At 61.4% G+C, this 57671-nt stretch carries 49 protein-coding genes and 1 other RNA gene (2 of these 50 cut by a window edge); 30 read left to right on the top strand and 20 right to left on the bottom strand.

Going from position 1 to position 57671, the window contains the following annotated elements:
- Positions 1 to 944 carry the 5' portion of a GNAT family N-acetyltransferase gene (locus RAS12_RS14685; RefSeq protein WP_306951141.1) on the bottom strand. It extends 187 nt beyond the left edge of the window, so 944 of the gene's 1131 nt are visible here — the first part of the coding sequence; it begins with the start codon at positions 942 to 944; the stop codon falls past the left edge of the window.
- Between the two features lie 97 nt (positions 945 to 1041).
- Here RAS12_RS14685 and RAS12_RS14680 point away from each other — a divergent pair, with 97 nt between their 5' ends.
- The 5 genes from RAS12_RS14680 (at position 1042) to RAS12_RS14660 (ending at position 5352) form a co-directional block, all read left to right on the top strand.
- Entirely contained in the window at positions 1042 to 1863 is an 822-nt protein-coding gene (locus RAS12_RS14680; protein ID WP_306951139.1) for a ferritin-like domain-containing protein, read from the top strand.
- A gap of 15 nt (positions 1864 to 1878) precedes the next feature.
- A complete protein-coding gene (locus tag RAS12_RS14675) occupies positions 1879 to 2595 on the top strand; it encodes an MOSC domain-containing protein (RefSeq protein ID WP_306951137.1) in 717 nt (238 codons plus the stop codon).
- Complete coding sequence (locus tag RAS12_RS14670) at positions 2592 to 3815, top strand: lytic murein transglycosylase (protein WP_306951136.1); 1224 nt, start codon at positions 2592 to 2594, stop codon at positions 3813 to 3815. The genes RAS12_RS14675 and RAS12_RS14670 overlap by 4 nt, the downstream gene beginning before the upstream one ends.
- A gap of 113 nt (positions 3816 to 3928) precedes the next feature.
- Positions 3929 to 4342, top strand: coding sequence for a YidB family protein (locus RAS12_RS14665; protein WP_306951134.1), 414 nt, complete (start codon positions 3929 to 3931; stop codon positions 4340 to 4342).
- Positions 4343 to 4428: 86 nt separating this feature from the next.
- Complete coding sequence (locus RAS12_RS14660) at positions 4429 to 5352, top strand: DUF4434 domain-containing protein (RefSeq protein ID WP_306951133.1); 924 nt, start codon at positions 4429 to 4431, stop codon at positions 5350 to 5352.
- A 15-nt stretch (positions 5353 to 5367) separates the two neighbouring features.
- Here RAS12_RS14660 and RAS12_RS14655 read toward each other — a convergent pair whose 3' ends face one another.
- Genes RAS12_RS14655 through wecB form a run of 11 tightly spaced genes read right to left on the bottom strand, consistent with a single transcriptional unit; the run spans position 5368 to position 20527 of the window.
- A complete protein-coding gene (locus RAS12_RS14655; RefSeq protein WP_306951132.1) occupies positions 5368 to 6498 on the bottom strand; it encodes an acyl-CoA dehydrogenase family protein in 1131 nt (376 codons plus the stop codon).
- Between the two features lie 9 nt (positions 6499 to 6507).
- Entirely contained in the window at positions 6508 to 7179 is a 672-nt protein-coding gene (locus tag RAS12_RS14650; RefSeq protein ID WP_306951131.1) for an alginate O-acetyltransferase AlgF, read from the bottom strand.
- Positions 7180 to 7182: 3 nt separating this feature from the next.
- Entirely contained in the window at positions 7183 to 8652 is a 1470-nt protein-coding gene (locus tag RAS12_RS14645) for an AMP-binding protein (RefSeq protein WP_306951129.1), read from the bottom strand.
- A gap of 29 nt (positions 8653 to 8681) precedes the next feature.
- On the bottom strand, positions 8682 to 8921 hold the full coding sequence (locus RAS12_RS14640; protein WP_306951127.1) for an acyl carrier protein: 240 nt from the start codon (positions 8919 to 8921) through the stop codon (positions 8682 to 8684).
- Between the two features lie 25 nt (positions 8922 to 8946).
- The gene (locus RAS12_RS14635; protein WP_306951125.1) at positions 8947 to 10527 is read right to left on the bottom strand and encodes an MBOAT family O-acyltransferase; all 1581 of its coding nucleotides are present in this window, start codon (positions 10525 to 10527) and stop codon (positions 8947 to 8949) included.
- A 9-nt stretch (positions 10528 to 10536) separates the two neighbouring features.
- The gene (locus RAS12_RS14630) at positions 10537 to 11631 is read right to left on the bottom strand and encodes an alginate O-acetyltransferase AlgX-related protein (protein ID WP_306951123.1); all 1095 of its coding nucleotides are present in this window, start codon (positions 11629 to 11631) and stop codon (positions 10537 to 10539) included.
- Between the two features lie 4 nt (positions 11632 to 11635).
- A complete protein-coding gene (locus tag RAS12_RS14625) occupies positions 11636 to 12625 on the bottom strand; it encodes an alginate O-acetyltransferase AlgX-related protein (protein ID WP_306951121.1) in 990 nt (329 codons plus the stop codon).
- Positions 12626 to 12663: 38 nt separating this feature from the next.
- Positions 12664 to 15402: an NfrA family protein gene (locus tag RAS12_RS14620; protein WP_306951118.1), complete on the bottom strand. Its 2739-nt coding sequence runs from the start codon at positions 15400 to 15402 to the stop codon at positions 12664 to 12666.
- Entirely contained in the window at positions 15399 to 17096 is a 1698-nt protein-coding gene (locus tag RAS12_RS14615; RefSeq protein ID WP_306951116.1) for a glycosyl transferase family protein, read from the bottom strand. The genes RAS12_RS14620 and RAS12_RS14615 overlap by 4 nt, the downstream gene beginning before the upstream one ends.
- An 18-nt stretch (positions 17097 to 17114) precedes the next feature.
- Positions 17115 to 19331, bottom strand: a complete 2217-nt coding sequence (locus RAS12_RS14610) for a cellulose biosynthesis cyclic di-GMP-binding regulatory protein BcsB (protein ID WP_306951114.1) — start codon at positions 19329 to 19331, stop codon at positions 17115 to 17117.
- 35 nt (positions 19332 to 19366) lie between these two features.
- Positions 19367 to 20527 (bottom strand): non-hydrolyzing UDP-N-acetylglucosamine 2-epimerase, encoded by a 1161-nt coding sequence (gene wecB / locus RAS12_RS14605; RefSeq protein WP_306951112.1) that lies wholly within the window; start codon positions 20525 to 20527, stop codon positions 19367 to 19369.
- 596 nt (positions 20528 to 21123) lie between these two features.
- On the opposite strand from wecB, the gene RAS12_RS14600 reads away from it, so the two are divergent.
- On the top strand, positions 21124 to 21387 hold the full coding sequence (locus RAS12_RS14600; protein WP_306951110.1) for a DUF5339 family protein: 264 nt from the start codon (positions 21124 to 21126) through the stop codon (positions 21385 to 21387).
- A gap of 177 nt (positions 21388 to 21564) precedes the next feature.
- Here the strand turns inward: RAS12_RS14600 and ssrA are convergent.
- The 5 genes from ssrA to ompA form a co-directional block, all read right to left on the bottom strand.
- Positions 21565 to 21954: a transfer-messenger RNA gene (gene ssrA, locus RAS12_RS14595) on the bottom strand.
- Positions 21955 to 22044: 90 nt separating this feature from the next.
- Entirely contained in the window at positions 22045 to 23223 is a 1179-nt protein-coding gene (locus RAS12_RS14590) for an MFS transporter (protein ID WP_306951107.1), read from the bottom strand.
- Positions 23224 to 23595: 372 nt separating this feature from the next.
- Positions 23596 to 24270 (bottom strand): HAD-IA family hydrolase, encoded by a 675-nt coding sequence (locus RAS12_RS14585; RefSeq protein WP_306951105.1) that lies wholly within the window; start codon positions 24268 to 24270, stop codon positions 23596 to 23598.
- Positions 24267 to 24995, bottom strand: coding sequence for a bifunctional 2-polyprenyl-6-hydroxyphenol methylase/3-demethylubiquinol 3-O-methyltransferase UbiG (gene ubiG / locus RAS12_RS14580; RefSeq protein WP_306951103.1), 729 nt, complete (start codon positions 24993 to 24995; stop codon positions 24267 to 24269). Before ubiG ends, RAS12_RS14585 begins: the two co-directional genes overlap by 4 nt.
- A gap of 157 nt (positions 24996 to 25152) precedes the next feature.
- Positions 25153 to 25734, bottom strand: a complete 582-nt coding sequence (ompA, locus tag RAS12_RS14575; protein WP_006225153.1) for an outer membrane protein OmpA — start codon at positions 25732 to 25734, stop codon at positions 25153 to 25155.
- 412 nt (positions 25735 to 26146) lie between these two features.
- Here ompA and gyrA point away from each other — a divergent pair, with 412 nt between their 5' ends.
- The 15 genes from gyrA (at position 26147) to cysM (ending at position 42787) form a co-directional block, all read left to right on the top strand.
- Entirely contained in the window at positions 26147 to 28834 is a 2688-nt protein-coding gene (gene gyrA / locus RAS12_RS14570; RefSeq protein WP_306951101.1) for a DNA gyrase subunit A, read from the top strand.
- Complete coding sequence (serC, locus tag RAS12_RS14565; RefSeq protein WP_306951099.1) at positions 28834 to 29964, top strand: 3-phosphoserine/phosphohydroxythreonine transaminase; 1131 nt, start codon at positions 28834 to 28836, stop codon at positions 29962 to 29964. The genes gyrA and serC overlap by 1 nt, the downstream gene beginning before the upstream one ends.
- Positions 29957 to 31042, top strand: a complete 1086-nt coding sequence (pheA, locus tag RAS12_RS14560) for a prephenate dehydratase (protein ID WP_306951096.1) — start codon at positions 29957 to 29959, stop codon at positions 31040 to 31042. Before serC ends, pheA begins: the two co-directional genes overlap by 8 nt.
- Before the next feature lie 9 nt (positions 31043 to 31051).
- Positions 31052 to 32173: a histidinol-phosphate transaminase gene (hisC, locus tag RAS12_RS14555; protein WP_306951094.1), complete on the top strand. Its 1122-nt coding sequence runs from the start codon at positions 31052 to 31054 to the stop codon at positions 32171 to 32173.
- Positions 32170 to 33072, top strand: a complete 903-nt coding sequence (locus RAS12_RS14550; protein WP_306951092.1) for a prephenate dehydrogenase — start codon at positions 32170 to 32172, stop codon at positions 33070 to 33072. Before hisC ends, RAS12_RS14550 begins: the two co-directional genes overlap by 4 nt.
- Positions 33073 to 33076: 4 nt before the next feature.
- Positions 33077 to 34399 (top strand): 3-phosphoshikimate 1-carboxyvinyltransferase, encoded by a 1323-nt coding sequence (gene aroA, locus RAS12_RS14545; RefSeq protein WP_306951090.1) that lies wholly within the window; start codon positions 33077 to 33079, stop codon positions 34397 to 34399.
- Positions 34400 to 34411: 12 nt separating this feature from the next.
- Positions 34412 to 35101, top strand: coding sequence for a (d)CMP kinase (gene cmk, locus RAS12_RS14540; protein ID WP_306951089.1), 690 nt, complete (start codon positions 34412 to 34414; stop codon positions 35099 to 35101).
- Between the two features lie 190 nt (positions 35102 to 35291).
- Positions 35292 to 37004: a 30S ribosomal protein S1 gene (gene rpsA / locus RAS12_RS14535; protein ID WP_006225145.1), complete on the top strand. Its 1713-nt coding sequence runs from the start codon at positions 35292 to 35294 to the stop codon at positions 37002 to 37004.
- Positions 37005 to 37007: 3 nt separating this feature from the next.
- Complete coding sequence (locus tag RAS12_RS14530; protein ID WP_306951084.1) at positions 37008 to 37367, top strand: integration host factor subunit beta; 360 nt, start codon at positions 37008 to 37010, stop codon at positions 37365 to 37367.
- A gap of 214 nt (positions 37368 to 37581) precedes the next feature.
- Positions 37582 to 37896 (top strand): LapA family protein, encoded by a 315-nt coding sequence (locus tag RAS12_RS14525; protein WP_006225143.1) that lies wholly within the window; start codon positions 37582 to 37584, stop codon positions 37894 to 37896.
- A 57-nt stretch (positions 37897 to 37953) separates the two neighbouring features.
- A complete protein-coding gene (lapB, locus tag RAS12_RS14520; RefSeq protein ID WP_306951080.1) occupies positions 37954 to 39183 on the top strand; it encodes a lipopolysaccharide assembly protein LapB in 1230 nt (409 codons plus the stop codon).
- Complete coding sequence (gene rfaE1 / locus RAS12_RS14515) at positions 39180 to 40121, top strand: D-glycero-beta-D-manno-heptose-7-phosphate kinase (RefSeq protein ID WP_306951078.1); 942 nt, start codon at positions 39180 to 39182, stop codon at positions 40119 to 40121. Before lapB ends, rfaE1 begins: the two co-directional genes overlap by 4 nt.
- Entirely contained in the window at positions 40118 to 41107 is a 990-nt protein-coding gene (rfaD, locus tag RAS12_RS14510; protein ID WP_306951076.1) for an ADP-glyceromanno-heptose 6-epimerase, read from the top strand. Before rfaE1 ends, rfaD begins: the two co-directional genes overlap by 4 nt.
- A 185-nt stretch (positions 41108 to 41292) precedes the next feature.
- Complete coding sequence (locus tag RAS12_RS14505) at positions 41293 to 41796, top strand: ComEA family DNA-binding protein (protein ID WP_306951074.1); 504 nt, start codon at positions 41293 to 41295, stop codon at positions 41794 to 41796.
- An 82-nt stretch (positions 41797 to 41878) separates the two neighbouring features.
- Complete coding sequence (cysM, locus tag RAS12_RS14500; RefSeq protein WP_306951072.1) at positions 41879 to 42787, top strand: cysteine synthase CysM; 909 nt, start codon at positions 41879 to 41881, stop codon at positions 42785 to 42787.
- Positions 42788 to 42887: 100 nt separating this feature from the next.
- Here cysM and RAS12_RS14495 read toward each other — a convergent pair whose 3' ends face one another.
- Together RAS12_RS14495 and RAS12_RS14490 are read right to left on the bottom strand one after the other, a co-directional pair.
- A complete protein-coding gene (locus tag RAS12_RS14495) occupies positions 42888 to 43868 on the bottom strand; it encodes a Bug family tripartite tricarboxylate transporter substrate binding protein (protein ID WP_306951071.1) in 981 nt (326 codons plus the stop codon).
- Positions 43865 to 44641: an IclR family transcriptional regulator gene (locus RAS12_RS14490; protein WP_306951069.1), complete on the bottom strand. Its 777-nt coding sequence runs from the start codon at positions 44639 to 44641 to the stop codon at positions 43865 to 43867. Before RAS12_RS14490 ends, RAS12_RS14495 begins: the two co-directional genes overlap by 4 nt.
- Before the next feature lie 66 nt (positions 44642 to 44707).
- Between RAS12_RS14490 and RAS12_RS14485 the strand changes: the two genes are divergently transcribed.
- Positions 44708 to 45757: a cyclase family protein gene (locus tag RAS12_RS14485; protein WP_306951067.1), complete on the top strand. Its 1050-nt coding sequence runs from the start codon at positions 44708 to 44710 to the stop codon at positions 45755 to 45757.
- Between the two features lie 103 nt (positions 45758 to 45860).
- On the opposite strand, the gene mltB is transcribed toward RAS12_RS14485, so the two are convergent.
- On the bottom strand, positions 45861 to 47015 hold the full coding sequence (gene mltB / locus RAS12_RS14480) for a lytic murein transglycosylase B (protein WP_306951065.1): 1155 nt from the start codon (positions 47013 to 47015) through the stop codon (positions 45861 to 45863).
- Between the two features lie 10 nt (positions 47016 to 47025).
- Between mltB and RAS12_RS14475 the strand changes: the two genes are divergently transcribed.
- The 8 genes from RAS12_RS14475 to RAS12_RS14440 all read left to right on the top strand — a co-directional run.
- Positions 47026 to 47949, top strand: coding sequence for a histone deacetylase family protein (locus RAS12_RS14475; protein WP_306951451.1), 924 nt, complete (start codon positions 47026 to 47028; stop codon positions 47947 to 47949).
- A gap of 70 nt (positions 47950 to 48019) precedes the next feature.
- Positions 48020 to 48769, top strand: a complete 750-nt coding sequence (locus RAS12_RS14470) for an electron transfer flavoprotein subunit beta/FixA family protein (RefSeq protein ID WP_306951064.1) — start codon at positions 48020 to 48022, stop codon at positions 48767 to 48769.
- Positions 48770 to 48771: 2 nt separating this feature from the next.
- Positions 48772 to 49701 (top strand): electron transfer flavoprotein subunit alpha/FixB family protein, encoded by a 930-nt coding sequence (locus tag RAS12_RS14465; RefSeq protein WP_306951062.1) that lies wholly within the window; start codon positions 48772 to 48774, stop codon positions 49699 to 49701.
- 199 nt (positions 49702 to 49900) lie between these two features.
- On the top strand, positions 49901 to 51592 hold the full coding sequence (aspT, locus tag RAS12_RS14460; RefSeq protein WP_306951060.1) for an aspartate-alanine antiporter: 1692 nt from the start codon (positions 49901 to 49903) through the stop codon (positions 51590 to 51592).
- Between the two features lie 114 nt (positions 51593 to 51706).
- Positions 51707 to 53533 (top strand): bifunctional aspartate transaminase/aspartate 4-decarboxylase, encoded by a 1827-nt coding sequence (locus tag RAS12_RS14455; protein ID WP_306951058.1) that lies wholly within the window; start codon positions 51707 to 51709, stop codon positions 53531 to 53533.
- Positions 53534 to 53557: 24 nt separating this feature from the next.
- On the top strand, positions 53558 to 55258 hold the full coding sequence (aspT, locus tag RAS12_RS14450; RefSeq protein ID WP_306951056.1) for an aspartate-alanine antiporter: 1701 nt from the start codon (positions 53558 to 53560) through the stop codon (positions 55256 to 55258).
- Positions 55259 to 55414: 156 nt separating this feature from the next.
- Positions 55415 to 57241: an acyl-CoA dehydrogenase gene (locus tag RAS12_RS14445; RefSeq protein ID WP_306951054.1), complete on the top strand. Its 1827-nt coding sequence runs from the start codon at positions 55415 to 55417 to the stop codon at positions 57239 to 57241.
- A 151-nt stretch (positions 57242 to 57392) separates the two neighbouring features.
- On the top strand, positions 57393 to 57671 hold the 5' portion of the coding sequence (locus RAS12_RS14440; RefSeq protein WP_306951052.1) for a peroxiredoxin. Its footprint extends 363 nt past the window's final position; 279 of the gene's 642 nt are visible here — the first part of the coding sequence; the start codon lies at positions 57393 to 57395; the stop codon falls past the right edge of the window.

Genomic DNA, 57671 nt, shown 5'->3' with positions numbered 1-57671 from the left:
TCAAAACGGGCGTATCCATGCGCAATGCAATACGCGATGGACTGCATGTAGCAAGTCTCAAAATGCAGCCCCGGCACGTATTCCGTCGCCCCCCAGTAGCGTCCATATAACGCATCGCCGCCCGCAAGATTCAATGCGGCCGCGATGGGTACGCCGTCGCGTTCGGCCAAAATCAGCACAAAAGCATCTGCTTGCTCGCGATGCACGCGCTGGAAAAATTCGAGGTTCAGGTAGGGCGGATTGCCGTGATGGAAATAGGTGCGGCAATAACAGTCATAGAAAAATTCCAGTTCAGCCGGACCGATATCTGCGCCCCGCAGCCAGCGGTAAGAGAGCCCCGCCGCAGCCACTTTTTTCTGGTCTTGCCGAATCTTCTTCCGCTTGTCGTGGCTCATGGTGGCCAGGAATGCATCGAAGTCGGCATACCCCGGATTCGTCCAATGAAACTGCACGCTTTCGCGGATCATGAATCCGGCATCACGCAGCGCGCGCATATCGGTGTCGTCCGGAAACAGCAGGTGTAGCGACGACACCTTGATCTCTTCGGCAAAGGCGACCAGACCGCGTACCAGCGTGGCCCGGTCTTCGTCGTTCGCCGCCAGCAGACGGGGGCCCGTGACCGGCGTGAAGGGAATGGCGGACAGCAGCTTGGGGTAGTAGCGCATGCCGTGGCGCTGGAAAGCGTCGGCCCACGCATAGTCGAATACGTACTCGCCGCGAGAGTGCGATTTCAAATAGAGCGGGGCGGCAGCGGCAAGCGCGCCCTCGCGCCATAGCGCCAGATAATGCGGCGCCCATCCGGTGTCCGGCGCCGCGCAGCCGGTCTCGTGCATCGCGCACAGATAGGCGTGCTGCAGAAAAGGCTGATCGCCCGCCAGCGCGTTCCATTGCTGGGCGTTGAGGCGGGAGAGGTCGGTTTCAATCGTCAGGCGCAGGGAATCCATGGGCGAATGATAAAGTCTCCGGCTAGGCACGGTACTGAAACCGTGGGTTATTTCAGGGTTTTGGGCGGCATCAGATCGCCTGGGGTTTGGGAACATCATGGACAGCAATACGATCCCTTCTGCCGAGGGGAATGGTCCGAACTGCCTGCGTGCGCAAGCGTTGGCGGCGTTGGCCGCCACAGAATGGCCGGAAAAACTGGCTGCGGTGCGCGCCATTGAGGATGACGCAGCGCTGGATTGCCAGCGGAGTTTCGAGCCCATCGCAGGCCTTCCCGGACGCCCGGAGCGGCCTCACCTGGTGGCGCCAGCAGAGGTCAAACATCGGTCCATGGCTACGCTTGAGGGGCGCGCCGCGCTGCTGCACGCATTGGCTCACATTGAATTCAATGCGGTGAATCTGGCGCTGGACATCATCTGGCGGTTTGCCGGTATGCCTGAAGCGTTTTACCGCGATTGGCTGCGCGTCGCCCGCGAAGAGGCCTATCACTTCGATTTGTTGCGTCAACGCTTGGCTGCGCTTGGCGTCGCCTATGGCGATTTCCCGGCTCACAATGGCTTGTGGGACATGGCCGAAAGAACACGCGGCGACCTGTTGGCCCGCCTGGCGCTGGTGCCGCGCACGCTGGAAGCGCGTGGCTTGGACGCATCCCCGATGATTCGCAACAAACTGGCGGGTGCAGGCGATAAGGACAGCGCGGCCATTGTTGACATCATCTTGCGCGATGAGATCGGCCACGTCGCCATCGGCAACTATTGGTATAAGCAGCAATGCACGCTGGCGGGCAAGGAGCCCGTGGCCTGTTATGCCGAGCTGGCCCGGCGTTATGACGCGCCCAGGTTGCGCGGCCCCTTCAACCTGGAGGCGCGCCGCGCCGCAGGTTTTGACGATGCTGAACTTGCCGCGCTGCAAGCGGGCTGAGCGGAATCATTGACAATGAACATTACGATTGACGCACTGCTGACAGGCGTGGTCCGGCCGCTGGGCGACTCCGGCCGCGACAGCGGCATAGACAAGCATCCAGTAGGACAACGCTTGTGGTTGGGGCCGGAGGGTCTCAACGGCGACGAGCAGGCCGACCGACGTTTTCATGGTGGCCCCGAAAAGGCGCTGCATCACTATGCGCGCGAACACTATGCCGCCTGGCAAGAGGCGTTAGGTGATCTGGCCGTGCTGCACGCGCCCGGCGCGTTTGGCGAGAACATCTCGACCCGCGGCCTGACCGAACGCGACGTCTGCGTCGGTGATATCTACCGCGCCGGAACGGCATTGATTCAAGTGTCGCAGGCGCGCCAGCCTTGCTGGAAGCTGGATCACCGGTTCAACCACCGCGGCATGGCGGCTCGCGTGCAGGCGAGCGGCATGACAGGCTGGTACTACCGCGTGCTGCAAGAGGGATGGCTGATCACGGGCGACACCCTGTCCTTGCAAGAACGCCCCCATGCACAATGGACGCTGGCGCGTGTGCAAGACATTTTGAACCGGCGTGTGCTCGATCCGGATGTGTTGCATGCGCTGGCAAACTTGCCCGAGCTGTCGCCCAATTGGCGCGCATTGTTCGAGAAGCGCGCCCGCGCGGGCGAAGTCGAAGACTGGACCCGGCGCCTGCAAGGCGACACCGCCGCGACACTCCCCAAGGAATCCCAAACATGAAATCCCTGTTCGCCTATGCGTTGTCCGGCCTTGCGCTGACGTTGCTGGCGCCGGCCGCTCAGGCGGCCGAGCCTTTTGCTGCCTGCCTGTCGCAACTGCGCGGCCCCGCGCTCAAGGCAGGCGTGTCGGGCGCAACCTTCGACACACATACTGCCAAACTGACGCCCGATATGGCGGTGATTGATCTGCTGGACGCCCAGCCTGAATTCAAGACGCCGATCTGGGACTATATGGCCGCGCTGGTCGACGACGAGCGTGTGGCGGACGGGCAGGCAGGCATGGCGCGCTGGCGCGCTGACTTGAATCGCGCGGCCGCGCAATACGGCGTAGATCCCGCGACCATTGCCGCTGTTTGGGGCGTAGAAAGCAATTACGGCCGCATTCTGGGTGGCCGGCCGCTGCTGACTTCCTTGTCGACGCTGTCATGTTTTGGCCGTCGACAGGCCTATTTTCGGGGCGAGTTCTTCGCCACCTTGAAGATCATCCAGGACGAGCACATTGCTGCCGACCGCTTGGTGGGTTCCTGGGCGGGCGCCTTCGGCCAGACCCAATTCATGCCGTCTACCTACCTGCGTCTGGCGGTGGATTTTGATGGAGACGGCCGCCGCGATCTGGTCGACAGTGTGCCCGACGCCCTGGCGTCCACCGCCAACTTCTTAAAGCGTGCGGGTTGGAACAATGGGCTTGCCTGGGGGTATGAAGTGAAACTGCCCGCAGGCATGGACACTGCAGGCGCGGGCCGCAAGAACAAGCGTCCTATGTCGTCCTGGGCCACACAAGGGGTGACGCGCGTTGACGGACAGCCTCTGCCTGGCGGTGATACATCGGCGGGCTTGCTGTTGCCCGCGGGCAAAGCGGGCCCGGCATTTCTGGTCACGCGCAATTTCGACGCCTTGTATTCCTATAACGCTGCCGAAAGCTATGCGCTGGCTATTGCCCATTTGTCCGACCGGCTGCGTGGCGGCGGTCCATTGGTGCAAGCCTGGCCTACAGACGATCCTGGCCTGTCGCGGGCCGAGCGGCGTGAGTTGCAACGTCTGTTGATTGCCAAAGGCTATGACGTAGGCGAACCCGATGGCATGATCGGCGCCCGCACGCGTCAGGCTTTGCAGGCGGCGCAGAAAGAGCTTGGCTTGACGCCTGACGGGCGAGCAGGCCAAAAGGCACTGAAGGCGTTGCGGGCAACAAGCGCGTCCGCGGCAGGACGAGGCGCAGGCTGAGTCGGCCCAAATTTACAAGTTTTGCAAAGTTCCGGCGCCTCGTACTGCTCATGACATTGCCTGCGCCAGCCTTGGGCCTATACTGGATTTCCGACTTTTTCAGGAGCACAGCGATGAGCCTATTGGATACCTTGGCCTCGATGGCCGGCGGCAATCAGCAAGGGGGTTCAGCTTCGTTGCTGCCCGCGCTGATTGAGCAACTGAACAAATATCCCGGTGGCCTGAGCGGCCTGATCGCTCAGTTTCAACAGGGTGGACTAAGCGACGTCGTCGCGTCGTGGGTGGGCACGGGTCAGAACCTGCCTGTCAGCCCCGACCAGCTTGGCTCCGTGCTGGACCCAGGTGTTGTGAATGATCTTGCGGCCAAGACCGGCCAGGATACCAACTCCGTTTTGGGGTCCCTGTCCTCGTTGCTGCCGCAACTGGTGGACAAGGCTACGCCCGATGGCGCAGTGCAACCCGGCAGTCAATTCAATCCGACCGATCTGTTGGCTTCGCTTTCAGGTTTGTTCGGCAATCGCAGCTAAGGGCGGCGCGGGATTCTCTGCTGACACGCCCACTGCTTGATTCTCCCTTTCGCCGGCGCCTGTTTCAGGCGCTGGCGCTTGGCGTCTTGGCGCCGTTGGCCGCGTGCACGCCGCCGCTATCGTTGAACGCCACATTCTTGCAGTTGTGGCGCAGCCATCTGGATTTGAGCCCCGAAGACTGGCGTCAGCGCTTGTCGGCGTACAGGCGCCTGGGTTGCCGCGAAATCTTCTTGCAGTGGGCAGGGCTTGAAGGCGGCCGGCCAGATGACTGGATGGCGCCTGACGCCGTGTTGCGCACGATATTTGACGAGGCCGAGCACCAGGGCCTGGGCGTGCACGTGGGCCTGCCCTACGATCAACGCTGGTGGGACGTGCTGGCTGGCACGGATACGCCGGCTTTGGCCGCCTACCTGAATCAGACGCGCGAGCGTGGCGTGGCCTATATGCAGCAGGCGCCCTGGTCCAAGCGGCGCGCATTTCGCGGTTGGTATCTGCCCTATGAGCTGGAGCAATACAACTGGGCGTCCTCAGAGCGCCAGGCGCTCTTGATTCCTTGGCTGGACGCTTTCTCGCGCGCGGCCCAGGCCACCAGCCGGGGCGTGCCTTGTATCTCTACCTATTACAGCCGCTTGCCCGGCGATGGTTCGCTGATGAAGCTCTGGAGCAACATCCTTGATCACGTCGGCATTCATCCGATGATTCAGGATGGCGTCGGTGTGGCCGGTCTGGCCAACTATCAGGCGCTTGCGCCATTGCACGACATGCTGCTGGCCCGCCGTGCGTCGTTCGACCTGATTCTGGAGCTGTTCGAAGAACTGCCTTCGGGCAGCACCGACGGATCTACCTTCAAGGCCCGTTCGGCGGATTTCGATCGGGTCAAGCAGCAGTGGGCGGTGGCACGTGGTTATGGGGCCAAGCGGGTGGTGGCATTTGCGATAGACCCCTGGGTCATCGACAACACACCCGAGGCCCGGGCGCTGATGCAGGCCTGGCTGGCGGCCCGCGTCTGAGCGCGGCAGACTCGCTTAATTGAAGCTGCGGCCGATGATCTCCAGCATGACTTCGCTGGTGCCGCCAAAGATGCGCAGTGCCCGCGCGTCGACCCAGGCGCGGCCAATCCCGTACTCTGCCATGTACCCATAACCGCCGTACATTTGCAGTAGGTCATCAAGAATTCGGCCTTGTATCTCGGTGGCGTTCAGCTTGGCGATGGCGGCGGTTGTGGCGTCCAGTTCGCCTTCTATCTGGCGAGCCAGACAATCATCCAGGAACACTCGCAACATGGTGCTTTGCGCACGCGCATTGGCCAGTTTGAAACGCGTGTTCTGGTAGTCGATCACGCGGCGGCTGAAGACCTTGCGGTCACGCGTGTATTGCGCGGCTTCTTCCAGCATGCCTTCCACTGAGGCGGCGGCGCGCAGCGCAATGGCCAGGCGCTCGCGGGCCAGTTCGCGGGTCATGTATTCGAACGCGGCGTTCTCCTGGCCCAGCAGACAATCGGCTGGCACCCGCACATCGTCAAAGTACAGCTCGCAGGTGTCCTGGCTGTGTTGGCCGATTTTGTTCAGCGCTGCGCCCTTGGTGTAGCCGGGCAGGTTTTCTTCCACGCAAAACAGTGACAATCCGCGCGCGCCCAAGTCGGGGTCCGTACTGGCCAGCACAATGGCCAGGCCAGCGTTGACGCCATTGGTGATGAAGGTTTTCTGGCCGGTCAGGACGTAGTGTCCGCCGTCACGGCGGGCGCGCGTGCGAATGGCCTTCAGGTCGCTGCCTGCGCCCGGTTCGGTCAGGGCAATGGCGCCGATCACTTCGCCTCGGGTCATGGCGGGCAACCAGCGGTCTTTCTGGGCATCCGTGCCAAAGTTCAGCAGATACGGCGACACCATGTCGGAGTGGATGGAAAAGCCAATGCCCAGGAAGTTTGCATGCGCCAACTCCTCGATGACGACGGCGGCGTGGCCGAAGTCTCCGCCCAGGCCATAGGGATCAGGCAGGGCGCAGTTCAGCATGCCTTCTTCGCCAGCGCGTAGCCAGAGTGCGCGCGGCGTGACTCCGGCCTTTTCCCATTCGGCATAGTGGGGCGCGATCTCGCTGGCGACGAAGCGGCGCACCTGATCGCGGAACAATTCATGATCATCACGGAACACGCGGCGCATGACGCCTCCTTATCGGCTGTAGGGGTCTGTGGCGCTGACCTGGCCGCGCAGAATCGGTGCGGCCGCTGTTCCGGTAAGGAACAGACTGTAGTGGTCGCCGGGTTGCAGCGCTGGGAGAGCGAGGGTAGGGGACGCGGCGGCGCCGCAACCCGCGTCCAGCGTGGCGCTGACCGGGTTGATGGCTCGGGCGGCTGAGCCGCCTGGCTTGATGTCCTGGAACAATGCAGGGCCCGACGGGCTGACGCCTAATTTGCCTGCCGGGCAATCGGCCGCCAGATTGTAGAAGCGCAGTTCCGCTTTCAACGCGTCTTGAGCGCCATTGCTGTCGTCGATGACGGCAAACGACAGCTTGTCCCCTTCGCGCCGGGCAAGCAGCGTGTTGAACGTATCTGGGGCCACTTTCAGGGTGGCGGCTGTCTTGCCGTCGATCAAAACATCAAAGGTCTGGTTGCCTTTGACAATCGCGTAGGTCGTCGCCAGTTTGGCGGGGCCGATTTCCTGTGCGGGCCCCTTGGCCACTTGCGCGCGCAGCGGCTGGGTCTCGGAATTTACGACCCGAACAAATGACGATCCGGCAGGCGGCCGGGCGGCGTAAAGCTGGGCAAAGGCGCCTTCCGCCACGGCGTTGCCGGCGGCGGTAAGGCTCAGTACTAGGGCGGCGATGCGTAAATTGAACGGCATGGCTTACGACTCCGGTTTCTTGCTGAGGCGGGCCTCAAGGTACAGGCGCTCTAATTGCTTGCGGTCGGCCTTATCGGTGCTGGTCGTGGGGAAATGATGGCAGGCGACCAGTTCGGACGGAATCATGTAAGGCGGCAGACGCTTGCCCAGAATGGCCTTCCAGTCCTGCAATCCAGACGGCAGCGGCTGCAAGCCCGCGGGGCCCGTCTGCGCGGGTTCGACAAAACCAATCAATCGGACGATGGTGCCATCGGGACGGCGCAACGCAACGGTGGCGCCCGCCCGCACATGGGGCAGGGTGGCGATAGTGGCATCGATCTCGGCCAGTTCGATGCGATAGCCATGCAGCTTGATCTGATCATCGATACGGCCGCGGAAGGTGACCAGCCCCTGCGCATCGATCTCGCCCAGGTCGCCGCTGCGATAACCGCGCTTGCCGTTGCGTTCGAACATGCGGCTGGCATTCAGGTCGGGGCGGTTCAGATAACCGCGCATGACGTGGTCGCCAGCAATGCTGATTTCGCCGTTCTCGATAAAAACTTCGGCATAAGGCTTGGCGCGGCCAATGGGGAAAGGGTTGGGGGCGGCCGCGCGCAAGGCAGGATCAATCTCGACCCACGTCGTGGAGCAGGTGGCTTCCGTCGGTCCGTAGGAATTGATGATGCGCACTTGCGGAAAACGCTGCCAGAGTTCTTCGGCCAGCGTAGGCGTCAGCGATTCCGCGCCAAACACAAAGACGCGCAAATCGGGCAGATGCGTGTGATTGAAATCAGGATTGAAAAGCTGCTGGCGCACGAATGATGGGGTAGACGCCCAGACATTGATGCGCGTGTTGGCCAGGTAGGCGACAAAAGTATCGCGTTGCGCAATTGTTTCGCGCTGGCACAACACGCAGGCGCCGCCCAGTTCCAGCGCGCCGACCCAGTTGAACAGCGAAAAGTCGAAGCTGAACAGCATCTGGTCCATGAAGACCGGCGCCGCGCCCAAGTTCAGGCAATCGCGAATCCAGCCTGCGAACAGTGAGACGCTTTCCCGTCCGATCTGCACGCCTTTGGGGTCGCCGGTGCTGCCGGACGTGAACATGATGTAGGCCAACCCGGTTTCCGCGAGTGGCGCTGGGTTGTCGCTGCCCGGCACAAAAGCATCGCCTTGCGCGTCATAGCGCAAGCCCGCCTGCACCAGTTGGCCTATACGCGCGATGCGCTCGGGCGGGTTGATGACATCCACGGGAACAAAGGGCACGCGCAATCGCAGGCATCCCAGGATGGCAATCAGAAATGCGGCTTCCTTGTGACCCGAAATCGCAAGCGGTACGCCCGCTGTAGCGCCAGCCAGGCGCGCGCGGCGTTCCCAGGCCTCGGTGGCGGCCTTTAGCGCCGCCCAGCTCATTGCGCCGCTGGCGTCCACCACCGCTACGGCATTGCCGCCCGTCTCGGTATCCGCAAAGTCATAAGTGTTGAAGTCGAAACGCATTGTTCAAATCTCCAGACCTGCGGCGCGCCTCAGGCAGCCGTGTTCTCCGCGATGAACGCGGCCAAGGTATGTACGGATTCGAGGTGCGCATCGATCTCGGTGGGCGGAATCTTGCATCCGAATTCCCGTTCCACTGCCAGGGCCAGATCCACTGCGGCCAGCGAATCCACCAGACCGGATTCGATCAGCAGCGTGTCGGGATCGACCTTGGTAAGAATGATCCCTTCGATAATTTCCGCCACTTTGGCTTCTATGTTCTTGATGTCCATGTCGTGCTCCTGGACCGCGCTGCGGTCAGAATTGGAAGTAGAGGAACCGGGTTTCCTTGTGCAGGTTTACCAGGCAAAGAAAGAGCAGCGCCAGCATAACAATCAGCCAGGCGGTGTTCGGGCGCCAGCGCATGAAGGCCTGCGGCGCTTCCTGCGGCTTGAACAGCGCGGGGGAATAGCGGCCCAGAATCTGGTGCGCATTCGGGGTGAACCAGGCAATCCCCAGCAACACTACCGCGTAGATCAGTTGCATGTGATGACCAACGATAACCCGCCAGGCATCGCCTATGGGCAGACCGCTGATGTGCGCTGACAGATCCAGCGATTCCATGCCGCGCCCGCCAATCATGCCTTGCATCAGCAGCATGGCGTCACCCACGCCATGCGCACGGAAAAACGCTTGTGCCACCAGTACGGCCACGAATGTCAGCAGGATGCAGAGGGCGCGTTTGATGGGGCCTGCCTTGCGCGCGGATGCGGGCTTGCGGCCCACGACAAAAATGCGCCAGGCGTGGTTCACCGACAGATACATGGCGTGCAGCAGGCCGAACACAATGAACTGGAAACCGGCGCCGTGCCACACGCCGGCCAACGTCATCGTGAACAGCGTGGGGAAGGCGATGCTGCTGATGAAGCCGCCGGCCGTGCTGATGCCCGCTGACCCCACCGGCAGATTGCGGTTGGTGCGCCACTTGGACACAGCCATCGCCACGGGGTAGTACAGATAGGCGGTAAGGTAGCGCGTCAGCGTCATGTGCCAACGGGCCCAGAACTCGATAATGTTGGTGGCTTTGTAGGGCGAATTGAAGTTCAGCGGGAAACGGATGCCAAACATCTTGGCCAGGCCCAGCGCCATGTCCGAATAGCCTGAAAAGTCAAAGTACAGCTGCAGCGCGTAGCACAGGCTTGCACCCCAGGAACCCCAGAACATCAGTTCGCCGGGCGCCGCGAAACCGGCGTCCGCATACGGCGCGATGCCATCGGCCAGCAACACCTTCTTGGCCAGCCCGATGACAAACAGCATGGCGCCGACAGACAGGTTTTCGGCTTTGAATCGATAGTTCTCGCTTTGCGCGAACTGCGGCATCATTTCCTTGTGATGCAGGATGGGGCCTGCGATCAAATGCGGAAAGAAGGTGACGAACAGCACATAACTGAGCAGGCTGCGTTCCTTCACGATGCCCGCGCGGCAATCCAGCAGATAACCGATCTGGGTAAACGTGAAAAACGAAATACCCAAGGGCAGGATGATGTCGTCCATCGTCGTGCTCGTCATTCCCAGGTCGGTCAGGAAATTGAGCAGCGTCGCAAAATACTTGTAGTGGAACAGCAGCGTCAGGTCCGCGCCCACGCCCAGCCCGACGATCAGGCCTTGCAGTTTGGGGCGGCCGGTGTTGTGCAGGATCAGCAGGCTGATCACATAATTGAATGCGATGGAACCCGCCAGCAGCGCCACGAATTGGGGATTCCACCAGCCATAGAACACCAGCGAGGTCAGGCACAACCACAGGGCGGCCAGACGCACGTTCAACGGCCCCAGTGCGTAGTAGACGGCCACCGTGACCGGCAGGAAGATCAGCAGGAACAGGTAAGAGTTAAATAGCATCTTGGTTCGCTACGGCAGGCGGGCCAGCACGGACTTTTCGTCCTGGGTCAGCGGCAGGGACAGGGCATTTTCCGAGAACTCCCAGATCAGCAGCTTCAAACTCTTGGGCCATTGTTCGCGCTGATTCAGCGCGACCAGCAAGGCCCCGGAAAATTGGCCGCCATCCAGACTCATGTTCCAGACTTCCCGGCCCAGTCCTATGCCCAGTCTTTCGCCGAAATTGCTGCGGCGGCCGTTGGAGGTGCCCGCGAGCAGCACTTCTACCGGGGGCGCTTCGTCCAGCAGTCCGCCGCTGCGTATGGGTTCGATGTTCTGTGGACGCACGCTGTCCAGTTCAGGCCGCCAGCCCGGCCGTGCATGTTCCAGTCCGGACAGGACGATCAGGTCGCCCATGCGAGGCTGCGCAGGCCCGGGCTCTTCTGTCTTGAAGGCTTGCTGGCCGCGGCCTTGCAGCAAAGGCAGGGCTGCGTCGGCCACTCGCTGGGCTGCGGCTTGCGCGCCTTGCGCGTTCATATGCACGTCGGTGCGGAAAAATCGCGGCGCGGGAGCGGCAAGCAATGCGTCACGCACATCGACGAATGGCACGCCTTCTGCCTGCAAAGCGGCTTGCCAGGCATCCAGCGTCTGACGCATCGGAATCGACACGGGCAGGCCGCAGAGATGGTCGGATTCAATGCGGGATTTGTCGGGGACGGCAACGACCAGCACCTGAACCTGTTTTTTGCGCAGTTCGTCCACCCAATACCGCATCAGTCGCAGGCGCTCGTTAAAGACATGGACGCCAGGTTGGGGCCGCAGGCCATCGCGGTAGAACAGCCACTGCGGGCAGCCCAGCGCCACTTGGTCGCCCAGGTCGCCCAGAGTGCGGTAACGCAAGGCGGCATTCCACGTATCCAATTCCGCCTGCCGCGGCATGTGCATGGCTTTGTTCAACGCGCCCCCCGCCGTGCCGTCGGCCCACGCCTGCGGCGAGACTTGTTCGGCGCTGATCCGGGCGTCTATCAGGCACCAGACGCCCCAGCCCAGGCCAACCGCCAGCAGCAGTGCGACGACGATAGCGCCCAGCTTGTGACTGGGCGGATCTGCTTTGTCCGAGGATTCCACGGGTTTACTTGCCTATGGCTGCTTTCATGCGGCTGCGCCACGCGTCGGCGCTCATGATGGACGCGTTATCCCACAGGCCCTTGGCGTCCGGTCCTTGTGCATAGGTTGGTTCAAACATCTGCCACACCAGCACTTGCGGCTTGTTCTGCTTGAACGCTGGCGACTCCAGATATTCCAGCAGCATGATCCATTGACCAACATTGCCTGGCTTCCAGTTGACCGAGACGGGCCGGTCCAGCACGTTGGACAGCTTTTGCGGGAAGCCGAAATACGGCTGCACCATGCTGTGGCCGGTGACGTGCACGGGGGCAGGGGCGTCATCCAGCAGGTTTTGGTTGTCTGCCTGCCGGCGTACGACGAAGGTCTCGCGGCCTGCCTGCTTGCGCTGGTCAGGCGTTAGAAACAGTTCGGCCAGGTCGCCGTACCGGCGTTCATTGACGACGCTGCCTAACGGCATGCCGCTACCCGGCTTGCCCGCCAGGGTCTTTACGTCCTGCTTGATCTGCTGGGCCAGCGCTTCGGCGGTGGCATCAGCGGCTGCCTGCGTCCAGTGCTGGTCGGTGCGGTAAAAGACATCCTGGCCGGCGTCCTTCACGCGCTTGAGCACGGCTTCGTCGTCAAAGGTAGATACGCCCGCCTGCTTGAGCTTTTCTTGGATGGTCTGATAGCGCTTCTTCACGTCGGCGCTGAGCGCCTTGCCGTCGGGCAGCTTGTCCTGATAGAAAAGCGTTTTGTCCGGAAGCACCAGAACTTCCAGTTGGACGCCTTTGGCTGCCAGCGCGTCGCGGGTTTCGCGGATCAGTTGGGTAGAAGCGTCGATGCCGCGCGTGTCCACTTGGGTCAGGCTGCCCCAGCCCGGAAAGAGCCAGTTGTCTTTGCCTTGAATAACAATGGACGATGCCTCTTGGGCGTAAGCCGTGGCGCCAGCGAAGGCCAGCACGGCAGCGGATAAGCCGCCGGCCAGGCGGCGGGAAAAGCGGGATGTGAGTGGCATGAGTGCGGGCTCCTTGGTCGGTGCGTATCGGCGCGTCGTCAGTACGACAAGGTCAGGTTGATGAACAGGCCCCGGGCGCGGTCAGCCGCGCCTCCGCCGATGTTGAAACGGTATTGCGTGGTCAGGTCCATGTATGACCGTGGCGCGTTGTAGTGATCTTCGCGAAACCAGTAGCGCACATTCACGCCCGGGCCTGCGCCCATGGACCACGACGAGCCGTTACCCAGCAGGTTGTAGGAATCGCTGCCGGCGATGGTCATGCCAGATACGCGGTTGCGGTTTGATAACCAGTCTCCGCCAATCACGGCATACGGGAACAGCACGAGCCGGTCGCTGATGGCATCCATGCGGTAACTGCGGCCAATGCGCAGTTCGCCCGCGCCAAACGCCTGGTCGCGCTTGAGTTTGCCCGACGACTTTTCGCCGTCCACGCCGGTGGTATTGTCACGCAGCCAGAATTTCGCCGGCATGTCCTGCCACGAATAACCGGCCTGCACATAACCTTCCATCGTGAACCAGTCGGGACGGTCGATGCGCAGCGTCGTGCCCTCGTACATGCCATAGGTGACGTACGCCAGCCAGCCGCCGCTGCCGGCGTTGGTTTCGTAGTGTGCGGTTTGGTTGTCGCGGTTCAGGGCGCAACGCAGTGCCGACGGGTCCGGACTGAACGTGCCGCGTCGGGTGGCCGTGCCCAGATTGAATTGCCGTTCCAGCCCGAACGTCAGGCCGACTTCGGTGGACGGCGTGAACCGCATGCCCAGCGCGCCCACGGTGGTGGGCACGCCAGCGATGCCCTGGTTGCTGGTTTCGCTGACGTCGATAACGCCGTTGCCGCAGGGATCGGACACGGTCTGGCCCGTGGTCTTGCCACCCTTGTCATACAGGGTGTTGGACAGACGGCCATACAGCTCGAAGGTCTGCGTGGACGAATTCAGGAAATCGGAAGGCCGCCAGAAGATTTCCGTTGTGCTGAAAACGGCGTCGCCCGGGACCGTAATGGCTGCGCCACCCAGCCCTGCGGACGCGGGCCGCGCGCCACGATAGCCCGCCGACACATAGCCGCCCCATTCGCGATCCAGGCCGGCAATGCCGCTACGGGTGTCAAAGCGCTGTTGCGGTGTCAGTTCCAGCTTGCCTGCGTCGGCCTCGTCAATGGCTTCTTTCAGCTTGTCGACGGCGCCGCGTTTGTCGCCAACGCCCGCCAGCGCGTATCCCTCGTCCATGATCGCGGTGGGCGGCGCTTTGCCCGTGGCCCGGGCGGCCTGAAAATCTTGCAGCGCAAGCTTGGGCTGCTTCATGCGCTGGTGCAGATAGCCTCGCTGCATCAGCAGCGTGGGATCGTCGGGTTGGGCAGTCAGCGCTTCGCTCAAGCGCTTGTCGGCTTCGGCCAACTGCGCGGCATTGCCCGCTGCCAGGGTCGTGGTCAGCAAGCGCTGCAGCTCTTTATTCGTGGGGTCTTGCTCGGCGGCCTTGCGCGCTTGGGCGATGGCTTCAGGATAGTCTTCGCGCGCATAAGCGGCGTAGGCCAGTGATGCCGGGCCGCCGCTGCCTGCGGCGTCGGACGGCAGCAGCTCGCATGACGTGCCATAAGGCGTGTCGCGGCAATCCTGCACGGGGGCGGGATAGTTGGCGAGAGTCAGCGTAGACGGAACAGAGGGTGCAGACCGCGCTCGCTTGACGCGGGCCTGTGCCGCGTCGTCCTTGGCGCCCAGCGGTTGCAGCAGGGCCAGGGCGCGCGCGGTTTCGCCAGCGGCCAGCGACGCGTCGGTGGCAATCAGGCGGATGTTGCGCCGCTGGTCATCGTCCAGCCAGTCTTGCTTTAAGGCTGCATCGAAATCCGCATTCGCCAGGTCTGTCTTGCCCTGCCGCTGGCGCAGATAGGCCCGCATCACCAGTGCAACGGTGTTCTCGTCATCCTGCTTCATTGCGTCGGTAGCGGCGTCCTCCGCGGCCTGCAACTGGTTGTCCAGCATCAGGGCGGTCATCAGCAACAGGCGATGGCTGGCGGTGTCGGGGGCCAAGGCAACCGCCTGTCGTGCCAGCGGCACGGCATCCCCCGGCCGGTTCGCGATCAATGCTTGATAACCCTGCTCGGCAGGCTTGATTGCCATGCGCCGCTTCAACGTCTGGCGGCGTGCCGTCAGGTCGTTCTTGTTGGGCGCGCCCAAGGTTATTGCCTTGTCGGCAGCAGCCTCGGCTTCGGCAAACAGGTTCTGGGCTTCCAGCGCATCGAGCCACAACATGGCCCAGGCGCCTTGTTTCGGATCGATGCGGAAAGCCTGTTCCGCCCCACGGGCCGCTGCGGCATAGTCGGCGCGGTTGTAGTCAGCGTATGCGCGCGTGGCGATGGGGAATCCGCGCCGATAGGCCGCCGTGGTGGCGGGTCCGCTGGCGGCGCCTGCGGCCGGACGCGTGGTCTGGGGGCGCAGATTCGCTCGTGCCTGGCGCAGCGCCGGCGTGTCCAGTCCATTCTTGATGGCATTGGCAGCGGCCTGGTCGGCTTCTTTCAGCTTGCCTTGTTTTTGCAGCGAATAAATCAGGAGCAGATGCAGGCGCTCCACATCGGGACGCAGGGCGATGGCCGATTCCGCCTCGCGCTGCGCCAGCGCGTAGTTGCCCGCGTCGTAGTTTTTATAGCCGTCGTTGGCAAACTGCCAGGCGGCGCCTTCCAGCGGCGCTTGTTCCGCACTCGCCGGGGTTTGCGCGGTAGCCGGCAGGGGGGCCCAAGCGCACGCCAGGGCGGCGGACAGAATGAGCGAACGGGTCAGGAGCGTCATGTCGTAGCGGGTTTATCTTCTGCGTGCGGCGGCCGGCTATCTGCCTGTCCCGCCTGTTGAAAATCGATGGCTTCAGTGAGCGTGCGTTCGTCCAGCCATCCTTGCTCCATCAGGATCTTGCCTAATGGTTTTTTCTCGCGCGCCTGGATTTCCAGCGCCTGCGCCAGCGTCGCCTGGTCGATCGCCTGCCAGGACAACAGCAGTTCACCCAGGCGCTGGCGTTGCTGCGACAGCTGATCGGTGGTGGGGAAGTCATGCATCGTCTTGTCCCAGGCCAGGCGCCGGCCGGTGATCAGATGCATGATGAACAAGCGCCAGGCACGGGCCGCGGCCATCGCATTGATGAAATTGCCGACGATCATTCGGGGTATCGACAACAGGGCATGCTCCCAGCCATACATGCGGCCGACGAAGTACGAGCGCTGCACCACGCGCAGCAGCAGTGCAACGGCGTTGATCCACATCAGCGTGACGAGCCAGCCGCCGGGCTTGAAGTACGACGGGTAATACACCGTCCACCAGCCAAATTTATCAGCCAGGAAGAATATAAAGAAGTTGGCCAGCAGCACGTAAGCCAGGATCGCAATGAAGGACGTGATCAAGCCCTTGCGGTCGCGAAACAGCAAGTACCGGGTCGCGAGTGACCCTGTCCAGCCCACCTGCTGCCAGCCTTGCAGACCGATCCCCAACGTCCAGCGCGCCTTCTGCCGATACGCGGTGCGAAAGGTGTTGGGAAAATATTCGCGTACGCCCAAGGGCATTCGGATCGTCGAGATTTTCTCTGGACCCAGGCCGAACCATGAGCGGCGGCGCGTCACATATTCCACCCGGAACTTGCCGAAAATCTGCTTCATGCCGCGCTGGGCCAGACGCGCGCCGATGTCGTAATCCTCGGTCAGCGTGTCGGTGTTGAACGGCTGGTTGTTCGTTTCCGCCGCCAGCACTTCCAGCGCGTGACGCGAGAAGCAGGTGCCCACGCCAGCGGATGGAACCATCTTGGACAGGCTTTCGCGCACGACCAGATCTTTGGTGTGCCATTCCGCGAATTCATCCATATAGGTGCCAGCGACCAATTCATACCAGTGGCGCTCCAATGACGTGACAGGCAGCTGGATGAAGTCAATGCGGGGCAGCAGATAGTTGTAGTACTTCAGTTCAAGCGGGTGCAGCACGTCTTCGCTGTCATGCAGAATGACGCCGGCAAACGGCACCGGCTGTTTTTCGTTCTGCGCAAAGATGGCTTGCACGATCCAATTCAGGCAGTCCGCCTTGCATGTCGGCCCATCGTGCGGCACCTCCACGCGAACCAGTTGGCGATAGCGCCGCCGCATGCGCTCCACTTCGTCGATCGTGCGCTGGTCATTCTGGTAGGTGCCAGCAAAGATCATGTAATTCTTGTATTCAAGCGTCGACACCATCGTCTCAAGCATCGACGAAATCACGTCGTACTCAAGCCAGGCGGGCACCATGATGGCCAGTGGCTGCTCTTCTTTCGCGCGCAATTGTTCCGCAGACAGCGCGACGTAGCGGCGCTTGATCGTCAGCGACCGCCGCAGTTCGCGCAGCCAGTACCAACCGTCGATGAACAGATCATCCAGACTCGACAGCAGGATGATCACGCCCACGACGGCGGTCACGATTTCCAGCCCGCGGTAGTAATCCGCGATGAAATAGGGCCAGTAAAGCGAGGACATGGTGCTTAATCCTCCGGGTTACTTGGTGTCCTTGTTCTTTCTGCGGTTCACGCGCAAGGCCACGATCAGAATCAGGATCAGCACGAGCATGCCAATGCTGATGGCGGGGACGCTCCACGAGATATAGCGGCGCCATTCAAAGAAGGCGCTCTCGCCCGCGCCGGGAGGATGGCTGGCGTCAGGATTGGCGCTGTCAATCCACGCCAATGGACCTGCCGCGCCGATGATGGCGACGTTGCCACGGTTCAGCACGAATGGCGCATCCAGCGTGGCTGGATGCTCGCCCAAGGTGTGCCACAGCAAACCGTCCTGGCCCCCGGCACTGACGACTTCGGCAGTGCTCAGATGGTCTAGGCCGGTGACGTCCAGCCAGGCCGTGTCCTTGCCGGCCACGCGCAACTGCTTGCGGTCGGTGACTTGCACCAACGGCTTGGCTCCGTCCACCGCGACTTCCATCGCCAGGAATGGCCGGTTAGGTTTGACGGCTTGTCCGGCGGGCGTTACGGCCAGCTCGGCGCGGGTTGCCGATACGCCGCTTGCCGAGGCGATGCCGATCACACGCTTGATATTGTCGGGCGCATCCGCCAGATAGGTATCGGGAATGATCAGTTGGGGGGTGCTGGCAAGCAGCGGCAGCAGGCCCACAAAGGTGCCATCGGGTTGCGCCTTGCCCGGCTTGACGTAGCTGGTCGGCAGGACATTCACCGGGTAACCCTGGGGAATTTCATTGCAATCGACGGAGACCGGCTGACGCTGGAACGTGACGCGCACGGCATTGGTGACACCCAGCGCATACCCAGGCACGCGCGCCGTCAGCCGCTCAGGCTTGCCCGTGGCATCCAATTGCTTGGCGGCCAGCAGAATGCCGTTCCAGAACACCGAGGCCACGGGTCGCGTGGTCGATGCGCCGGGCGCCGCGGCCAGATCCATTACGAGCTCATCCGGCATCTGACCGTCGGCCGATACGGATGCCAGCGGGAATGTCGTGTTCCAGTCGCCGCGCGCAACGACGTCAAAGCTGTCGGCCGTCCCGCCCAACGTGGTCAGCCGCAAGCCGCCGTCCAGGAAGGTCTGCGGCGGCATCGCTGCTTTTACGTTGACCTGACGCGTGACCAAAATGCGGCGCCACGCCGTATCAAAGGCCCCTGCGCCTTGAGCGCCCGCATCCGCAGCCACGGCGATCACCGCCTGGCGGCCCAAAGACACCAAGCGGATATCCTTGGACGGCACGTCCGCATTTGCCAGAGGCATGCGCTGTTGGCGCCAGGCCTTGAAGGCGTCGGCGGCATCGGTATCTGCCGCCAATTGCGCTTTCAAGGCATCCAGCGCTTCGTTGTATTTGGCGCGCAGCGATGCGTCGGAGATCACCACGTCTCCGGTCACGGCGGGGGCGCCCATCACCAGCAGCGCGCCGATTTCCGCGGGGCTGGCCAGCTTGTGTTTTTCGCTATTCGACAGTGCCGCAAACGCGGGGATCTGGCCCAGGCCCGGGGGCACTTGCAGTCCGCGTGTGTCAACCTCGTCGCCTACCGACGGAAAGCCCTTGACCGCAACCCGCTTGCCGGTGCGCTCCATGGCCACACCGATGCGCCAAGCGCTGTCGAAAGCTTGCTGATCCAGCTTGGCGCCCGCCACCATCAACACGGGCCTGCCGGGCAGCGTGCCCCAGGCGTCATCCAGGTTGCCAATGGCCGATGCGTCATAGCGGTACGACAGCCGCGTTTGCGGAGATATGGTCAGCGCGTTGGCCGTGGCGCGATTGCTCTCACAATGCCGCAGCGCGATTTCCGACTGCCAATCCACCCCCAACCGCAGAAATCCCGTAGCGCGGTTGCGCTGTTCGACATTCAGCGTGCGGGCCACGGAGCCGTCGCCATCGGCGATGCGTTGCGCCGCTTGTGGCACCCCGTCCACCCACAGCACCATGCTGGTCCGGCCCGGTTCGCCCTTGGTGTACTTGGCGTCGAAGTTCAGGGTCGCATCGGAGATGGGCACGCCCCGAGGTACCGGCAGATAGAACTCCTGGCGTGCATCGCTACTGCTCAACACGACAGGTTCCGTGATGCCCAGATCTTGCAGCGTGGTGTTGCGTGTTACCCAGTCGTCGCCTTGCAAGTGCCGTAGCGCATCGCCAGCAGGACTGGCCATAACGCCCATCGGGAGCAGCAGGCCGGCGGCCATCAGGGCGCGGCACAACGTGCGGGCAACGGGCGAATAGGGGGAGGGGTGGGGCATGGGGGCTCCGGGCAGGGGATACATTGCGGGGGGCATCAGGCGGGCGAAGGGGACGCTGATCCGTAGGGATCGAATTCCGACACAGCGCGGCCGCACAGCGTGTCCACGATGCGCAGGCTGGCGCGGCCATCGCCGTAAGGATTGATGCGCCGCGAAAAGGACTGGTGGAGACCTGGGTCGTCCAACAAACGATTCACTTCAATGGTGATGCGCTGCGTATCGGTGCCAACGAGCGCCACCGTCCCTGCGCGCACGGCTTCCGGGCGCTCAGTGACATCGCGCATCACCAGCACGGGCTTGCCCAGATAGGGCGCTTCTTCCTGCACCCCGCCTGAATCGGTCAGAATCAAATACGCACGCTGCATGAACCAGACAAAGTCCAGGTAATCCAGCGGATCAATCAGATGTACGTTGGGCAAACCGGCCAGCTCGGTCATCACCACATTGCGCACTTGCGGGTTCAGATGCACGGGATACACGATCTGCAAGTCGTCGCGTCGCGCCAAGGTGGCAAGCGCCGCGCAAATGTTCTTGAAGCCGTCGCCAAAGCTCTCGCGCCGATGGCCGGTCACCAGCAGCAATCGCCGCGATGTATCCAGCCAGTCGTATCGCGCATCCAATTGGCGTGCGAGCGCACTGCCGGGCTCGAGTTTCGCGCAGGTCATCGCCAGCGCGTCGATCACCGTATTGCCGGTCACCGTAATCTGGCCAGCCAGATTTTCACGCATAAGATTGGCGCGCGATTCCGATGTCGGAGCGAACAGCCAATCGCCGACAGCATCCACCACGCGGCGGTTCATTTCTTCGGGAAACGGCATGGCCAGATTGCCAGTACGCAATCCTGCCTCGACATGGCCGATCCGTACACGCCGATGAAACGACGCGAGCGCGCAAGCAGAAGCGGTGCTGGTATCGCCGTGCACCAGGACGCAATCGGGCTGCTCGGCTTCCAGAACGCCGTCCACCCGGCTGATCAGCCGGGCGTACAGACCATTCAATGTCTGGTTCGGCACCATGATGTCCAGGTCGTGCTGTGCATTCAGGTCGAACAGCGCCAATACCTGATCCAGCATTTCCCGATGTTGCCCCGTCACGCAGACCACGCTTTGAATCTGCGGGTCGCGCTGCAGCGCATGGACCAAAGGCGCCATTTTGATGGCTTCAGGACGGGTCCCGAATATGGAAAGGACTTTCATCGCAAGAGTGACCTCACAGACGCAGTTGGCAATCCCTGCATCAATTATGTCTTGAAAGTATTCGTAATATGTGACGGATTATTTCGCGCCCACTTAATGTAGGGGACATATCCGGTGAATGGCGTTTTTGGGGATCTGTTTTGGCCCATTTTTCCTATAGAGAAAATTAGGGCCGGGTATTAGCAGACGCGCTGCTAAGGCGTGTGCAACACGCCACATACGCAGTTACTTTTAGATTCGTTTGGCTAGTCGCTGCGTCACAACACAATACCGAAACGATAACTCGTTACCGAGGGCTTGATGAGCGCGGATGAGTCAAGCATTGCAAAGATGGAAGCCAAATGCGCAATACGCCTTCAAGCAGGCCGCGCAAGCAAAAAAATATCCCACGTCGCTGACGTTGAGCGTTGCCCTGTCCGTACAAGGCTTCAGTCTTGGATCTTGTATGGGGGACTCTGGCATCCCGCGGCCGTACACATGCTCTTCAGAATATTCCCACGCTTCGTTGTGAAATTTCGCGAGCCCCGCCGCTGCTGAGAAACGAATACTGCTTCCTCCCCACCTTAAACATTTCGTTCCTACGCGAGCATCCCCTCATGAAAAAAATCCTGGCTGCCTTGGCCCTGACTTGCCTCTCCACTGCCACTTTTGCGGCTGACCTGGCGCCCTCTTGTGTGGAGTACTTCAAGCAAATCGATACCTTCCTTGGTTCGAACCCGCAGGCAGAAGCTCTGAAGCCGCAATATGACGCCATGAAAAAACAGATGGCGGATATGCCAGTCGCGACTCAAGATGCTGCATGCAAACAAGCAGCAGACGCAATGAAGCAAGCACTGGCAAACGCACCGGTCCAGAAGTAGCGCTTTCGCTAGTGGGCAGGACTGCATCGGCGAAAACGGTGCATCCTGGCTACGGGCCTTGCGTGAGGTACACCTCAAAAGTGGGACCTGGCGGGCCATCCCACCTAAAACAGCCCGAAAAAAAAGGCCAACTTTAAAAGTTGGCCTTTTGTAAGTGCTTGATAGCACTAGAGAATTTGGTGGAGCCGGGGGGAATTGAACCCCCGTCCGCAAGCCCTCTGCAATCAGTTCTACATGCGTAGTCGATTTATTTAGTTTTAACTTTGGACTTAGCCAACCGACAGGCCGGACCAAAGCGATTCACGTAATTTAAATCTGAGCCGTGTGACCCCAGCGCAGACCGATTCCTTGTGAATGTCACTGCTGCGGTTCGAGGGTTACCCCCCTAGGAAGTTGCCTTCCTCCGCCTGACCCAAGGACAGATCAGTGCAGCGGCTCACCGCTTAAGCGGCGAGAGCGAAACGCTCGTCGTTGGCGTTTGTAGTGTTTCCAGTGGTTTAACGAGCGAACTGGTGCTCGGCATGCCCTGAGTTGTTTCGCGACCCACGTCGAATCCGGATCGGCCCCAAGAACTTCTATTGTACTGGGAAACGCCATAGCCTGCTGCGGTGTTCGCGCGCGCCTCTTCAGGCGTGGCGCGGCGGACACACGCAGGGGTCAGGCGGCGCTGGCGCAGGCAGTTTTGGTCTGCTGGCGCGGCCGCGTTGCGGCCATTAGCAGGAAGGCCAAGGCAACCGAAACCGCCACAATTACGGCTGCGGCCAAGCCCAGCGACGCCAATCCGTAGTTGTCGATGACATGACCGCCAACCACCGCACCTACGCCGATACCGATATTGGCGCCTGAAATGTTCAGCGAGGCGGCAAATGCGGGCGCTTCCGGGGCCGCCTTCATCAGTCGCACGTGGCAAACAATGAATAGCGCGGCTTGCGCAATGCCCCAGATTCCCAACGCTACAGCCAGCAAACCATGGGATTGCATCACGGGCGCCACGAAGGCCAGTCCCGCTGCCATCAACGACGAGAACAGGGCAGTCGCGCCCAGCGGGCTGCGGTCGACCATGCGGCCGCCCAGCGTGTTGCCGATCAGTCCCACGGCGCCAAAGGCCATCATGGTCCAGCCAACAATCTGGCCGTTAAAACCGGCCAAGCGTTCCAGCATGTCCGCCAGATAGGTATACGCGGTGAACATGCCGGTAAAGACCAGCAGGGACAGCATCACATGACCCAGCACGATCGGATTGCGCAGGATACGCAGTTGCGTAACCAGTTTGACGCTGTTGGCGCGGATACGGGTGCTTGGAAAGGTGATCAGCAGCAGCAGAGCTTTCGCGAAGGCCACGCCCGATAGAACCCAGAAGGCGGCGCGCCACCCGAAAGCGTCCGAGATCAATACGCCAATGGGAATGCCGAACACGGTGGCTGCAACGATGCCGAAGGCGACCATGGAGATGGCGCGGCCCGCACGCGCCGGCCCGACTAGTTCCACGGCGGTGGCGCTGGCCAGCGACCAAAACACGGGCAGAGCCAGTGCCGGAACAAAGCGTGCAATCGCCATGACCCAGATGTTCGGCGCCATCGCTGCCACGGCATTGGACACGCCGAACAGCAGCAAAACGCCAATGAACAGGCGCTTGCGCTCGATATTGGCCATCAGTGCGGTCAATAGAGGCCCGGTTGCGGCTACGGTGAACGCGAAGAGCGACACCAGCAAGCCAGCCTGGGACACGGTGACATGCAGGTCGCGGGCCAAGCCGGGCAGCAAGCCGACGATCAGGAATTCGGTCGTCAAGATGGTAAAGCCAGCGGCGGAAAGTAACAGGATGGGCAAAAGCATAGGCATTCCTCTGGCGCGATGCCGATTGGGGCGGCGCGCGGGGGTAGGGCGTTGTAGTCGGACTAAAAGGTCAGAGGTGCGCGGTCACAAAACCGGACACAGTGCGCGAGGGTGGCTGGCCATCAGCGCGGAGATCAGTTGCGAAAACGAATGTTTCGGAACGCCGGCATCAGCCGGAACGGCAATCGGGAGGCACCCGAGTGCCGTGCATGAGTGACACTTTAAGGGACTTTGGAATCAGGATAAAGATCCTGAATCCGGATAGATTGTTCGGCGTGCTTAACTAATATGCTCGAACAATCGCAACCCAACAGCTGAGTCTTGATGTTGGGTTGCGCGGCAGAACCGCAGTAGCGGTCCGCCGCAAGCTGGTCAGCGCAGATCGCGGGGCAGCAGCGGCTGGATAGCGGACCAGAGTTCTGCTGGCGTGTTGGCGCAAGTTTCCGCTTCCCACGAGCCGATATTGTCTTCTTCGCCCACATAACCGTAGGCCGCAGCCACGGCGGGCATGCCGGCGGCGTGTGCCGCCTGGATGTCGCGCAGATCATCGCCGACGTACACGCAACGGTCCACGGAGAATCCCGCTTCGCGCGCAGCATGTTGCAGCGGTAGCGGATGCGGTTTGGCGTGGGCGGTTGTGTCGCCGCAGACCAGCACAGCGCTGTCACGCGTCAGATCCAGGAACTCGACGATCGGCAGCGTCAGGTAGGTGACCTTGTTCGTGACGATGCCCCATGACATGCCACGGCGGCGGATGTCAGCCAACAATTCCTCGATGCCAGGGAACAATTTGCTGTGAACGGTGGAGTTCGCCGCGTAGTCTTCCAGGAACTGCAGGCGAGTGGGCTCGTAGTCAGGGTCGCCTGGCTTCAAATCCAGGGCAACGCGCAGCAGCCCGCGAGCGCCTTGGGATGCCACGGGGCGCAGCGCCTCATAGGGCATCGGCTCCAGGCCGCGTCGGGTGCGCTGATGATTGGCGGCTGCGGCCAAATCGGGGGCGGTGTCGGCCAAGGTGCCGTCGAAGTCGAACAGGATCAGTGCGCTCATTTACGGGTAGCCATCAGGTAGTTGACCGAGGTGTCGGACGACAGCGTGTAGATCTGGGTAATGGGGTTGTATTCCATGCCGCGCATGCTTACGGCCTGCAAACCCGCGCCGCGGACAGCCGCGGACAGTTCGCTGGGTTTGATGAATTGGTCGTAGCTGTGCGTGCCACGGGGCAGCAGACGCAACACATATTCAGCGCCAACAATCGCGAACAGGAACGCTTTGGCGTTGCGGTTCAGCGTTGAAAAGAACACCCAGCCCCCCGGCTTGACCAGCGTCGAGCAGGCTCGGACGATCGAGGCGGGATCTGGTACGTGTTCCAGCATTTCCATGCAGGTCACGACGTCATATTGGCCGGGTTGCTCGGCGGCCAGGTCCTCGACGGGCACCTTGCGGTACTCAACCTTTACTCCCGATTCCAGGCCGTGAAGGCGCGCCACCTTCAGAGATTTGTCGGCCAGGTCGATGCCGGTCACATCCGCGCCGCCGCGGGCCATGGCTTCTGACAGGATGCCCCCGCCGCAACCCACATCCAGGACTTTCTTGCCAGCCAGGCTGCCCGCGCATTCCTGAATCCATTCCAACCGCAGCGGATTGATGGCGTGCAGGGGTTTGAACTCGCTTTCGGGGTCCCACCAGCGGCTGGCCAGAGCGCTGAACTTGTCGAGTTCAGCCTGATCTGCATTGACGGCAGGGCGGGTGGAGTCGTGAATTTGCGTGGTCATGGGCGGTCCAGCGAAAAGCGACGCTATATATAGAGGGGCCGACGCGCAGGGCGCGAAGGAAACACGCCATTGCACCATACTGGTGCCGGGCGGAGAAATTGGGGACGAAAAAAAGGGCCCCGCTATGCGAGGCCCTTTATTGTAGCTAGTCCGGCAATTACTTGCGGCTACCCACGATTTCGATTTCAACGCGACGGTTTTGGGCACGGCCCTCTTTCGTCTTGTTGGAAGCGATCGGGTTCGACTCGCCCTTGCCTTCCGTATAAATACGGTTGGGGTCGATACCCTTGCTGACCAGATAGGTCTTGACCGAAGCGGCGCGGCGCTCGGACAGCTTCTGGTTGTAGGCGTCAGTACCGATCGAGTCGGTGTGGCCAACAGCAATGATGGTTTCCAGCTCGATACCGCGAGCTTGCTGGGCGACTTGGTCCAGCAGCTGACGACCTTCGGGCTTCAGGGTCGACTTGTCGAAGTCGAAGAACGTGTCAGCATTGAACACGACCTTTGCCGCCATCGGGGCCGGCTTCGCCTTCTGTTGTGCAACCGGGACACCGTCGCAACCGGGGATACCGGTAGCAGGGGTCCAGAAAGCATCGCGCCAGCACAGTTCGTTCGTGCCGTTTTTCCAAACGTTACCGAACGGGTTGCGCCAGTTGTCCACGGTTTGCGCGGAAGCTACACCAGAGGCCGTGACGGCGGCGAAGGCGAGCGCCAGAGCGAATTTGGAGGGTTTGTTCATGTTTCTCCTCGTTGAGCTTGAAGCTGGATAAGTGACTCGCAGCGAACCCCCGCCGCATATCAGGAAAACGGGGCCAGTATAGCAACGCCAAGAGCTGGTTCAAAGGAATAGCTACTGGGTTTCCTGCGTGCTGGAAACAATCTTAAGGCATTTGGGGGGCTTTGGCTTCCTTGGACAGCCGCATTAACGCTGGATATGGCGTTTTCGGCGCTCCATCGGTTTTCCATGTTGGTTTTTGACAACAGGCCCGTGGGGTGCGCCCAGACTGGCGGACCTGCCGGGCAGGCATTGTCAGGTCTTGCCGCCGATTGGCTTGTTGCGGGGCGGGTCCAGACCGCTCCCCAAATCGAATGATAGAATTTCCTGTTTACCCGGCCCGGGTTCCTCCTTACACGATTCTGTCGTTATATATATGGATTCCTTTGCCAAGGAGACGCTTCCGGTTTCGCTGGAAGAAGAGATGCGCCGCAGTTACCTCGATTACGCGATGAGCGTGATCGTTGGGCGGGCGCTACCGGATGTGCGAGATGGGCTTAAGCCCGTCCACCGGCGCGTGCTCTACGCGATGCACGAGCTGAACAACGACTGGAACCGCGCTTACAAGAAGTCGGCGCGTATCGTCGGGGACGTCATCGGTAAGTACCACCCCCACGGCGACCAGTCTGTTTATGACACCATCGTTCGCATGGCGCAGGACTTCTCCATGCGCTACATGCTCGTAGACGGACAGGGTAACTTCGGCTCGATCGACGGCGATAACGCCGCGGCGATGCGTTACACCGAAATCCGTCTAGCCAAGATTGCCCACGAACTGCTGGCCGATATCGACCAGGAGACGGTGGACTTCGGCCCGAACTACGACGGCAGCGAACAAGAACCGCTGCTGTTGCCCTCGCGCCTGCCCAACCTGCTGGTCAACGGCAGCTCGGGCATTGCGGTGGGCATGGCCACCAATATTCCGCCCCACAATCTTCAAGAAGTGGTGGACGGCTGCCTGTATTGCCTGCGCAATCCTGCTTGCACGATTGACGAGCTCATCGAGATCATCCCGGCCCCCGATTTTCCGACCGGTGGCATCATCTACGGTATGTCCGGAGTGCGGGAAGGCTATCGCACCGGCCGCGGCCGCGTCATCATGCGCGCCAAGACCCACTTCGAAGACATGGAAAAGGGCAACCGCCAAGCCATCGTCATCGACGCGATTCCCTATCAGGTCAATAAGAAGACCTTGCAGGAACGTATTGCCGAGCTCGTCAACGACAAGAAGATCGAAGGCATCTCCGATATTCGCGACGAGTCCGACAAGGACGGCATGCGTCTGGTCATTGAGCTCAAGCGCGGCGAGGTTCCCGAGGTTGTGCTGAACAACCTGTACAAGAACACGCAGCTGCAAGACACCTTCGGGATGAACCTGGTGGCACTGGTCGACGGCCAGCCCCGCCTGCTCAACCTGAAGCAGATGATCGACTACTTCCTGCAGCATCGCCGGGAAGTGGTTACGCGCCGCACGGTGTTCCAGCTGCGCAAGGCCCGCGAACGCGGCCATGTGCTGGAAGGCCTGGCCGTTGCTTTGGCCAACATCGACGATTTCATCACCATCATCAAGGCCGCGCCGACGCCTCCCGTCGCGCGTCAGGAATTGATGGCGAAGTCGTGGGATTCGTCGCTGGTGCGCGAAATGCTGTCGCGCGCCGATGGCGATACGCCGGGAGGCCGCACGGCCTTCCGTCCGGACGACCTGGATGCCGAATTCGGCCTTCAAGGCGACGGCATGTATCGCTTGAGCGACACGCAGGCTCAGGAAATCCTGAACATGCGTCTGCAACGCCTGACCGGGCTGGAGCAGGACAAGATCGTTGGCGAATACAAGGACATCATGTCCACCATCGCCGACCTGCTCGACATCCTGGCACGCCCCGAGCGCATCACGACGATCATCAGCGACGAGCTGCAAGCCATCAAGGCCGAATTCTCGACCAGCGCGAAGGACTCGCGCCGTTCGGAAATCGAGATGAACGCGACCGAGCTCGATACCGAAGATCTGATTACACCGACCGATATGGTTGTGACCTTGTCGCACGGTGGCTACATCAAGAGCCAGCCCTTGTCCGAGTACCGTTCGCAAAAGCGCGGCGGACGCGGCAAGCAAGCGACGGCGATGAAGGAAAACGACTGGATCGATCAGTTGTTCATCGCCAATACGCACGACTTCCTGCTGTGCTTCTCGAACCGTGGCCGTGTTTACTGGCTGAAGGTCTGGGAAGTGCCTCAAGGCACGCGCAATTCGCGTGGCAAGCCCATCGTCAACATGTTCCCGCTGGCTGACGGCGAGAAGGTCACGGTGGTGCTGCCGGTCAAGGAATTCAGCGAAGATCATTTCGTCTTCATGGCGACGTCGCGCGGCACGGTCAAGAAGACCCCGCTGTCCGACTTCTCCAACCCGCGCAAGGCCGGCATCATTGCTGTTGACCTTGATGATGGCGACTACCTGATCGGTGCAGACCTGACCGACGGCAAGCATGACGTCATGCTGTTCTCGGACTCCGGCAAGGCAGTTCGCTTCGACGAAAACGATGTGCGTCCGATGGGCCGCAATGCCCGCGGCGTGCGCGGCATGATGCTCGAAGAAACGCAGACCGTCATTGCGCTGCTGGTGGCTGGGGACGAAACGCAGACTGTGCTGACCGCCACTGAAAATGGCTACGGCAAGCGCACCCCGATCGCCGAGTACACGCGCCATGGCCGTGGCACGAAGGGCATGATCGCTATCCAGACCAGCTCGCGTAACGGCAAGGTGGTGGGCGCGGTGCTGGTCAACCCGACTGACGAAATCATGCTGATCACCACTGGCGGCGTTCTGGTGCGTACCCGTGTCGCGGAAATCCGCGAAATGGGCCGCGCAACCCAAGGCGTCACGCTGATCAACGTTGACGACGGCAGCACGCTGTCCGGCGTTCGTCGCGTGGTGGAAAGTGATGCTGACGACGACGGCGAACTGGACGAAGACGGCCAGGACGACGGCGGTCAGGACGGCAGCAGCAGCGACAGCAATGGCGCAGCAGCGGATTCGACGGACTCGACGGAACCTACGGAGCAATAATGGCCCGCCCCTGGAACTTCTCGGCAGGCCCCTCGGCCTTGCCCGAGGTGGTGCTGCAGCAAGCTGCTGCAGAAATGCTGGACTGGCACGGCAGCGGTATGTCCGTGATGGAAATGAGCCATCGCGGCAAGCATTTCGTGCAGATCTGCGACGAAGCAGAATCGGATCTGCGCGAGCTGCTGGGCTTGCCGGCGGATTACGCCATCATGTTCATGCAAGGCGGAGGTTCCGGGGAGAACGCCATTGTTCCCATGAATCTCATGGGACGCCGCGGCTCGCCGGCTGCCGACTTCGTCGTGACGGGCCATTGGTCCAAGCGTTCGTACAAGGAAGCCGGCCGTTACGGCAGCGCACATGTGGCTGCAAGCAGCGAGCAAGCTGTCCAGCTGGATGGGCGCGAGCAGGGGCCGTTGACCTGGGTGCCGCCGGTTGATACCTGGCAGGTGCGCAAGGAATCGGCTTATCTGCATCTTTGCAGCAATGAAACCATCGGTGGCGTCGAGTTCATGGATTGGCCCGACACCGCGGCGCTGGGCGCGCCCGATGTGCCGCTGGTCATTGATGCGTCTTCACATTTTCTGTCGCGTCCGATGGACGTGACGCGCTGCGGCATGATGTATGCCGGCGCGCAGAAGAATGCGGGCCCGGCGGGCGTGACCATGGTCATCGCGCGCCGCGACCTGATCGGCCACGCATTGCCGATCTGCCCGTCTGCCTTTGATTACGCCAACGTGGCGGCAGAACACTCCCGCTACAACACGCCGCCGACGTTTGCGATCTACGTCGCGGGGTTGGTGTTCAAGTGGGTGAAGGCCAACGGCGGCGTCGCAGGCATGGAAGCCGCCAACAAGGCCAAGGCCGATCTGCTGTACGGCTTTCTGGACAGTAGCAGCTTCTATCGCAATCCCATTCACGCACCCGTGCGCTCGCGCATGAACGTGCCGTTTGTGTTGCGCGACGAATCGCTTAACGACGCTTTCCTGCAGGGCGCCGATGCGGCAGGCCTGACGCAGTTGAAAGGCCACAAGAGCGTGGGCGGAATGCGCGCCTCTATTTATAACGCCGTGCCCCTGGCTGGGGTGTCGGCGCTGGTCGAGTACCTGAAGGAATTCGAGCGCCGTTATGGATGAAGATCTGCAGCGTAAGCTGCGCCCCTTGCGCGAACGCATCGACGCGTTGGACTCGCAGATTCTGGATTTGCTGTCGCAGCGCGCGCGCGCCGCGCTTGAAGTTGGTGAAGCCAAGCACGCTGCTCAGGCAGATGGTCCGGTGCTGCGCCCTGAGCGCGAAGCCGAAGTCATCCGCCGTTTGCAGCAGTCGAATCCCGGACCATTCCCGAACGCGGGGGTGGCGTCAGTGTGGACTGAAATCATCTCGGCCTGCCGGGGACTGGAGCGCGGCATGACCGTTGCGTACCTGGGGCCGCAGGGTTCTTTTTCGGAACAGGCTGCGCTGGAGCATTTTGGCCATGCCGTGCAGAAACTGCCTTGCGCCTCGTTTGACGAAGTGTTCCGTGCAGTGGAAGCGGGGCAGGCGGATGTTGGCATGGTGCCGGTGGAAAACTCCACCGAAGGCGCTGTCAACCGCAGCCTGGATCTGCTGCTGAACACGCCGCTGACGATTCTGGGCGAGCGTTCGCTCGTCATCCGTCATTGCTTGATGTCGCAATCGGGCGGCATGGACGGCATCAAGACCATTTCGGCGCATCCGCAGGCTTTGGCCCAGTGCCAGGGCTGGTTGACGCGCAACTACCCGGATCTGGAACGCGTTGCCGCATCCAGCAATTCCGAGGCTGCGCGCGCCGCTGCGGGAGATTCCAGCATCGCCGCGATTGCTGGCGAAGTTGCCGCTCCGGCCTGGAATCTTCAGGTGGTCGCAGCCGGCATCCAAGACGATCCGCATAATCGCACCCGCTTTTTGGCCATCGGCAATATCCAGCCGCTGGTCAGCGGCAAGGACAAGACCAGCCTGATCCTGGCTGTTCCCAACCGTGCCGGCGCTGTCTACGAAATGCTGGCGCCGCTGGCGGACAACGGTGTGTCGATGACGCGCTTTGAGTCGCGTCCGGCCCGCACCGGGCAGTGGGAATACTACTTTTACGTTGACGTGCTGGGCCATCGCAATGACCCGAACGTTGAGCGCGCCCTTGCCGCGTTGCAGGCGCAGGTTGCTTATCTGAAGGTGCTGGGTTCCTACCCCGCCCCGTGAGACTACACAATGACCACCGCATCCAAGCCCCTCGTTGCCCCTGAGCACGTCAGCGCCATTGCGCCGTATCAGGCAGGTAAGCCCATTGAAGAACTGGCCCGCGAGTTCGGGCTGGATCCGGCGGGTATCGTCAAGCTGGCCTCGAATGAGAACCCGCTGGGCATGCCCAAGTCGGCGCGTGCAGCGATGTTGGCCGCAGCGGATTCGCTGGCGCGCTATCCCGATCCTAATGGTTTTGACCTGAAGGCGGCGCTGGCGGAACGCTATGGCGTGCCGATGAACTGGATCACTCTGGGTAACGGTTCTAACGACATCCTGGAAATCGCGGCGCTGGCGCTGTTGCAACCCGGCGTATCGGCCGTGTATGCCCAGCATTCGTTCGCGGTTTACCGGTTGGCGACGCAGGCGCGCGGCGCGCGCCACATCGTGGTGCCGGCGAAGGACTACGGCCATGACCTGGACGCGATGTTCGACGCCATTGCTGACGACACCCGCCTGGTGTTCATTGCCAACCCGAACAACCCGACTGGCACGTTCGTGCCGGGCGACAAGATCGCCGCCTTCCTGGAGCGCGTCCAGGCGGCTCATGGCGACCGTGTCACGGTTGTGCTGGACGAGGCCTACAACGAGTACCTGGGTCCTGAGTTCCGCTTTGACAGCACCGCGCTTGCGCGCCGCTATTCAAACCTGATCATTTCGCGCACGTTCTCCAAAGCCTATGGGCTGGCGGGTTTGCGCGTGGGATTCTCGGTGGCGCAGCCTGTGCTGACCGATTTGCTGAACCGCGTGCGTCAGCCGTTTAACGTCAACACGCTGGCGCAAGCCGCCGCGATTGCCGCGCTGAACGACGCCGCCTATCTGCAAGAAGCGTATGCGTCGAACAAATCGGGCAAGGAACAGCTTTGCGCTGCGTTCGACCGGCTGGCGCTGCGCTATGTGCCCAGCTATGGCAACTTCGTGCTGGTGCATGTCGGCGATGCGCCGCGCATCAATCTGGAATTGCTAAAGCGTGGCGTGATCGTGCGCCCGGTTGCGGGTGATGGTCTGCCTGAATGGTTGCGCGTGTCGATCGGCCTGCCGGAAGAAAACGCCCGATTCATTGATGCCCTGACCGCTATTCTGACCGCATGAACGACGCGTTACCTTCTTCAGATCAGGGGGCCGCTGGCCCCCTGATTCCTGTATTGGCTGTTGTTGGCGTGGGCTTGATTGGCGGATCTTTTGCCGCCGCCTTGCGGCGAGCGGGGCAGGTCGGCCGCGTGTTGGGGGTAGGGCGCAACGCGTCGTCCCTGGCGCGTGCGGTAGAGCTGGGCTTGATCGACGAGGCGGTTAGCGCCGAAGAGGCCGCTGCGCGCGCAGACCTGGTTCTGCTGTCTACGCCCGTTGGCGGATTGAAAAATGTGTTGGCGCGGATGCGCGGGCATTTGGGTGTAAGCACGGTGCTGACCGATGCGGGCAGCACCAAGGCCGAAGTGGTCGTTGCCGCACGCGAGGCGCTGGCCGAGCAGGCCGGACGCTTTGTGCCCGGTCATCCGATCGCGGGCGCCGAGCGCACGGGGCCGGAGGCAGCCGATGCAGAGCTATACCGCAACCGCAACGTCATCCTGACGCCTTTGTCCGAAAACAGCGAGACGTCGATCGATCTGGTGCGCCGCGCCTGGCAGGCCTGCGGGGCGTTCGTGATCAATATGGACGCCGATGCGCATGACCGGGTGCTGGCCTCGGTAAGCCATTTGCCGCATCTGGTGTCTGCCGTTTATATGGAACAAGTGGCCACTGCCGCTGATGCCCGTACGCGCCTGGACTTGGCCGGCAGTGGTTTTCGTGATTTCACGCGCATTGCGGCGGGCTCGCCGGAGATGTGGCGCGATATCTTTTTATCTAATCGCGACGCGATGCTGGCGGAGCTTGCCGATGTGCGCGCCGTGCTGGATCGTGCCGAACGCGCTATCGCCGATGGCGATGAGACGGCCTTGCTGACGCTGCTGGATACCGCAGCCCAGGCGCGCCGCAACTGGCGCAAGGAGTAAAGACATGAGTGCTTTGCCTTATCTGGACCTGCCGCGTGTGCGGCATGCGCAGGGCGTGATGGCGCTGCCGGGTTCCAAGAGCATTTCGAACCGCGTATTGCTGCTGGCTGCGATCGCCGAGGGCAGCACGGTCATCACGGGCTTGCTGGATTCCGATGACACGCGCGTCATGCTGGGCGCTTTGCGCCAGTTGGGCGTGCAGGTGTCAGACCTTGATGCGGGCCGCGTCACGGTGGACGGCGTAAGCCGTTTTCCGGTGGAAAGCGCAGATCTGTTCATGGGTAACGCCGGTACGGCGATCCGTCCGTTGACTGCCGCGCTGGCCTTGATGGGCGGCGATTACCGTTTGTCGGGCGTGCCGCGCATGCACGAACGTCCTATAGGCGACTTGGCCGACGCCCTGAATGCGATGGGTGCGCGAATCGATTATCTGGGCCAGCCCGGCTATCCGCCCCTGCATATCGGTCGCGGCGAGATCGCCGTGGATGCCGTGACCCGCGTGCAGGGTTCCGTGTCCAGCCAGTTTCTGACTGCCTTGCTTTTGGCCGCACCCCTGCAAGCCGGCCGCAGCGGCAAACCCGTCACGATCGAAGTGGTTGGCGAGTTGATTTCCAAGCCTTACATCGAAATCACGCTGAATCTCATGGCGCGTTTTGGTGTGCAAGTGCGGCGCGACGGCTGGAGCCGCTTCGTGATTGAAGGCGGGGCGGGTTACCGCAGCCCGGGCCAGATCGCGGTCGAAGGGGATGCCTCCACGGCCTCCTACTTCTTGGCGCTGGGCGCAATTGGCGGCGGTCCGCTGCGCGTCACTGGCGTGGGCGCGGACAGCATCCAGGGTGACGTGGCCTTTGCCGGCACCTTGGAACAGATGGGCGCCAAAGTGACCTATGGGCCTGATTGGATCGAAGTGTCGGGCATCCAGGTCGCGCAAGGCGAACGGTTAAAAGCCTTCGATACCGATTTCAATTTGATCCCCGACGCCGCCATGACCGCTGCCGCGCTGGCCCTTTACGCCGATGGTCCGTGCCGTCTGCGCAACATCGGCAGTTGGCGCGTAAAGGAAACCGACCGCATCCACGCCATGCAGACCGAGCTTGAAAAGCTGGGCGCGCAAGTGGAATCGGGGCCGGATTGGCTTTTGGTGACGCCTCCGGCACAGGATGCCTGGCGTGATGCGCATATCGGCACCTGGGACGACCATCGCATGGCGATGTGTTTCTCGCTGGCGGCCTTCGGCCCGGCCGCAGTGCGTATTTTGGAACCGGGTTGCGTCAGCAAGACGTTCCCGGGTTACTTTGATGTCTACGCAAGCCTGGTATCGGCCTAGCGAAAACCCGAAATGACTTCGACTTCTTCGATTGATTCTCCCGCAGCCGTCATCACTATCGATGGTCCGACTGCCTCCGGCAAGGGCACTGTGGCTCACCGTGTCGCCAAGGCGTTGGGCTGGGCGGTGCTGGATAGCGGCGCCTTGTATCGCCTGACCGCGCTGGCCGCCTTGAACCAAGGCGTAGCCGCCGAGGACGAGGCTGGCGTGGCGCGCGTGGCCGAGACCCTGGATGTGCGTTTTGAAGGACCCCATGTCTATCTGAAAGGCGTGGACGTCGGCCACGAAATCCGTCGCGAAGAGGTCGGTAACTTTGCCTCCCGCATCGCGGCTTTTCCTGGCGTGCGCCATGCTTTGCTTGAGCGCCAGCGCGCTTTCCGCCTGCCCCCGGGGCTGGTGGCGGATGGGCGGGATATGGGCACGGTCGTGTTCCCTGATGCGTCCCTGAAGGTGTTCCTGGTTGCCGATGTGGTTGCCCGGGCGGAGAGGCGCCGTAAGCAGTTGATCGAAAAGGGAATTTCTGCTAATCTTCAAGACCTTCTGCGAGATATGCGCGAGCGAGACGCCCGCGACACCGAACGCGCCACGGCGCCCCTTGCTCCCGCAGCAGACGCACACGTGCTGGATTCGTCTGATTTGACGATTGCAGAAACAGTGCAGGCAATACTGGATTTCTGGAATAAAGCGCAGGCGCAAGCCTGAAGGCAGACCGCCAGAAACCCGCTAGAAACCGACTTCGTTTTTTTTGATTAGGCCCTGTTCAAGCCAGGCGTAACCCCCACGGGCCACCCCGCAGGGCGAACCAGCTGACAGGTATTTTGACTCCACTGTGGCGGGCAATCCGCTGCGGTGTGTTCTTAACGGCCATTTCGGCCCAATGGATTTCAACCCCATGTCTTCCGTTTCCACTACCGCCACCGGCGGCGAAAGTTTCGCCGACCTTTTCGCCCAAAGCCTCAAGAGCCAGGACATGAAGTCCGGCGAGGTCATCAGCGCCGAAGTCGTGCGCGTCGACCATAACTTCGTCGTCGTCAACGCCGGCCTGAAGTCCGAAGCGCTGATCCCCCTGGAAGAGTTCCTGAATGACCAGGGCGAGCTCGAAGTGCAACCCGGCGATTTCGTCTCGGTGGCCATTGATTCCCTGGAAAACGGCTACGGCGACACGATCCTGTCGCGTGACCGCGCCAAGCGCCTGTCGGCCTGGCTGCAGCTGGAAAAGGCCCTGGAAAACGGCGAACTGGTTACCGGCACCATCACCGGCAAGGTGAAGGGCGGCCTGACCGTCATGACCAACGGCATCCGCGCGTTCCTGCCCGGTTCGCTGGTGGATCTGCGTCCGGTCAAGGACACCACCCCGTACGAAGGCAAGACCCTCGAATTCAAGGTCATCAAGCTCGACCGCAAGCGCAACAACGTTGTGCTGTCGCGTCGCCAAGTGCTGGAAGCCAGCATGGGCGAAGAGCGTCAAAAGCTGCTCGAAACCCTGCACGAAGGTGCTGTGGTCAAGGGCGTGGTCAAGAACATCACCGATTACGGCGCGTTCGTTGACCTGGGCGGTATCGACGGCCTGCTGCACATCACCGACATGGCATGGCGCCGCGTGCGTCACCCGTCCGAAGTCCTGCAAGTGGGTCAGGAAGTCGAAGCCAAGGTCCTCAAGTTCGACCAAGAAAAGAGCCGCGTCTCGCTGGGCGTCAAGCAACTGGGCGAAGATCCGTGGGTGGGCCTGGCCCGTCGTTACCCGCAAGGCACCCGTCTGTTCGGTAAGGTCACGAACCTGACCGACTACGGCGCCTTCGTCGAAGTCGAAGCCGGCATCGAAGGCCTGGTTCACGTCTCCGAAATGGACTGGACCAACAAGAACGTCGACCCGCGCAAGGTTGTTACCCTGGGCGAAGAAGTCGAAGTCATGGTCCTGGAAATCGACGAAGACCGTCGTCGTATCTCGCTGGGCATGAAGCAATGCCGCCAGAACCCGTGGGAAGAGTTCGCTACGAACTTCAAGCGCGGTGACAAGGTCCGCGGCGCCATCAAGTCGATCACCGACTTCGGCGTGTTCGTCGGTCTGCCCGGCGGCATCGATGGCTTGGTTCACCTGTCCGACTTGTCGTGGACGGAAACCGGCGAAGAAGCCGTGCGCAACTTCAAGAAGGGTGACGAGATCGAAGCCGTGGTTCTGGGCATCGATACCGACAAGGAACGCATCTCGCTGGGCATCAAGCAGCTGGAAGGCGACCCCTTCAACAACTTCGTGGCCACGTTTGACAAGGGCGCCGTTGTTCCGGGCACCATCAAGTCGGTCGAAGCCAAGGGCGCTGTTGTTACGCTGTCGGTTGACGTTGAAGGCTACCTGCGCGCTTCCGAGATCTCCTCGGGCCGCGTTGAAGATGCCACCACCGTTCTGAACGCTGGCGAAAACATCGAAGCCATGATCGTCAACATCGACCGCAAGACGCGTTCGATCCAACTGTCGATCAAGGCCCGTGACAACGCCGAAACCGCCGACACGATCCAGCGCATGTCTGATGCAAGCGCCTCGTCCGGCACCACCAACCTCGGCGCGCTGCTGAAGGCCAAGCTGGACCAACAGCGCAACGACGGTTAATTCGTGACCAAGTCGGAGCTGATCGCCGCCTTGGCGGCCCGCTATCCTCAGCTGGCCGCCCGTGACACCGATTACGCGGTCAAGACCGTGCTGGATGCAATGACCCAGGCCTTGGCCTCGGGTCAGCGCATCGAGATACGTGGTTTTGGCAGCTTCTCGTTGTCGCAGCGGTCTCCCCGAATCGGCCGCAATCCGAAGTCCGGCGAACAAGTGCTGGTACCTGGTAAACAGGTGCCGCACTTCAAGGCAGGCAAGGAATTGCGCGAAAGGGTGGACCTGGTCGGCGGCAATGAAGAGGACGCTCAATCTTCTGGATCGAGTGAGCCGATGCCTTCCATGGCAAATCTGCACGCCATGCACTGACGTCGGCTGAGCAACGCTGCCTTCGGGCAGATCGGACCGCGAACAAAGCCCCTTGAGAAATCAAGGGGCTTTGTTTTTTCCGCGTTGCTCCTGTTGTCTCGCACCCCTTTGGGCGGACTCATCTGCGTGTTGAGGCGCGCCGCAGGGATTTTTTTAGCTGGGGTGAGAGACGTCGCTTACAATTGACGGTCTTGAATTCTTTGGAGCATGCGTCATGCGCTACCTTGTCTGGGCCCTGCGATTGCTCGTGTTTATTGCGGTATTGATGTTTGCCTTGAAGAACACCGATCCGGTTGCGGTGAAGTTTTACGCAGATTACGTCGTCCAAGACGTGCCGTTGATCGTTGTCATGCTGGTTGTGTTTGTGGCTGGCGCCTTGTTCGGCCTGTTGCTGACCGTGCCCGCCGCCATGCGCCGCCGCCGCGAAGCCATGCGCTTGCGCCGTGAGCTGGACCGCGTGCAGGCCGCCGTGAATGGCACGACGCCCGTTGTGCCGCCGGAAGCCGTCGCTCCGATGTCGCCGCTGTAATGGCTTGCGGCTCGAAAGCCTTTTTTTTCGCACTGAATTACTGCAAGAGCCCGAACAGTGGATTTTGAACCTTGGTGGTTGATTTTCGTACCAGTGTTGTTTGCGCTGGGCTGGTTGGCCGCGCGCTTCGATATCAGGCAGATGCTTCGGGAAACCCGCAGCCTGCCCGACTCCTACTTCCGGGGCCTGAATTTTCTGCTGAACGAGCAGCCGGACCGCGCGATCGACGCCTTTGTCGAAGTTGCCAAACTGGACCCCGAAACCACTGAGCTGCATTTCGCGCTGGGCAGCCTGTTCCGCCGTCGCGGCGAAATGGAGCGCGCAATCCGGGTACATCAAAGCTTGTTGAGCCGCTCGGATCTTCCTGCTGCCGAGCGAGAGCACGCGCAGCACGAGCTGGCCCAGGACTTCCTGAAGGCGGGGATGCTGGATCGCGCGGAAAGCGGCTTTGAGCAATTGAAAGACACACGCTACGCGCTGCCTGCCTTGCGTTCGTTGATTCGCATCTTTGAATCCGAGCACGATTGGCCGCGGGCCATCGAGGCCGTCAAAACGCTGCAAGGGCTGGTCGACGAACCGGTTCCGCAGATCGTGCATTACTACTGCGAACAGGCGTTGACGGCGCTGACGTCCAAGCCGGCCGACATCGATGCCGCGCACAAGGCGCTGGATGCCGCTGATCACGCCTTGTCTACGACGGATGTGTCCGTCAGCAAGGGCGCGATGGTGCGCACCGCGATGTTGCGCGCCCGCCTGGCGCTGATGGAGCAAGACCCGAAGCGCGAACGTCTGTATCTGGAATCGGTGATGACCGATGCGCCGGAATACGCGGGTTTGGTGGCCGAACAACTGCTGGCCAATTACCGCGCGGCCAACCAGGTGGAAGCCGGGTTGGACTTCCTGCAAAAGCAGTATCAGCGGCATGCGTCGCTGGATCTGTTCAATGTCGTGTTCCGCGAACTGCGGGTGCAGCAGGGCTCGGCCGTTGCTTGGGCGTTTGCCCGAGGCGCGCTGCGCAGCCACCCGTCGCTGCTGGGTCTGGACCGTCTGCTGGAAGCCGAGTTGACCAATCCTGAAGCTGGGGCCGGGCAACCGGGCGCCGAGCAAGGCCCGGTGCCGGGCGCGGATTTGACGCTGCTGCGTAGCCTGATCCACAAGCACACGCAACGGCTGGACCGCTATGCATGCCGCAGTTGCGGATTTCAAGCGCGTCGCTTTTACTGGCAATGTCCCGGCTGCAATGCCTGGGAGACCTATGCGCCGCGCCGTTTGGAAGAACTTGAATGAAGCCTTTTCCCTCCGAAGCCATTTCGCGCAGCCGCGTTCTCGTGGTGGGCGACGTGATGCTGGACCGTTACTGGTTTGGCGAAGTCGAACGCATTTCGCCTGAGGCTCCCGTACCCGTGGTGCGTGTGGCGCGACGCGAAGACCGGCTGGGTGGCGCTGCCAACGTGGCGCGCAACGTAGCGGCCCTGGGCGGCCAGGTGACGTTGGTAGGGGTGCTGGGCGAGGACGAGGCCGGCGACAGCATCCGGCGTTTGTCGGCCGAGGCCGGTATCAAGACGGACCTGATCGCCGATCCTTCCCTGCACACCACGCTGAAAATGCGCGTGCTGGGACGCCAGCAGCAGCTGCTGCGCGTGGACTTTGAGCAGCACCCCGAGCAGGCCGCGCTGGACCTCGTGGATGCCGCCTTGGCCCGTCATTTGGCCAATCACGACATCATTGTGCTGTCCGACTACGCCAAGGGTGTGCTGACGCGAGTTGAATCGCTGGTCGCCATGGCGCGCCATGCCGGCATACCGGTACTGGTGGACCCCAAGGGTGACGACTACACGCGTTATCGTGGCGCGACGCTGGTCACGCCGAACCGCTCGGAAATGCAGCAAGCTGTGGGCCGCTGGAATTCCGAAGCCGAATTGACGGATCGGGCGCAACGCTTGCGCGCTGATCTGGATCTGGAAGCCTTGCTTGTGACCCGTTCCGAGCAGGGCATGACTATGTTTACCGATGCAGGGCGCGAACACACCGATGCGCAAGCGCACGAGGTGTTTGATGTGTCTGGTGCAGGCGATACGGTGCTGGCCACGCTGGCGGTATCGCGCGCCATTGGTTTGCCGTGGGTTGAAGCCATGGGCTGGGCCAACAAGGCTGGCGGCATTGCCGTGGGCAAACTGGGCACATCCGTCGTGACCGCTGCGGAATTGGCAGGAGAATCCTCATGATCGTCGTTACCGGAGCCGCAGGCTTCATTGGCAGCAATCTGGTGCGCGGGCTGAACCGCCGCGGCATTCAGGACATCATCGCGGTTGATGATCTGACCGAGGGCGATAAGTTCGTCAATCTGGTCGATTGCAAGATCGCCGACTACATGGACAAGGACGACTTCCGCCGCCGGGTTGCCGATGGCAGTTTGCCTGCGGTGCGTGCGGTGCTGCACCAGGGCGCGTGCTCGGACACGACCGAGCGTAACGGCCGCTACATGATGGACAACAATTTCCGCGTCACGCTGGAATTGTTCGAATTCTGCCAGGCGCGACGTATTCCTTTCCTGTATGCGTCGTCGGCCGCGGTTTACGGCGGTTCGTCGATCTACGTCGAAGACCCGGCCAACGAAGGCCCCTTGAACGTCTACGGCTATTCCAAGCTGCTGTTCGACCAAGTGCTGCGCAAGCGCTTGGACAGCTTGACGGCGCAGGTCGTGGGCCTGCGCTACTTCAATGTCTACGGCCCGCATGAGCAGCATAAGGGCCGTATGGCGTCCGTCGCCTTCCATAACATGAACCAATTCCTGGAGCATGGCCATGTACGCCTGTTCGCGGGTTGGGACGGGTATGTCGATGGCGGCCAGAGCCGCGACTTCATCTCGGTTGAAGACGTGGTGGCAGTCAATCTGCACTTTCTGGATCATCCCGAGCAATCGGGTATCTTCAATTGCGGCACGGGCCGGGCGCAGCCGTTCAACGATGTGGCTGCGGCTGTCGTCAATACCTTACGCGCCGAGCGCGGCGAGGCTGAATTGACGCTGGCGCAGTTGGTGGAGCTGGACCTGATCCGTTATATCCCCTTCCCGGATGATCTGAAGGGCCGCTACCAGAGCTATACGCAAGCGGACGTGACGCAGTTGCGCACGGCGGGCTTCTACGCCCCGATGCGGGACGTACAGACCGGGGTGGCCGAATACGTGCGCTATTGGCGCGCGCGCCGCTGACGCTGGTGTTTTTCGCCAGGCGTTGCTTGCCCAAGAAACCCGTTCCTTTGAGCGGGTTTTTTTTACCCGCGTAATTGCCGGGGTGGATCGTTTCATTCACTGGCCATCCTTGGAACCCGCGTGGCGGCCATCATGGGAACAGTGACGTGACAGCCGTTGCGTCCAGTCTTTTCAGGAGATATCCCATGAATCCTTTTCTGACTTTTCCTGCCTCGCGGATGACGCCTTGCACTTCTGGGCGCGGAACCCGTTGGCCGCGGACGGCTGCCCGTAGCCGGCGTGGGAAACGCCTGCTACGGCTTGCGCTAGGCGCGTTGCTGGTAAGCACGGGCCTGGGTTTTGCAGCGCCATCGGCCCTGGCTTTGAATGTCAACGAGGCCACCGCGCAGCAGTTGGAAAGTATCCGGGGCATAGGCCCGCGTACGGCGGAGATCATCGTTAGCGAGCGTGAGCGCGGCGGTAAATTCCAGTCCCTGGATGACTTTGCCGAACGCGTGCGAGGCATCGGGCAGAAAAAGGCGCAGGCCTTAGAGGCCGCGGGTTTACAGGTGGGAGCTGGGGCGGCAGCCGGTTCCGGCACAAAGGGCGGGGCCGCGGCGGCGGTTACGGCCAGCCCTGCCGCGGCAGGCGCATCCGGGGCCAAGCCTGCTCCGGCTAAACCAGCCCCTGCCGCTCGCCCACGGCCCTGACGGCGCCCTTCTTTCCAGGAACCCCTGGCAAGAGCGCGGCTTTTCGCTGTGTCTGTTGTCAGGCGGAGTTATGATCATTCGCATGACTACTACCTACCCCACTATCGAGCAAACCGTCGGCAATACGCCGTTGGTGCGTCTGCAGCGTATTCCCGGTGCCGCGGGCGCCGCGCGTGGCAACGTCATCCTGGCCAAGCTGGAAGGCAACAACCCCGCAGGCTCCGTCAAGGATCGTCCGGCGTTGTCGATGATCAAACACGCGGAAGAGCGTGGCGACATCAAGCCGGGCGATACGCTTATTGAAGCAACCAGCGGCAACACCGGCATCGCGCTGGCCATGGCGGCCGCGATGAAGGGCTACCGCATGATCCTGATCATGCCGGACAACCTGTCCGTGGAACGCCGTGCAGCAATGGCGGCCTATGGCGCCGAACTCATCCTGACGCCGGCAGACAAGGGCGGCATGGAATATGCCCGCGATCTCGCCACCGAAATGCAGGCCGATGGCAGGGGCGTGGTGCTGGACCAGTTCGCCAATCCCGATAATCCGCGCGCGCACGTCGAAACAACTGGGCCTGAACTCTGGAACCAGACGGACGGGCGTATCACGCATTTTGTCAGCGCCATGGGTACGACAGGCACGATCATGGGCGTGTCGACCTACCTGAAATCGCGCAACCCCGCGGTACAGGTGGTGGGCGCGCAGCCGGCCGAAGGCTCGCAGATTCCCGGCATCCGCAAGTGGCCGGAAGCTTATTTACCCAAGATTTTTGACCGCAGCCGCGTTGATGCCTACGAATCCATCGAACAGTCGGAAGCCGAAGTCATGGCGCGCCGCCTGGCGGCGGAAGAGGGCATCTTCGGTGGCATTTCGTCGGCGGGTGCGTTGGTGGCTGCCCTGCGCGTGGCCGAGCGCGTCAACGACGCAACCATCGTATTTATTGTTTGCGACCGTGGTGACCGTTATTTGTCGACGGGCGTTTTCAACTGATATTCGCGTGGGGCAGCTTGACGGCTGCTGAAAGCAAACACCCGCGTCCAGGAGTACCAATTCCTGGACGCGGGTGTTTTTTATTGCCGGGCCGCAAGCCTTATTCAGGCTGAATGTTGGCGTCCTTCATGACCTTGATCCAGCGCGCGCTTTCGGCCAGATTGAAGGCTTCAGCTTCCTGGTAGCTCATGGTGCTGGGCAGCGTGCCTTGCGACTTCAGGGCCTCTACGACCTTGGGCGATTTCGACGCCTCGACCATGGCTTTGTTGAGCTTGGCGATGATGGGTTCGGGCGTGTCCTTGGGTACCCACATCCCGTACCAAGTGACGATATCGAAGTCAGGGAGCACGGTTTCCGCGATGGTAGGTACGTTGGGCAAATCGGCCAGGCGAGTCTTGGTGGTGACGGCCAGCGGGACAACCTTGCCGCTTTGAATCAGCGGAAGGGCGGGCGCCAGCGGGGCGTACATCAAGTCCACGTGGCCACCCGCAACGTCCGTCAGGGCCGGGCTGCTGCCACGGTATCCAACGTGCGAGATTGAAGCCTTGGTGGACGTATTGATCAGTTCTCCGGCCAGGTGCGGCAGGGTGGCGACCCCGGGCGAGGCGAAGGTCAACGTGCCGGGTTGCGCGCGGGCGTGCTGAATCAATTCAGCAAAGGTCTTGAACTTGGATGTGGGCGGGACGACGGCCACCATTGGCACCGTGCCCAACACGCCCACCATGTGGAAGTCTTTGATCGGGTCAAAGCTCAGGCTTTTGAACTGAGCGGGATAGATGCCCTGCACGGAAGGGTTCATCAGCAGCGTGTAGCCGTCGGCGGGAGCCTTGGCTACCTGTGCCGCGCCGATCGTGCCACTGGCGCCTGCACGGGTTTCGATGACCAGCGGCTGGCCCAGGATTTCACCCATTTGCACGGCAACGACACGCCCCACTACGTCCGTCGGACCGCCTGCGGCCCACGGCATGATGACGCGTATCGGTTTGTCGGGATAGGCGCCTTGTGCTTGCGCGCCAGCCAGCGGCAGGCCGGCGGTGGCGATCAATGTGCATGCCGTGGCAAGAAAGCTGCGTTTGTTCATCTACTGTCTTCTCCAACAAAAGTGAGGTTGGCCGAGGGCAGGGCCGCATGCAGCAGCGCCTTGACCTCTTCCAGTTGTTTTCCAGTGGTGGCTTCGTTTTTGAGCATGCGTCCCAGAGGGCCGGCCACCACGATGGCAAAGGGTTGTTCATAGGCCCGGAACCCGAGGGATACGGACATCACGTCTTCAACGTTTTCGCCCACCGAACGCTGCCAGCCGCGCGCAACCCCTTCCTGCAAGTCGCGGTCGAATGCGTCGCGGGTGGTGATGGTGCTGTCTGTGAACGGGGCGAATCCGCTATAGGCCTTGAACCATTTCTGGCGTTCTTCCGGCAGCAGCACGGACAGCAGCGCTTTGCCGGAACTGGTGGCGTGTACCGCCTTGAATCCGCCCGGTTGATGTGAGAACCGGATCGTCTGTTTGGATTCGGCAACGATCAGGTAAACGACCTTGTCATCCGCCAGCTTGGCCAGCAAAGCGGTTTCTCCGGTCAGATCGCGAACCCTTTCCAGCACGGGTTCGATAACGGCATTTAACGGGTCGCTGCGACAAATAAGCGTCGCAACATGAATCAGCTTTTGGGTGGGGTAATAGCCGTGCTTCTTGCCGATTTCATAGAGATAACCGCGAGCCACCATGGTTTTAAGCAGGCCATGGCAACTGGACAGCGGGATCTGCATCTGGGCGGCGATTTCGCTGTACAGCAATGGCTTCTGCTCCTCGGCAAAGAGGTTCAGCACATCCAGAACTCGAGCAGCTGTTTTCACATCCATGATGATAGTATCCTATACGTGATAAATTTATGTCAATCCGCTTTCAACGCCAAGGAGTGTCGACGCATGAGATGGAAGAACCGACCCGAAGGATCAAACTGGGGCGACTTCGGGCCTGACGATCAGCGCGGTTGCCTGAATTACATCACTCCCGAGAACGTACTGATGGGCATAGGCGAAGTTCGCCTGGGCCTGAGCTTTTGCCTGTCGCTTCCGCTGGACTATCCCGGGGGGAATGGGGTGAATGTCCGGCGTCATCCGCCCAAGCTGCGGCCGACGGAACGTGACGGCGATCAGTACATGAATTTCCCTTTGGGACGTTTGCGTCCGGGCTGCGTGGACGTGCTGAGTGACGACATTGTTGAGATGAGCCTGCAGTATTCGACCCAATGGGATTCATTGGCTCACGTGGGGGCATTGTTCGATGCCAATGGCGACGGACTGCCCGAGCGCGTTTACTACAACGGCTACCGCCCCAACGATCACGTGATCGGCCCTGTTGACTACGACGTAGACAAGGGCTTTGCCAAGACCGATTTGGGCCAGGGTGGGGCGTCCAATGCCAAGAAACTGGACATCACGCAGTTGGCCGAATCCTGCCTGCAAAGCCGTGGCGTGATGGTGGACTTGGCCAAGCACTATGGCCGCGAGCAAAAGTCAGTGGGCTATGACGACCTGATGCGTATCCTGGAAAGCGACCGGATCGAGATCGAGCGGGGCGACATCGTTCTGTTTCACACCGAATTCGGCGACGCCTTGCTGGAGAAGCACCGCGAACCTGATCCGCATACGCTGCACGAGATTTGCGCCGGCCTGGATGGCAGCGACGAGAAGCTGCTGCAATGGATCACGGACTCGAAGGTAGCGGCCATGGCGTCTGACAATCACGCGCTGGAGATCTATCCCACTCAGAAACCCAACGCCTGCTGCGCCGCGCTGCCGCTGCATCACCATTGCATCTTCAAGCTGGGCATGCCGATTGGCGAGATGTGGTACTTGGGGCAGCTTGCGCGATGGTTGAAAGCCAACCGGCGCAATCGCTTTCTGCTGACGGCTCCGCCTTTGAATCTGCCGGGCGCGGTGGGTTCGCCGGTGACGCCGGTTGCGACCGTCTGACGCTTGCGTTGCAAAGGGCGGGGCTGATTGCGCCGCCCCGAGGCAACTATGAAAAACGGCGCTCGCAACAAGATGCGGGCGCCGTTTTTTTGGGGCTGGACAATCAGCGGCCCACGCGGGCTTCGATTTCGCTTGCAAGGTCGGCCACTGAGGTGGCGTAGAAATAGCTGCGGTTGTACTTGGTCAGTGCGAAAAAATTCGGCGTGCCGACGCGGTACTGGGCCGTGCCACGGGCCTCTTCCACCAGATCCACCACGCCCAGGGGTTGCGCATCCCAACCGGTGGCCGAAGCCCCCGGTTGCAGGCGTGCGCCGGCCGCCGTCAGCGTGGCCCAGGTTTGTTTGGGCTCCAGGCCGCCGTCGACCAGCGCAGTCGGGTCCGCAGGCAGCACCACCGGCGCGAACACGGGCAGGCCACGTTGCCAGCCGTGTTGCGACAGGAAGCTGCCGACGGACATGATGGCGTCCTGGGTGTTGTTGGTCAGGTCGATATGGCCGTTGTTATCGCCATCCACCGCGTAATGCATGATGCTCGTGGGCATGAACTGGGGCATGCCGATAGCGCCCGCATAGGACCCGCGTGTTTCCAGATCTAATTTGTCTTTCATGACCAGTGTCAGAAAGTCCGCCAGCTGGCCACGGAACATCGTGGCGCGCTCGGGCTTGGCCGGGTCCGGATAGTCGAAGGCCAAGGTGGCCAGGGCATCGATCACCCGGAAGTTGCCCATGTTGCGGCCATACAGCGTTTCGACGCCGATGATCGAGGCAATGATGGGTGCCGGCACGCCAAAACGCTGTGCGGCCCGGTTCAGAAGATCGCGGTTTTCGTTGTAGAAATCCACGCCCCAGCCGATGCGTTTGGGTTCGACAAAGCGTGAGCGGTATGTCAGCCAGCTGCGCCAGATCTTCTTGCCCGGGGGCGCCGGCGCGATCAGGCGCGACACGGTGGCGTTGTAGCGTGAGCTTTCCAGCGCCGAGACCATCGGGGCCAGCGGCAGATTGCGCTGAACAGCCAGATCTTCCACGAAAGCGCGGACTTCAGGGCGCAGCTTGCCCGTGGCGGTCAGGGTGGCAGGAGCGTCATCCGGTAGTTCGGGGCCTAGTGTCGGCGTACTGGGACCGATGCGAATGGCAGTGTTGGCAGAGGCGGCGCCGGGTTGGGCGGCAAGCGTATTTGGGGCAGTTGGAGCGGTGGTGGAGCACCCCGCCAGCAGGGCGGAAAGCATTCCGAGTTGCAGTAATCGCCGACAGATGAACATAATCTTCCTTATGGAGACCATGTATCTTACCCACCCGGCATGCCGCTTGCATGAAATGGGCAGTTGGCATCCCGAAAGCCCGCAGAGGCTTGACGCCATTTCTGACCAATTATTGGCCAGCGGATTGATGCCCTATCTGGATGACCGGCAGGCGCCACAGGTGTCCCGCGATGACATCCTGCGCGTGCACACCGTCCAGTATCTGGACAGTTTGCAGGAACATACGCCGGACCAAGGGTATTACCCGATAGATCCGGACACGCTCATGAATCCCCACACCTATGAAGCCGCCTTGTACGCGGCGGGGGCGGGCGTGGCAGCGGTTGATGCGGTGATGGGAGGCGAGGCCCGCACGGCGTTCTGCGCGGTGCGCCCGCCCGGTCATCACGCCTGCCGTTCGCAGGCCATGGGATTCTGCTTCTTGAACAATGTGGCCATCGCGGCCCGCCATGCAATGGACGTTCACGGTCTGTCGCGAGTGGCCATCGTGGACTTCGATGTTCACCACGGCAATGGCACCGAAGACGTTTTCGCGGGCGACGACCGCGTGTTGATGTGCAGTTTCTTCCAGCATCCGTTCTTTCCCAATAGCGGCGCGGAGCATCCGGCCGGCAATATGGTCAATGTGCCGGTTGCCGCCTATACCGCGGGCGCAGCCGTCAAGACGATCGTGACCGATACCTGGCTGCCCCGGCTGGAGGCGCATCGTCCTGAATTGATTCTGGTGTCGGCGGGTTTTGACGCACACCGCGAGGATGATATGGGCCAGATGGGGCTGGTGGAAGCCGATTATGCTTGGATGACTGAACAACTGGTCAATGTGGCGGAACGCCATTGTCAGGGCCGGATCGTCAGCACCCTGGAAGGCGGTTACAACTTGTCTGCCCTGGGCCGCAGCGTGGTTGCGCATATACGGGCGCTGGCTAAGCTGTAGAATCAGGAAAAAATTGTGCAATGCGATCCCGGCATTCGCCGGGTAACTATTTCCATTTGGAGGCTGCGGGATGAAGGTGTTGGTACCTGTCAAGCGCGTCGTTGACTACAACGTCAAGGTGCGAGTCAAGTCGGATCAGACTGGCGTGGATATCGCCAATGTGAAGATGTCCATGAACCCCTTTGACGAAATCGCCGTCGAAGAAGCGACTCGCCTGAAAGAAAAAGGCGCCGTTGCTGAAGTCGTGGCGATTTCTTGCGGCGTTGCGCAATGCCAAGAAACGCTGCGCACCGCCATGGCCATTGGCGCCGATCGCGGCGTGCTGGTCCAGACCGATGCCGAATTGCAGCCGCTGGCCGTGGCCAAGCTGCTGAAGGCCTTGGTCGACAAGGAACAGCCGCAGCTCGTGATCCTGGGCAAGCAAGCCATCGATGACGACGCCAACCAAACCGGCCAGATGCTCGCTGCATTGCTGGATTGGCCGCAAGCCACGTTCGCCAGCAAGGTCGAACTGGCTGATGGCAAGGTCACGGTCACTCGCGAAGTGGACGGCGGCCTGGAAACGCTGACGCTGAAGCTGCCGGCAATCATCACCACCGACCTGCGCCTGAACGAGCCGCGTTATGTCACGCTGCCGAACATCATGAAGGCCAAGAAAAAGCAGTTGGACACCGTCACGCCCGAAGAACTGGGTGTTGATCCCGCTCCGCGCCTGAAGACGCTGAAGGTCAGTGAGCCGCCCGCTCGCAAAGCCGGCATCAAGGTGGCCGACGTTGCGGCTCTGGTGGACAAACTCAAGAACGAAGCGAAGGTGGTCTGATCATGACGACGCTGGTTATTGCCGAACACGATAACGCCCAGTTGAAGGGCGCAACCCTGAACGCCGTCGCCGCCGCCGCCAAGATCGGAGGCGATGTGCACGTGCTGGTCGCCGGCGCCAATGCGCGCGCCGTGGCCGACCAGGCCGCGCAAGCTGCTGGTGTCGCCAAGGTGCTGCTGGCCGACGCGCCGCAGTTGGCCGACGGGCTGGCCGAAAACGTTGCCGCCCAGGTGCTGGCCGTGGCTTCCAACTACAGCCACATCCTGTTCCCCGCAACCGCCTCGGGCAAGAACGTGGCGCCGCGCGTCGCTGCCAAGCTCGATGTGGCGCAGATCTCGGACATCATCGGCGTGGAATCCGCCGATACGTTCCTGCGACCGATCTATGCGGGCAACGCTATTGCTACCGTGCAATCGGCCGACGCTGTGAAGGTCATCACCGTCCGTACGACCGGCTTTGACGCGGTTGCCGCGCAAGGCGGTTCGGCTGCCGTGGAAGAACTGACCGCTGTGGCCGACTCGGGTCTGTCTGCATTCGTGGGCCGCGAAGTCGCCAAGAGCGACCGTCCTGAACTGGCCGGCGCGCGTGTTGTGGTGTCGGGCGGCCGCGGTCTGGGCAGCGCCGAAAACTTCAAGATCCTGGACCCGTTGGCTGACAAGCTGGGTGCCGCACTGGGCGCTTCGCGTGCCGCAGTGGACGCGGGCTACGCGCCGAACGATTGGCAGGTGGGGCAGACGGGCAAGATTGTTGCGCCGCAGCTTTACGTGGCCGTCGGCATTTCAGGCGCTATCCAGCATCTGGCCGGCATGAAGGATTCGAAGGTCATTGTTGCTATCAACAAAGATCCCGAAGCCCCGATTTTCGGCGTGGCGGATTATGGCTTGGTGGGCGATCTGTTCCAGGTCGTTCCTGAATTGACCGGCGCGCTGTAAACCGCGCCTGTTCAAGCAGTATCAAAAACCCGCGAGCTTCTTAGCTCGCGGGTTTTTTTTTGCTCTGCAAGAAAATTAGATCGTGTGAGATTGCTGTAGTAAATCTTTTGATTTTCTGAAAGATTCTGATAATGTACTTCGCGCGCAGCTGGATTGTTGGCGCATGTGCTTGACCTGTACAGAACGAAGGAGATTCGGGATGGAATGGTTCTTTGACACACTACGGAAGTATCCAGAATTGGCGGTCTTCCTTACCTTGGGTTTAGGGTATTGGATAGGCGCTAAAAAAATCTTCGGATTTAATCTTGGTGCAGTAACGGGTACTTTGCTGGTTGGTGTGCTGGTCGGCCAACTCGATATCACCATCGCGCCCATCCTCAAGCAGGTGTTCTTCCTGCTGTTCCTCTTCGGTCTAGGTTACGGCGTCGGACCGCAATTCTTCCGCGGCATGAAAAGCGATGGCCTTCCTCAGGTCATCTTCGCGGTCATCATCTGCGTCATATGTTTGCTGGTCACTTGGGCGACCGCCGTGGGCTTTGGCTTTGATGCCGGCACGGGCGCGGGGCTGCTTGCTGGCGCGCAAACCATCTCGGCAGTGATGGGCGTGGCAACGGACACGATCAACGGTTTGGGAGTGGATGCGGCGACCAAGAAGAAATGGATCGACAGCATTCCGGTGGCCTATGCGGTTTGCTACATCTTCGGCACCGTGGGCAGCGCCTGGCTGCTGGCATCACTCGGCCCGAAGCTGATGGGTGTGGACATCGTCAAAGAGTGCAAGGAGTACGAGGCCAAGATGTCCGGCAGCAACGACTCGATGGAACTGTCGGGTTATCGCAAGTTCACTGCCCGCGCCTATAAGTTGGATCATACGGAGCACGTGGGCAAGACGGTGGCTGAATTGGAATCGCGCTTTGTCGAGGCCCGCGTTTTTGTCGAACGCATCCGCCGCGATGGCCAGATCATCGATGCCGAATCCACCACCGTGCTGCAAACCGGCGACGTGCTGGGCATAACGGGCCGCCATGATGCGCTGGTGCTGCAAGCTGCAGGCATCATCGGCACCGAGGTCGAGGACCGCGACCTGCTGAGTCTGCCTGCCGAGATCGTCGAGGTTGTGCTGACCAATAAGAATCTGGCCGGCAAGACAGTCAAGGAAATCTCCGAGCTGGAGGCCGTGCGGCAGATGGGCCGTGGCGTGTTCTTGCGCAAGGTCGTGCGGGGCGGTCATGAGATGCCGGTCAACTGGGGGCTGAAACTGGACCGCGGTGATCGTCTCTTCATCCTGGGCGCCAAGCGTGATGTTGAACGCGTGATCAATAAGGTCGGTTATGTGGACCGCGCCACTGAGCAGACGGACATGGTGTTCGTGGGCTTTGGCATCTTGCTGGGCGGCCTGTTCGGCAGCTTGGTGCTGACCGTAAGCGGCATCCCCATCACGTTGTCGACCTCGGGCGGAGCGCTGATCTCCGGCCTGATCTTCGGCTATCTGCGATCCGTGCATCCTACGTTTGGCCGCGTGCCTGAACCGGTGCATTGGTTCCTGACATCCGTTGGCTTGACCGCGTTCGTGGCGGTGGTTGGTATTACGTCCGGGCCAGGTTTTGTCCAGGGCTTCCAGCAACTCGGCGCCAAGCTGTTTGTAGCGGGCATTATCGCGACCAGTGTGCCGATGATTCTGGGCGTGTATATCGCTCGCTATATTTTCAAATTCCATCCGGCCATTGTGCTGGGCGTGTGCGCTGGCGCGCGGACTACTACTGCGGCGATCGGACAAATCACCGAAACAGCGAAAAGCCAGGTGCCCGCTTTGGGCTACACGGTGCCTTATGCGATTGGCAATACCCTGCTCATTATCTGGGGGATTGTCATTGTCATGCTCATGACCTAGTGGGACGTCCCGCAAGCCGAGTGGCTTGCGGGCAGCACTACAGCGGTGCGGCGGCCAAGCCCGCCCGCAGCGCTCGTGCAAGTCTGTCAAAACGCAAACCAGGAGTACTGAAAAATGGCTTCCACCGCGCCTCTCACCGTCAGCTTGGCCTCTGCCCTGAAAACGACCCGTTCGCGTCAGCGCGACTTAGAGCAGTTATCGCCTTTTGAACTGAAGGACTACCTGATTACGCTGGCCAAAGAAAACCAGCATACCGCCGCGCTGACCATGTTGAATGCGGGACGCGGCAACCCGAACTGGATCGCGACCGAGCCCCGCGACGCGTTTTTCCTGATGGGCCAATTCGCCATGAAGGAAGCGCGCCGCGTGCGCGACGACGCCATCTTGGCGGGTATGCCGGCCAAGAAAGGCTGCGCTGACCGGCTGCGCAAGTTTCTGTCCAAGCACAAAGGCGAAGATGGCCATGATTTCCTGGTCGGCGTGCTTGAGTATGGCGTGAAGATCAAGGGCTTTGATCCCGATGAATGGATACACGAGCTGACAGACAGCATCATCGGCGACAACTATCCGGTGCCGCCGCGCGCACTGGTGCACATTGAACAGATCGTGCATGACTATCTGATCAAGGAAATGTGCGATGGCCGTCCGCCCAAGGGCAAGTTCGACTTGTTCCCGGTCGAAGGCGGTACCGCAGCCATGTGCTACATCTTCGACTCGTTGATGCAGAACGGCCTGCTCAAGCAGGGCGACACGATTGCGCTGTTCCTGCCGACGTTCACGCCTTACATCGAGATCGCGCACCTTGAGCGTTTCCAGTTCAAGATCGTGGCTATCAATGCCAATAGCCTGCGTCCGGATGGCACGCACGATTGGCACTATCCGGCCAGCGAAATCGCCAAGCTGGAGAATCCGAAGATCAAGCTGGCCGTGACGGTGAACCCGAGCAATCCGCCTTCGGTGGCGTTCAGCCCGGTTGAGATGAAGCAGATCGTGCGCCTGATCCGCAAAAACCCCGATCTGGTGCTGGTGACCGATGATGTGTATGGCACTTTTGTGCCGAACTTCCGTTCGCTGATGGCCGAAGTGCCGCACAACACGATCTGCGTGTATTCGTTCTCGAAGAACTTCGGCTGCACAGGCTGGCGCCTGGGCGTGATTGCAACCCATGAAAAGAACACCATGGATCGCCGCATTGCCGAGCTGCCCGCGTCGTGGAAGCAGCGGTTGAACAAGCGATATGGCGCGATGACGATGGAGCCCGAAAAGCTCAAGTTCATTGACCGCATGGTCGCCGACAGCCGCAATGTTGCGTTGAACCACACGGCGGGCCTGTCCTTGCCGCAGCAGGTACAGATGGGCTTTTTTGCGCTGTCGCACCTGCTGGATCTGAAGGACGCCTACAAGCATCTGACGATGGAGATTGTGCGGGCCCGGCGCGACGCATTGTGGCGCGGCTTGGGGGCGAAGCTTCCGCCGGAAGATCCGATGCGCGGCTGGTATTACGTGGAACTGGACTTCATGGTCTGGGCCAAGGCAGCCTACGGTGATTCTTTCTGCAAATACATGACGTCCAACTACGAGCCGGTGGACTTCCTGTTCCGGCTGGCGGAAAAGTCAGGCGTGGTGCTAATGGATGGCGGCGGTTTTGGCGGCCCTCCGTGGTCCATCCGCATTTCGCTGGCTAACCTTGACGACGGTGACTACGCCAAGATCGGCAAGCACATGGTTGATGCGGCAACCGAATACGTCGAAGCATGGAAGGCCGGCGAGCTGGTGCGTTCGGGTCCCACGGCCGGCAAGGGTCAGACGGTCAAGTCCGGCGCCGCCAAACGCATCGCCAAGACAGCGGTGAAAAAGGGCGCAAAGACAGCGGTGAAGAAGGCGGTGAAGAAAGCAGATACCGCCGCCAAATCCGCCAAGAAATCAACGGCTCGAAAGTAGGCAACCACAGGGCGACACAACCTTATGACGTGCTCAGTCGGGTTTTTCAATAGCGTCCCCATCGCGGTGTTGTTTGTGACGGTGGGTTTGGGATACCTGATCGGCAAATTGAAAGTCGGGCCGATTCAGTTGGGCGGGGTGTGCGGAACACTCATCGTTGCCCTGCTGATCGGCCAGACGGGTTGCCAGATGCGCGGCGATCTTAAAGAGGTTGCGTTCGCCCTGTTTATCTTTGCCATGGGCTACTCCGGTGGTCCGCAATTCTTTGCAAACCTGAACCGGTCCAGCCTGCGCTACATCGTGCTGCCGGTGATCGAAGCCGTGTTGGTGTTGACCATTGTGCTGGCGGCGGTGCCCTTGTTCGGGCTGGATGCCGGCACCGCGGCAGGGCTGGCCGCGGGGGCGGCGACGGAATCGGCAGTGGTGGGTACTGCTGCCGAAGCGCTCAAGCACCTGGGCTTGCCGGATGCCGAAGTGCAGCGCATGGAAGCCAATATCGCCACGGCCTACACCCTGACCTATCTGGTGGGGCTGATCAGCATTGTGTTCTTCACGAGCCAGATCGCGCCCGCGCTGTTGCGCATCAATCTACGCGAGGCCTCTAAGGCTCTTGAAGAAAAACTGGGGGTGGCGAGCGGCGACGGTGATGAAACCAATCTGCCTACCTTGCCGCGCCTGGTTGGACGCGCCCATGTGGTCAAGGATGCAGGCGGCATGAGCGTTGCCGACGTTGAGACACAGTTGGGCGGCCGTACGGTGATCAGCCGGATTCTGCGCAATGGCGAGGCCGTGGACGCGACGCCCGAAGACACCCTGAACACGGGCGATATCGTGGTGGTGCTGGGCCTGCGGCGTTTCGCGTTGCGCGCAGGCTCCGTCGTCGGGCCAGAAATTCAGTTGCCCGAAGCTCATGCGGACGACCTTCAACTCAGCGAATTGGCGGTGATCGTCAATAAGAAGACGATCAACGGCCACACGATAGGCGAACTTGCCAAACGGCCCAGCGCCCGGCGCGCGCGTGGCGTCTTCGTGCAATCCATTGTGCGCTCTGGCCATGTGCTGCCGTTGACGCCTTCGACCGTTGTGCAATACGGCGACCTTGTGACGCTGGTGGGCGCCGAGCCGGAACTGTCTCAGGCGGGCGCGGCGCTGGGCAATGAGCTGCGCCGCAGCGGCGTAACGGATCTGGTGTTTCTGGCGTTTGGCATTCTGGCCGGCCTGATGGTTGGCAGCCTGAGCGCACGGATGTGGGGCATACCCGTGTCGCTCGGTAGCGGCGGCGGGGCGCTGGTAAGCGGTTTGGTCTGCGGCTGGATCAATGCGAAACGGCCTGCCGTCGGGCATATGCCGGCGCACGCGGTGCAACTGTTGAAGGATCTGGGCCTGGCGGTCTTTGTCGCCTGCGTGGGCTTGTCGGCGGGGCCAGAAGCGATATCGCTGATCCGCGAGCACGGTGCGGTGCTGCCGCTTATTGGCCTGCTGGTGTCATTGGGACCGGCTTGCCTGTCGCTGTGGATCGGCCACAAGATCCTCAAGATCGAAGGTCCGTTGCTGGTTGGCGCGATTGCAGGCCAGCACGTCAGCACGCCTGCGATCAGCGCCATTCTGGGCGCAAGCGGCAGCTCTGTACCGCTTCTGGGCTACACCGTCACCTACGCCATCGCGAACGTGCTGCTGCCGGTGCTGGGGCCCATCATAGTGTCGCTGGCCTATCACTTGAGCTAGCGGGCAGCGCGCCGCCTGCAAGCCATGCGGCGCTTGTTCAAACGCCGCATGGCCCCTTCTGGCTGCCGTCTTGAAACACGTTCGCCCGCCCGTGGCGCGACTAGGGTTTAAGATTGGCCAAAGAACGCCTAGATACCGCCAATTGTTGGAGACACAATGCCCTATGTAACCCCGTTGCAGGATTTCCGTTTCGCCTTGAAAGAGCTTGCGGGGCTGGACGATATCCTGAAACTGCCCGGCTTCGAAGAGGTGACGCCCGATCTGGTGGACGCCATCCTGGAAGAGAACGGCCGCTTCGTCGAGCAGGCGGTGGCGCCGTTGAATGTACCGGGCGATACGCACCCTCCGGTGTGGAACGACGGACAGGTGACGACAACGCCAGGTTTCGCGCAGGGTTTCAAAGACTACGCTGCGGGCGGCTGGCAGGGTTTGCAGCATCCGCAGACCTGGGGCGGACAGGGCTTGCCCAAACTGGTGGCGGCGGCCCCTGGCGAGAACATCCAGGCGGCCAGTCTGGCGTTTTCCTTGTGTCCCATGTTGACTGATGGTGTGATCGAAGCGGTGCTGACCGTGGGATCGGACGCGCAACGCAAGAAATACGTGCCCAACCTGATCAGCGGTAAATGGACAGGCACGATGAACCTGACCGAGCCCCAGGCCGGTTCAGACCTGGCGCAAGTCGCAACGCGCGCCGTGCGCCAGGACGATGGCAGCTTCCGGCTGTCCGGGCAAAAAATCTTCATTACCTACGGCGAGCACGATCTGGCCGAGAACATTATTCATCTGGTGTTGGCCCGAGCGCCTGATGCGCCAGCGGGCGTAAAAGGCATTTCGCTCTTTATCGTGCCCAAGTTCCTGGTTGAAGCCGATGGCTCCCTGGGCAAGCGCAACGATGTCTGGTGTGCATCGCTGGAACACAAGCTGGGCATACACGGCAGCCCCACGGCAGTGCTGCTGTACGGTTCGGGCAAGGGCGAGGTCGGTGAAGGCGCCGTTGGCTACCTGGTCGGGGAGCTGAATCGCGGCCTGGAATACATGTTCATCATGATGAATGCGGCCCGCTACTCGGTGGGCCAGCAAGGCATTGGCGTGTCTGAACGCGCCTACCAGCACGCCCTGGCGTATGCGCGTGACCGGGTTCAGGGCCGTGCGGTGGAGGGGTCCGCAGGGCCGGTGGCCATTGTGCGCCACCCCGACGTGCAGCGCATGTTGTTGACCATGAAGGCGTTGACCGAAGCCGCGCGGGCGGTGTCGTATGTGACAGCCGCCGCGCACGACAAGGGTACGCATCATCCAGACCCCGAACAGCGTTCGCGCAATCGGGCGTTCTACGAATACATGGTGCCCATCGTCAAGGGTTACTCCACCGAGATCGCGGTGGAGGTAGCGTCTCTGGGTATTCAGGTGCATGGTGGAATGGGCTTTATCGAAGAAACGGGCGCGGCTCAGTTCTACCGCGATGCCCGCATTCTGCCGATCTACGAAGGGACGACCGCCATTCAGGCTAATGACCTGGTCAGCCGCAAGACGCAGCGGGACGGCGGGGCCACGGCCTATGCCTCGATTGCCGCCATGCGCGAGACGCTGCGTGCAGTCGAAGCCGAATCCACCCGCGCCGCAGCACCCGAGCGCGACGCCTTGCGCTTGCTGCGCGACAACCTGGACGGCGCCATTCAGGCGTACGAAGCGGGCGTGGGTTTTATTCTGGAGCAGTCGGCGGCCAACATCCGGGCGGTTTACTCCAGCAGCGTTCCTTACCTGATGCTGGCCGGGGTTGTGCATGGCGGCTGGCAGATGGCGCGAGCCGTGCTGGTGTGCCGCAAGCACCTGGCGGCGGGTTCGACGGACCCGTTCCATCAGTCGAAGATGGCCACCGGATTGTTCTACGCCGCCCATATCCTGCCGCGCGCGCTGGCGCTGTCCGCTGCGGTGCGCGCAGGCGTAGTCGCCGAGGCCTGCGGGGCAGCTTCGAATATTGCATAAGGTTATATAACTTGCGTATTTCCTCGTCTAAAGGTTTGATGGAAGAATCGTTTCACCGGCAGTAATCTGCACTATGAAACGCTTTCCTGCGCTGCTTGCCATGACGGCCGGCAGCCAGCCTTTTCCACTGAATCCGCATACAGGAGACACCATGGCTCATCTACGTCTGGGCGACACCGCCCCTGATTTCGAACAGGAATCTTCGGCTGGCCCTATCCGCTTCCACGAGTATCTGGGCAACAGCTGGGGAGTGCTCTTTTCGCATCCGGCCGACTTCACGCCCGTCTGCACTACCGAGCTGGGCTACACCGCCAAGCTCGCTGACGAATTTGCCAAGCGCAACGTGAAGGTGCTGGCGCTGTCGGTCGATGGCACCGATTCCCACTCCAAGTGGATCGAAGACATCAACGACACGCAGTCCACCAAGGTC

Source organism: Achromobacter seleniivolatilans (genome assembly GCF_030864005.1).
Taxonomy (GTDB): domain Bacteria; phylum Pseudomonadota; class Gammaproteobacteria; order Burkholderiales; family Burkholderiaceae_B; genus Achromobacter; species Achromobacter seleniivolatilans.
Note: the sequence above shows the minus strand (reverse complement) of the source record. Positions and strands in the feature narration are given on the sequence as shown.

What these genes read in the sequence shown, in the direction of transcription:
- wecB (WP_306951112.1), bottom strand. Translation starts at nt 20,527, where the DNA reads ATGAAAGTCCTTTCCATATTCGGGACCCGTCCTGAAGCCATCAAAATG.
- RAS12_RS14525 (WP_006225143.1), top strand. Translation starts at nt 37,582, where the DNA reads ATGCGCTACCTTGTCTGGGCCCTGCGATTGCTCGTGTTTATTGCGGTA.
- cmk (WP_306951089.1), top strand. Translation starts at nt 34,412, where the DNA reads ATGACTTCGACTTCTTCGATTGATTCTCCCGCAGCCGTCATCACTATC.
- RAS12_RS14550 (WP_306951092.1), top strand. Translation starts at nt 32,170, where the DNA reads ATGAACGACGCGTTACCTTCTTCAGATCAGGGGGCCGCTGGCCCCCTG.
- RAS12_RS14635 (WP_306951125.1), bottom strand. Translation starts at nt 10,527, where the DNA reads ATGCTATTTAACTCTTACCTGTTCCTGCTGATCTTCCTGCCGGTCACG.
- RAS12_RS14655 (WP_306951132.1), bottom strand. Translation starts at nt 6,498, where the DNA reads ATGCGCCGCGTGTTCCGTGATGATCATGAATTGTTCCGCGATCAGGTG.
- rfaD (WP_306951076.1), top strand. Translation starts at nt 40,118, where the DNA reads ATGATCGTCGTTACCGGAGCCGCAGGCTTCATTGGCAGCAATCTGGTG.
- RAS12_RS14615 (WP_306951116.1), bottom strand. Translation starts at nt 17,096, where the DNA reads ATGTCCTCGCTTTACTGGCCCTATTTCATCGCGGATTACTACCGCGGG.
- RAS12_RS14675 (WP_306951137.1), top strand. Translation starts at nt 1,879, where the DNA reads ATGAACATTACGATTGACGCACTGCTGACAGGCGTGGTCCGGCCGCTG.
- RAS12_RS14590 (WP_306951107.1), bottom strand. Translation starts at nt 23,223, where the DNA reads ATGCTTTTGCCCATCCTGTTACTTTCCGCCGCTGGCTTTACCATCTTG.
- aroA (WP_306951090.1), top strand. Translation starts at nt 33,077, where the DNA reads ATGAGTGCTTTGCCTTATCTGGACCTGCCGCGTGTGCGGCATGCGCAG.
- RAS12_RS14650 (WP_306951131.1), bottom strand. Translation starts at nt 7,179, where the DNA reads ATGCCGTTCAATTTACGCATCGCCGCCCTAGTACTGAGCCTTACCGCC.
- RAS12_RS14585 (WP_306951105.1), bottom strand. Translation starts at nt 24,270, where the DNA reads ATGAGCGCACTGATCCTGTTCGACTTCGACGGCACCTTGGCCGACACC.
- RAS12_RS14600 (WP_306951110.1), top strand. Translation starts at nt 21,124, where the DNA reads ATGAAAAAAATCCTGGCTGCCTTGGCCCTGACTTGCCTCTCCACTGCC.
- RAS12_RS14490 (WP_306951069.1), bottom strand. Translation starts at nt 44,641, where the DNA reads ATGGATGTGAAAACAGCTGCTCGAGTTCTGGATGTGCTGAACCTCTTT.
- rpsA (WP_006225145.1), top strand. Translation starts at nt 35,292, where the DNA reads ATGTCTTCCGTTTCCACTACCGCCACCGGCGGCGAAAGTTTCGCCGAC.
- ompA (WP_006225153.1), bottom strand. Translation starts at nt 25,734, where the DNA reads ATGAACAAACCCTCCAAATTCGCTCTGGCGCTCGCCTTCGCCGCCGTC.
- hisC (WP_306951094.1), top strand. Translation starts at nt 31,052, where the DNA reads ATGACCACCGCATCCAAGCCCCTCGTTGCCCCTGAGCACGTCAGCGCC.
- pheA (WP_306951096.1), top strand. Translation starts at nt 29,957, where the DNA reads ATGGATGAAGATCTGCAGCGTAAGCTGCGCCCCTTGCGCGAACGCATC.
- RAS12_RS14465 (WP_306951062.1), top strand. Translation starts at nt 48,772, where the DNA reads ATGACGACGCTGGTTATTGCCGAACACGATAACGCCCAGTTGAAGGGC.
- RAS12_RS14505 (WP_306951074.1), top strand. Translation starts at nt 41,293, where the DNA reads ATGAATCCTTTTCTGACTTTTCCTGCCTCGCGGATGACGCCTTGCACT.
- cysM (WP_306951072.1), top strand. Translation starts at nt 41,879, where the DNA reads ATGACTACTACCTACCCCACTATCGAGCAAACCGTCGGCAATACGCCG.
- RAS12_RS14670 (WP_306951136.1), top strand. Translation starts at nt 2,592, where the DNA reads ATGAAATCCCTGTTCGCCTATGCGTTGTCCGGCCTTGCGCTGACGTTG.
- RAS12_RS14485 (WP_306951067.1), top strand. Translation starts at nt 44,708, where the DNA reads ATGAGATGGAAGAACCGACCCGAAGGATCAAACTGGGGCGACTTCGGG.
- RAS12_RS14645 (WP_306951129.1), bottom strand. Translation starts at nt 8,652, where the DNA reads ATGCGTTTCGACTTCAACACTTATGACTTTGCGGATACCGAGACGGGC.
- aspT (WP_306951060.1), top strand. Translation starts at nt 49,901, where the DNA reads ATGGAATGGTTCTTTGACACACTACGGAAGTATCCAGAATTGGCGGTC.
- RAS12_RS14445 (WP_306951054.1), top strand. Translation starts at nt 55,415, where the DNA reads ATGCCCTATGTAACCCCGTTGCAGGATTTCCGTTTCGCCTTGAAAGAG.
- rfaE1 (WP_306951078.1), top strand. Translation starts at nt 39,180, where the DNA reads ATGAAGCCTTTTCCCTCCGAAGCCATTTCGCGCAGCCGCGTTCTCGTG.
- serC (WP_306951099.1), top strand. Translation starts at nt 28,834, where the DNA reads ATGGCCCGCCCCTGGAACTTCTCGGCAGGCCCCTCGGCCTTGCCCGAG.
- RAS12_RS14475 (WP_306951451.1), top strand. Translation starts at nt 47,026, where the DNA reads ATGGAGACCATGTATCTTACCCACCCGGCATGCCGCTTGCATGAAATG.
- RAS12_RS14495 (WP_306951071.1), bottom strand. Translation starts at nt 43,868, where the DNA reads ATGAACAAACGCAGCTTTCTTGCCACGGCATGCACATTGATCGCCACC.
- aspT (WP_306951056.1), top strand. Translation starts at nt 53,558, where the DNA reads ATGACGTGCTCAGTCGGGTTTTTCAATAGCGTCCCCATCGCGGTGTTG.
- ubiG (WP_306951103.1), bottom strand. Translation starts at nt 24,995, where the DNA reads ATGACCACGCAAATTCACGACTCCACCCGCCCTGCCGTCAATGCAGAT.
- RAS12_RS14610 (WP_306951114.1), bottom strand. Translation starts at nt 19,331, where the DNA reads ATGCCCCACCCCTCCCCCTATTCGCCCGTTGCCCGCACGTTGTGCCGC.
- gyrA (WP_306951101.1), top strand. Translation starts at nt 26,147, where the DNA reads ATGGATTCCTTTGCCAAGGAGACGCTTCCGGTTTCGCTGGAAGAAGAG.
- mltB (WP_306951065.1), bottom strand. Translation starts at nt 47,015, where the DNA reads ATGTTCATCTGTCGGCGATTACTGCAACTCGGAATGCTTTCCGCCCTG.
- RAS12_RS14665 (WP_306951134.1), top strand. Translation starts at nt 3,929, where the DNA reads ATGAGCCTATTGGATACCTTGGCCTCGATGGCCGGCGGCAATCAGCAA.
- RAS12_RS14640 (WP_306951127.1), bottom strand. Translation starts at nt 8,921, where the DNA reads ATGGACATCAAGAACATAGAAGCCAAAGTGGCGGAAATTATCGAAGGG.
- RAS12_RS14470 (WP_306951064.1), top strand. Translation starts at nt 48,020, where the DNA reads ATGAAGGTGTTGGTACCTGTCAAGCGCGTCGTTGACTACAACGTCAAG.
- RAS12_RS14455 (WP_306951058.1), top strand. Translation starts at nt 51,707, where the DNA reads ATGGCTTCCACCGCGCCTCTCACCGTCAGCTTGGCCTCTGCCCTGAAA.
- RAS12_RS14625 (WP_306951121.1), bottom strand. Translation starts at nt 12,625, where the DNA reads ATGCCACTCACATCCCGCTTTTCCCGCCGCCTGGCCGGCGGCTTATCC.
- RAS12_RS14680 (WP_306951139.1), top strand. Translation starts at nt 1,042, where the DNA reads ATGGACAGCAATACGATCCCTTCTGCCGAGGGGAATGGTCCGAACTGC.
- RAS12_RS14620 (WP_306951118.1), bottom strand. Translation starts at nt 15,402, where the DNA reads ATGACGCTCCTGACCCGTTCGCTCATTCTGTCCGCCGCCCTGGCGTGC.